This window comes from Chromohalobacter sp. HP20-39 (assembly GCF_033052815.1).
GTDB lineage: Bacteria > Pseudomonadota > Gammaproteobacteria > Pseudomonadales > Halomonadaceae > Chromohalobacter.
This window is the reverse complement of the sequence record NZ_JAWHTP010000006.1, coordinates 57,672-114,710: the sequence shown is the minus strand read 5'-3', so window position 1 is coordinate 114,710 and position 57,039 is coordinate 57,672. Positions and strand designations below refer to the sequence as shown.

Here is a 57,039-nt window from a genome sequence, read left to right as displayed (position 1 = left end):
CACTGAGACTGCGAGCGACGCGGCTTGCGACGACGCCGCTTGGGCTTGCGGTTCTGGGCCGGTGCTGAAGTTTTTTCCGACTCACTCATAGGCTTCTATGTCTGTCCAATATTCGTACGCAAATGCATGAATCCAGCGCGCTTGCCTGCCTTTCCGCAGCGCGCCACGGCCATCGCGACAGCCAAGCTGGATCACGACGCAAGCGACCATTGTATCAGTCATTGCCAAGCATCGCGCGGACATCGCGCTCAGTCACGGATGTCGCTCGACAACGCGACTGGTAGAATGGGCGTCAAGTCAATACGACACTAGGATCACGATATGACACGCAGTAAAAAAACGCGCTCGATCGCCAGCAAGGTGACGATTCGCACCGGACGTCGCAAGGACTTCCGTAAATGGCGCCACGACAACCCCGATCAGGTCAAATCGTCGCCTCGCTACGTGCAGAAAAAGCGCCAGCAACGCAAACTTCAAGCCGCGCGGCGTCTGGCACGACAGCAGCAGGCCCCGACCCTCGACGTGCATGGCGCGTCGACGCGCGACGACGATTCGCGAGGTGACCGCTGATGCGCCTGGTTTCCTTCAACATCAATGGCATCCGCGCCCGCCTGCACCAGCTGGAGGCACTCATCGAGGCGCATCGCCCCGATATCATCGGCCTCCAGGAAACCAAGGTGCAGGACAGCGAGTTCCCGCGCGAGGCCGTCGAGGCACTCGGCTATCATGTGGCCTTTCACGGGCAAAAAGGCCATTACGGCGTCGCACTACTCAGCCGGCAGGCTCCCGAGGCCGTTTATTACGGCCTGCCTGACGATGGCGAAGAAGCCCAGCGGCGCTTGATCGGCGCTCGCGTACGCTGTGACGATGGCGAGATCATGACCGTGTACAACGGTTATTTCCCGCAGGGTGAAAACATCGAACATCCCACCAAGTTTCCCAACAAACGCGATTTCTATGCCCGGCTCACGGCATTGCTGCAAGCGCAACACACGCCCGACGAGCGGCTCGCGGTCATGGGAGACTTCAATATTTCGCCCACCGATATCGATATCGGCATCGGCGAATCCAATCGCAAGCGCTGGCTGCGCGAGGGCAAGACCAGTTTCCAGCCCGTCGAGCGCGAATGGCTCAAGCGGCTCGCCGACTGGGGCCTGAGCGATTGTTACCGCCTACGCTACCCGGAGGTCGATGACCGCTTCAGTTGGTTCGACTATCGTTCGCGGGGCTTCGAACGTGAGCCCAAGCGCGGACTGCGAATCGACTACATCATGGTGACACCCACATTGCGTGAGCGGGTGGAAGATGCTGGCATCGATTACGAGCTACGCGGCATCCAGCGTCCTTCAGATCACGCCCCGGTATGGGCACAACTAGCGTTGTAACTCGCATCAACGCCCGTGAAAGCGGGCGTCACATGTGTCATTGCGTGCCGGAAGGCGCCTGAGGCGTCATCTCATCCGGTGATGAGTCGCCGTCGGGTGCTTTCTCGCCTAGCCGCTCGCCGAGCGATGCCAGCCAGGCCTCGGCCTGCGACGCGCCGGCATCGCGCGCCGCTTCGAATGCTTCACGCGCCGCCGTTTCATTAGACAACTCCAGTTGCGACACCCCTTCCAGCAGCCAGGTTCGCGCGGGATCGGCACCTTGTTCACGCGCCCGACGTAGCGCCTCTATCGCCGTCGACCACTCGCCCCAGCCATAGGCGAGTTCGCCGAGTTGTCGCCAGTCTTTGGCGGCCTGGGTGTCTTCGGCCAGGGTGCGCCATGCCGACAACGCTTTCTGGTGCGCGCGCGCCGCTGTCCAGGCCTCGGCGAGCAGACGCTGGTGCTCATTATCGCGCGGCAAGGTGTTGTTCTCGAACGCCTTCTTTAGATACTCGGCGGCGCGTGCCGGTGTCCCGCCGGCCAGATGCAGCCGAACAAGGCGCTCGAGAGCGTCCTCCCCTTGGAGCACGCCTCGCCGCCAACCGGCCTCCCACAATGCTGCCGCCAACCCGGGTTGCTGCATGCGCTGCGCCAGCGCCGCGGCACGTCGCCAGGACTGGGGGTCGTCGCTACCGCTTTCAAGTTGAGCGTCAAGCAACTCCAGCGCCGCGTCGTAACGCTCGGCATGCTGATAGACACTTGCCGCCAAGCGCCGCCTGTCTGCATCCATGCCCCCTGCGCGACGCGCCCGGTCCACCCACTCTGCGGCTTGCGACCAGTGGTGCATCGTCGCTTGAGCTTGCGCCATCAGCCATAAGCTGTCGCGGTCACCGCCATGACGCTCTATCCACTCACCCAGCAATTCGGCACCTTGCGCGGTCTGACCCGCACGCAGCCGCAAACGTGCCTCCTGGTCGAGCCAACGCTGGCGCGAATCGGCATCGACACCGTCAATACGCCGCGCTTGATAAAACAAATCCGCAGCGGCAGCGTCCTGTCCTCGCTGCGCTTCTCCGGTGGCGGCCAACTGCAGGAACAACGCCCGCGCCCAGCGGTTCGCGGCATTACCATTCCGCAACCGGCGAGCCGCTGCCTTCGCGCGGTCGATTTCGCTTTGACTGGCCCCATCTTGCATACGCTGCTGCAGCGACTCCAGCGCTTGCACCATATCCGGCGACAACGCAGGACCCGCCGCCAGCGCGTGACCGCCTGACCACCCCAGACATAAACTCAAAAAAACGCTATAGCTCCAATGAGACAACCGCATGTGCTACCTCTTGAGGCGAAATTCTAGACGCTGGCGCGCTTCCCGAGGCGCATTCCCACGGGGAAACTGCCAACCGGCGATCGCCCTGAGCGCCGCGCGCTCGAACACATGGCGCGGTTCTGCCTCAGTGACACGTATGGAATCGGCATTCACCTGGCCGTTGGGCATGATCGTGAACCTCACCTCCACGAACCCTTCGATGCCTCGCCGTTGCGCCCGCGACGGGTACTCCGGCGGCACGCGCTTGGTCGGCTGCGGCGACCCCACTGCGTCAGCGCTCTGCTGGCTTGTTTTACCGCTCGCCGCCGTATTGGCTTGCGTGGCAGCGTCGTCACTTTCACCTGACGATGCCGGCTCAGAGGATGAGGCCTCTGTTGCAGGCTCCGGTTCAGGACGCGGTTCCGGTTCCGGCTTGGGCTCCGGTGGTGGTTCCGGCGTGGGCTCGACCTCTTCGAGATCGGGAAGCGGTACCTCCGAGACCTCCGGCGAAGGGGGTGTTGGCGCTTCCGGTTCGGGTAACGTCAGCGAGCTGTCGGTGTGAGGCGCAGGCACCGGTGCAGGTGGCGGAGGCGGCGGCGTTTGCGCCGGTGGCGTCGGCGTCTGAGGCGCGGCCGCCTCCGGTGCAGATGCCTGCTGTACCGCAGGCGCCTGAACGCGTGATATCGACACTGGCTTCTGGATCGGCGTGCGGGCATCCTCAGGCGGCGCCACCAGCAGGGCCAGCAGATAAAAAAGCCCGAGTGCCATCAGAATGCCGCCTACGGCGCCTGCAATCACCCTCATCCGTCAGTGCCTCGATTCGCCGCCACAGCGACGTTGTCAACACCGGCCTCGCGAATGGCATCCATGACTTCGATGAGCTGCCCAGTGCTCGATTGGCGGTCGGCCTGAATCACGACCCCACCACCGTCGCTCACCAAACTGGCCACTTCATTGCCCACACGGTGCGAATCCACCGGCTGTCCATCGACCCACACGGCATTCTCGGCGGTAATCGCCACCATGACTTGTGCGTCGGGACGCGCAGTCGCGGCGGACGACTCGGGCCGCTCGATTTCCACGCCACTTTCCTTGATGAAGCTGGTGGTCACGATGAAGAAGATCAACATGATGAAGACCACGTCGAGCATCGGCGTGAGGTTGATTTCCTGGGCGTCGTCATTGACGTCCTGTAGTCGACGCCTACGCATTGGCATCCTCCACGGCACGCGCCATGCGGTCATGTAGCCGCTGATCCTCGCGCCGAATTACGTGTTCGAGTCGAGTGGTGAACAGTAGCCCCACCACGGCAACCGCCATGCCGGTCAAGGTCGGCAAGGTTGCCCGCGCCACACCATCAGCCATGGCCCGCGCCTGATTGGCATCGGTCAAGGACAGGCTGTCGAAAACCTGGATCATCCCGGTGACCGTGCCGAGCAGACCCAATAGCGGACACAGCCCCACCAGCAGCTTGAGCCATGGCAAGGGACGCCGCAGTTGGCTGATGAGTTCTGACGTCCAGACCTCGCGCAACGTCAACGCACTCCAACTGACATGGTCACGGCGCGCAACCCAGCGCGCTACCAGGGCCCGGCGGCGGCGGCGATGCACGAACTGCCAGTACAGGCCGCGTTCCAGCCCCATGGCGAAAAGCGCCATGGCGACCAGCGCAATCACCACCAGTACCGGGCCACCGGCCTCGACCAGCCAGACGATGGGCTCAGCGAGCGTGGGCATGGGCCTGTGTCCCTGTATCGCCGTGCGATGCCTCGAGATGCTCGGCCAGCACGGCGCTCGCCCGGCCCTCGAGCGTGCCGAGCAATTCGCGGCTGCGACTACTCAAGGCGGTATGCACGAAAAGAAGCGGCACAGCGACGATCAAGCCCAGCACGGTGGTGACCAATGCCTGGCTGATCCCGCCGGCCATGAGTTGCGGGTCGCCGGTACCGAACACGGTAATCGACTGGAAGGTGCTGATCATCCCGGTCACGGTCCCCAAAAGCCCCAGCAAGGGAGAGACGGCCGCCATGAGCTTGACCAAGGGTTGGCCGCGTTCGAGACGCGGCTTTTCGGCCAGCAGCGCTTCATCGAGGCGTGCCTCCAGCGCTTCCGGTGCATGATCGTGCCCCAAGGCCGCGAAGCGACCGAGCACCCGCCCAAGCGGATTATTGCTGCTCAAGGTCTCGGGAGTGCGGAGCTGACGACGCAGGCGCAAGGTGATGACCAACAGATACGCGTACTGCACCAGCGCGACCAGCAAGCCCGCGATACCCAGCACGACAATGACATAACCAACCGACCCGCCTTGCTGGAAACGCTCCCACAGCGAGGGCTGCTGCGCCAAGGCACTGAGCACATCGCCTTGTGTGGGGTCGAAGACCACATGTCTCCCGTTACCATGCTGAAAAGCTCGTAATGCCTCACGGGCGTCCTCGGGCGTATGCGAGACCATCCGCAGGCCGGCTTCGCCCGCTTGATTGCCCGTATCCCGCGTCAGGAGCCTGCCATCACTGAAGGCGAGGAAATCGCCCAGGCGTATCGCCTCACGCTGCTCGACGTTGCCAGACGCGTCGGCGATAGGCGCCTCGAAACGCACGCCACGCCCAGTCTCCGCCGTCAGCGCGGCATACGTTTGCCCCAAGTTCTGTAATGTCTGCGTGTCGATGACGGCGTTATCGTCGAGCCGTTCGGGTAGCGTTGTGGGTGTTCCCACGGTCAGCCAACCCTCTCCCAACGCATCGCGTAGCTCGCCAATATGACGTTGCGCCACATCGAAGACGCCACCGAGATCGCCCATTTCAGAACGACGACGCTGGTTGACGTCGGTGAGCGCTTTACGCTGGCGCTTTTGCGTTGCCTCCAACTCGTCGCGACGCTGACGGGCCTGCGCAAGTTTCGCTTCCGCCTGCTCCACGGCCTTGCGCAGCGCCTCACGATCATTCAAGAGCTTGCTCAATCGTTGCCTGTCACGTGCTTCGGCAGCTGCGCTGTCCGCACGTAGATTTTTCAACATTTGGCTCAGCGAGGAGGCCGAGTCGCCGTCCTGGGCCGACGCCATTGGCACGACACCCGGCAGCGCCATCATCAGTACCAGTGCCGGGACCAATACCCGGGACCGCAGAGACTTCCATATGCTCATGACGACTCCTCGTCCTTGGCTGAAGAATTCGCCTCGTTGGTCGATTGCGTCTCGACTGCTATAGAGACCGGCAGGTCGAGCAATGCCGGTGCACGCTGGTCGCGTGCAATACGCAGCCCCTTGCGTAGTTCATCGAGCGCGTCGCCCTCAAGGGGCTGCCACTCCTCGGCATCGGCACGCCAGACGCCGCCCTCACGGCCGTCGGGCGTCAAGTAATAAAACCCTATGCGACCCACCCGGAGATAGTCGACTTGACGCGCGTCATCGCCAACCAGCCTACCCTGCCAAGTATCCATCTCGCGCCCATAATCAAGCTCGGTGCGCCATGCAGAAAGGACACGATCAAGCTTGTCGGCCGCACTCATCTCACTGTCATCGAGCATCGCATTGAGGCTGTCGACACGCGCCAGACGCTCTTCACGTAGGAAGGGCAAGTCAGCCTCGATCAGGGTGCGCAACTGCGAGACCATGTCGCGCAATTGCCCCGGCAAGGCCTCGCGTGTCACCGACAGTTGCTCGATGGCAGCGCGACGCTTTTCGATCAAGGCCTGCTGCGCCTTGTTGCGGCGCGCCAGCTCGTCGTTGTAGCGCTCGAGCCGCGAGGCTTCGCGGCTGGCATCGCGCAAGCGCGTCAGCAATTCACGCGTTTCGTCGTCGGCGGCATCTATCTTTTTTTGCAACGCCGCCTGCGCTTGTTGCGCCTGCACACTGGCGTCGCGCAACGACGTCTGCTGCGCCCAGGCCATTGCGGAAACGCCCATCAATAACGCCATGCCGGCGCAAGCGGCGCGCCGGTATGTCCGTGTTCGGCTTCGCGTGTCGTTTGGCACCACGCTTTCTCCCGTTGCTTGATCGTGTCGGCGCTCAACCAGCGCCGACGAAAGGACGGCTAGCACGCTAATACAAACAAGAACAATTATCAATCATGAACCGCGATAAAGAAAAACCGGCCACCCAGGGCCGGTTCAGCAATGCAGTGCGCGCCAATAGTCTTTGGCAGGATGCACGCGTGCCTACGACTTACAATTTGGATTCGAGTTCGGGAAGGACTTCGAACAAATCGCCCACCAGGCCATAATCCGCGACCTGAAAGATCGGTGCTTCTTCGTCCTTGTTGATCGCCACGATGATCTTGGCGTCCTTCATGCCCGCCAGGTGCTGGATAGCACCACTGATGCCCACGGCGATATACAACTCCGGCGCGACGATCTTGCCGGTCTGGCCGACCTGCATATCGTTGGGCACGAAGCCGGCGTCCACGGCCGCGCGCGAAGCGCCAATCGCCGCGCCGAGCTTGTCCGCGATGCCGTCGAGCAGCTTGAAGTTCTCGCCGTTGCCCATGCCGCGTCCGCCGGAGACGACCACACGCGCACTGCCCAGTTCGGGGCGATCGCTGCTGGCCAGTTCCTCGCCGACGAACCGCGACAGGGTATTGTCGACTTCGGCCGTCACCGCTTCGATCGCGGCGCTGCCCGTCGTCTCGACGGCATCGAAGGCCGTGGTGCGCACGGTGAGCACCTTGAGGGCATCACTCGACTGCACGGTGGCAATCGCATTGCCCGCATAGATAGGACGCAGGAAGGTGTCGGGGCTTTCCACGCCGACCACTTCAGACAGTGCAGCCACATCCTTGAGCGCGGCAACACGCGGCATCACGTTCTTGCCGTGGGTGGAGGCAGCGGCCAGCACATGGCTGTAGTCGTCGGCAAGCCCGGCGATGAGTTCAGCCATCGGCTCGGCAAGCTGGTGGGCGTAAACACCGTCGTCAGCGACTCTTACCTTGCCCACACCGGCCAGCTTGGCGGCCGATTCGGCGACACCTGCGACGTTCTCGCCGGCCACCAGAATATCGATGTCTGCGCCGATGGCCTGAGCAGCGGCGACCACATGGGCGGTACTTTCCGCCAGTTGGCCGTTATGGTGTTCGGCGATTACCAGAATGCTCATGCGATCACCTTGGCTTCGTTCTTGAGTTTGTCGACGAGTTCATCCACGGAGGCCACCTTTGTGCCGCCCTGGCGTTCCGCCGGCGATTCTACCTTGAGCACGCTCAGGCTGGACGACACAGCGACACCCAAATCGCCGGGGCTCTTGACGTCGATGGGCTTCTTCTTGGCCTTCATGATATCGGGCAGCTTGGCGTAGCGTGGCTCGTTGAGGCGCAGGTCGGTGGTGATGACCGCCGGCAGCTTGAGCGCGACGGTCTGCAGGCCGCCGTCGATTTCACGGGTCACCTGGACGTCGTCGCCCTCGACCTGTACCTCGGAAGCGAACGTGCCCTGCCCCATGCCTGCCAGCGCGGCCAGCATCTGCCCGGTCTGGTTGTTGTCAGTGTCGATGGACTGCTTGCCGAGAATCGTCAGGCCCGGCTGTTCATCATCGACGACCCGCTTGAGGAGCTTCGCGGCGGTCAGCGACTCGACCTTGTCGTCGGTCTCGACGTGGATCGCGCGATCGGCACCCAACGCCAGGGCGGTACGCAGCTGCTCCTGCGCGGCCTTAGGGCCGATGGTAACGGCGACCACCTCGCTGGCCACGCCCTTTTCCTTGAGGCGTACCGCTTCTTCCACGGCGATCTCGCAGAATGGATTCATGGCCATCTTGACGTTGGTGAGGTCGACGTCGGAATGATCCGGCTTGACTCGGATCTTGACGTTATAATCGATGACGCGTTTGACCGCGACGAGTACTTTCATGGTGTCCTCGCTTGGTTAGAACCGGCAGGCATGCCCTTAGAATAAATTCATTCAAGCGTTTGATAGGGGGCGTGTCCCGAATAATGTCGCCCGTTAAACACTCGGCGACCCTATATAATATTGCGTGATCTCGTCCAACCTGGTCAAACCCTGAAGCGCCGTCATGGCAGTGCCGGACGACAAACTCCATGGAAAATGACATCATGCGGACCGGCCGCTCCGAGTGGAATCAAACGGCCGTTTAAAATACAATCCTTAGAATACAACCAAGAAAAACGCGACTTGTCCATGCACCATTGCTCGAAAGACTCTGTGCATGCTCGGGCGCGTCGACCGCCCAACGCGAAGATGGAGGAGATCAAGCCGTGGAACGCGAATACATGGATTTCGACGTCGTCATCGTCGGCGCCGGCCCATCCGGGCTCTCGGCGGCGTGCCGCCTGATGCAGCAGGCCCACGAGGCCCAGCGCGAACTCAGCGTGTGCGTGGTCGAAAAAGGCTCCGAAGTGGGCGCGCATATTCTATCCGGTGCCGTGCTCGAGACACGTGCCCTTCGCGAACTCTTTCCCGACTGGGAATCGCGCGGCGCGCCGTTGACCACCCCCGTGGTCAGCGACGATCTCTACCTGCTCAAGGACGCCGAGAGCGCCCAGAAACTACCCAATGCCCTGGTGCCCAAGAGCATGCACAACACCGGTGGCGCGCATGACAATTATGTCATCAGCGCCGGCAACCTGTGTCGCTGGCTGGCCGAGCAGGCCGAAGAACTGGGCGTGGAAATCTTTCCCGGCTTCGCCGCCCAGGAAAGCCTGCACGATGACGATGGCACGGTACGTGGCATCCTCGTCGGCGACATGGGCGTGGCTGCCGATGGCAGCGAAAAATCCGGCCATATGCCGGGCATGGAACTGCGCGCCAAATACACGTTGTTCGCCGAGGGCGCACGCGGGCATCTCGGCAAGCGCCTGATCGAGCGCTTCGACCTCGACGAGGGCCGCGATCCACAACACTATGCGCTGGGTTTCAAGGAGCTCTGGGACGTCCCCGCCGATCAGCACGTGCCCGGACGCGTCTTGCATGGCTCGGGCTGGCCGCTGCCCAATGACACGCATGGCGGCTGGTTTCTCTACCATGCCGAGAACCAGCAGGTCGTGGTGGGCCTGATCGTCGATCTTTCCTACGACAACCCTTACCTCTCACCTTTCGATGAATTTCAGCGCATGAAGCATCATCCGGTGCTCAAGCAACATCTCGAGGGTGGCTCCCGCGTTTCCTACGGGGCTCGCGCCATCACCAAGGGTGGCGCCAATAGCCTGCCCAAGATGACCTTCCCCGGTGGCTTGTTGATCGGCTGCGATGCCGGCACGCTCAACTTCGCCAAGATCAAGGGCATCCACATGGCGATGAAATCCGGCCTGGTGGCGGCCGAGAGCGTGTTCGAGGCCTTCGTGGGCGGCGACGAGGGCGGCCAGGAGCTGTCTTCCTTCACCACCAAGTGGCGCAACAGTTGGGCCTGGGCGGAGTTGACCGAAAGCCGCAGCTTCGGGCCGGCGATTCACAAGTACGGCACCGTCAAGGGTGGCGCCTACAACTTCCTGGACCAACTACTGGGCGGTAAGTTGCCCACCGTGCACGACACCACCGCCGACCATGCGCGCATGCGCCATGCCAACGAGGTGACGCCCATCGACTACCCCAAGCCGGATGGCAAGCTCTCGTTCGACAAGGCCTCGTCGGTCTTCCTCTCCAATACCAACCATGAAGAGGACCAACCCTGTCACCTGCGGCTCACCGATCCCGAGATTCCGGTACGCGTCAACTTGCCGGAATACGCCGAACCGGCCCAGCGCTACTGCCCCGCCGGTGTCTACGAGATCGTCGAGGACGATGACGGCACGCCCAAGTTCCAGATCAACTTCCAGAACTGCGTGCACTGCAAGACCTGCGACATCAAGGACCCGGCGCAGAACATCACCTGGGTGGCACCGGAAGGCGGTGGCGGGCCCAACTATCCCAACATGTAGTCATGCTGACACGGCGCCCTCGCTTGCGGGCGGGGGGCCATCTGACCTGACGTCAGCTCGGCACCGCCTGATCCGCCACATGCGCCAACGGGGCACGCGCGGCGATCAACCGCCGGCGTCCCGCCTGTGTGAAACGCACCTCGATGACCGGATTGGCGGGATCGCCCTCGAGCAGCACGACCTCGCCCTCGCCGAAGACGCCATGTCGCACCCACTGCCCCACCGCCCATGTCGCAGGGGCTGGGTCAGAGACCGTCTCTGACGCGCGAGTGACGGCTAGATTCAGGCCGCAACGTTCGAGATAACGCCCGACCACCTCCGGCGCACGCACCGCCAGTGACTCGGGCGGTGTCTCGCCGAGCGCGGCGGCGGCGCGATGGCAGTCGTCCCAGGCGGTTTCGTCGAGGAAGCGACTGGGACGATGATCGCCGCCATCGTGCAGGACCAGCAAACGCTCCCGCGCTCGCGTGATCGCTACGTAGTAAAGGCGACGCTCCTCCTCCAGACGCTCGGCGTCCAGAGGTGTCTCACGCGTGTAGTGCGGGAAGTCTTCCTCGTTGACGCCCCACAACGCGACCATCGGCCATTCGAGCCCCTTGGCGCCATGCACCGTGGTCACCAACACACCATCCTCCCGCGCCTCCACCGGCTGACTGAGCAGTTCGATGAAGCCTTCGGGATCGTTGGCCAGTTCACCGGCCTGCTCGATCAACACATCGAGCAGACGCACATCGTCCTCGGCCTTGGCCCGTCTCGAGGCGGCGCGCTTGAGGGCCTTGTCCGCCTCGGTGGCCTCGACGACATGTTCAAGCAGTTTGTTCGGCGGCCAATTCGCCATGCGTGGCAATTCACATAACAACTGCCAGCGACGCTTGAGGTTGCGACGTTGAAGGGGTTTCAACGCATTCAACAAAGGGTCGTGCCGCTCCGGCCATTGCTGAGTCTGGGCCAGCTGGTGCGCCAAGGCAGTCAGCGTCTCGCGAGGCACGAAGACCGTCGGCTGCGACAGCAGTAGATTGAGCTGTTCGGGGTCTTGCAGACGGCGCCCGTCACGCGCCAGGGCCAGATACCCCGCCAGCGCCTGCACCAGCGGCAGACGAAACACGAAGCGATCCTCACGCGCGAGCCGGAATGGAATGCCGGCACGTAACAGCTGCAACTGCACGGAGACGGACAACGCCCAACTGCGCACCAGCACGCAGGCCTCGCCCAGGGCTCGCCCGTCGCCACGCCACTGCTGAAGGGCATCGAGCAAGGCACTGCTGCCCACCGCGACGTCGGCGCGGGTCGCCGGCGTGCCAGGCGCGGCCAGGCATAGCTGGTCGGGACGCCGACGGTTGGCGCGGATGGCATGATTGGCCGCCAACGCCAGCACATGGCCGTGGCGAAAGGTATACGATAGCGGATAATCGTGGGCGGTCCCGAACAAGGTGGTAAAGCGTTCGAACATGGCATCGGGGCGCGCCCCGCGCCACTCGTAGATGCACTGATTGGCATCGCCCACCGCCATCACCTGGGCGGAAGCCCCCGCAAGAAGCGCCAATAAGCGCTGCTGCACCTCGTTGATGTCCTGATATTCGTCGACGATCACATGATCGAGAAAGCCCTGCACCCGGGAGCGTGCCTCGGGGGTCGTTTCCAGGCAGCGCAGCGGCCGATAGAGAAGATCGGCATAGGTCATCAAGGCGTGATCCTCGAGCAACCCCTCGAAGACCGCATACGCTTCGCAGAAGTGCTGGGTATTCTCACCGAAATCCAGGCGTTCGTGGAGCAGCTCCGGCGCGCACATCTCGGCCTTGACCAGCTCGCAGAACTGCGCCAGCGCCTCGAGACGATCCGACTCCAGCGCGGCGTGGCGCTGACTGTCGTCGGCGTGCTCCAGGCTCATTTGCACTGCCTGCCGCAGCAGCCGCTCGCGCTGCCAATCGGCGGCGATCAACTGGCGCGATGACAGATACCCCCAGCGCGTCAGGGTCTGGGTCAGGCGATGGCCGATGGAATGAAAAGTTCGCACGTCGGGAAGACGCTGCCCCGCCGCCACGTGCGCCAGCTTGTGGGTGAAGTCCTCGCGGGCGGCGCGATTGAACATCAACACCAACATGCGTTGCGGTGGCACGCGGTTGGCCAGTAGGTGCAAGACGCGCTGCACGAGCGTGGTGGTCTTGCCGGCGCCGGCGACTGCCGATACACGCGCATGCCCTTCGACATGCGCGATCACGGCACGCTGTTCGGGCGTCACCTCGCTCACGGCGCCTCCTCCGGCAACCGCCCGAGGACTTGCCAGACGCCGTCGCTATATATCCCCAGCTCGCTACCGTCGAGCGTCTCATGCATCTCAGCGATATCGATCAGGCGATAATAGACGTTACGGTTGAACCGTGCCGACAGCCCGAAGCGGATGGCGACCTCAGGAACCGCCTCGCCGCCCGGCATGGCGCTGACCACGAGGCGGCGTTGCGCGCCAAGAGTGACGCTATCACCGAGGTTGGTGATCAGCGTCCATACCCCGTCGCGACACTCGGCATCGACGATCAGGAACGCTCTGTCCTCGACCTGAATACGCAGCTTTTCCACCGGCGTCACCAGGTAATAATCGCCATCTTCTTCCCGACGTAAAAGGCGCGACAGCAAGCGTACCAAGCGTGCGCGCCCGATAGGCGTGCCCTCATGCCACCAGCGGCCATCGGCGGCTATGGTCAACGCCATGTCACCGCAGAAAGGCGGATTCCAGGTGTCGACCGGCGGCAATGCTGCCGCCGGTGATGTATCGACATGCGCCGTCAATGACACTAGTGGCATGCTCGCTCCTCGCTGCTGGGCGTTACTGACCGCTCATCTGTGCCAATGCCTCGCGCACATCGTCGGGCGCCTCGGGCAGTGCGGCGCGAAACAGCCGGTAGAAATTGGCACTCGTCTGCATCGCGACTTCGTCGACACTGATGCCCCGCTCGGCGGCAATGCATTCCGCCACTTCCACGACCCACTGAGGTTCATTGGGCTTGCCGCGATGCGGCACCGGGGCCAGATAAGGGCTATCGGTCTCGATCAACAACCGGTCGAGGGGCACAAGACGCGCCAGTTCGCGCACCGAGGTGGCGTTACGGAAAGTCGCGATGCCGGAAAGCGAAATGTAGAACCCCAGCCTTACCGCTTCCCGCGCCATATCGAGATCCTCGGTGAAGCAATGCAAGACGCCTCCCACTGCAGGATCGGTATGCTCACGAATCAACGCCAGGGTGTCTTCCTTGGCGTCACGGGTGTGCACGATCACCGGCAGTTCGAGTTGGCGCGCGGCACGCAGGTGATCGGCAAAACGCCGACGCTGCACCTCGTGGGCCACTGCATCGTAATGATAGTCCAGCCCCGTCTCGCCAATCGCCACCGCATCATGGCGCCGAGCGCAATCGACGATAGCCTCAACGTCAGGCTCGTTCTCGACCTGATGCAACGGGTGCACGCCGGCAGACAGCGAGACATCATCATGGGCACGGGCGATGTCGACCAGATTGGGCACGTCGTCCAGCGTGACGGCGATCGCCAGGAAGTGACGCACGCCTCGGTGGCGAGCGGCTTCCAGGGCGCCGTCGAGCTTGCCGTCATGGGCGGTAAGGTCGAGTCGATCGAGATGACAGTGGGAATCAACGAACATGCGGTACCTAAAGAATCGAAAAAGGTGTGGCCCATGGTATTAGACACTTCTGAAAAGTGCCTACGCTCAATCACACGAGGCCTAAAGGGTATAGCTGGGGCGCGAGGCGGTGACGCCTTCGAGTCGAGCTTCGATCAACTCTCTCACACGTTGGTCGGCGTCGCTGAAGTGCACACCGATCCCCGGGACGCGGCGTCCACCGACACCCGGCGGCGACAGCCAAGCAACGGTGCCTGACACCGGCAGACGGTCGCTCTCATCCGGCAGCGTAACCAGCAGATACACCGTATCGCCAAGCGCATAACGCTCCTGCGTGGGTACGAAGACGCCGCCCCGCACCAGCCAGGGCATGTAGGCCGCCTGCAAGGTCTGCGTATCGTGGAATGTCAAGGATAAGGCTTTTTGCGCCACGCCGGATACTCCTCGGTCAGTGTGCACGACGAGTGTCATGCACGATGTTCATGCCTCAGGCCGGCGCTGTCATGAGCGCAACAACGATGCCCAACGCACCAGCCAGGCTTCCAGCACCAACTGTGCATTGGGATTGCCCCCGGCGGCGATCAAACGGCGCTGTTCACGCGCGTAGTCGAGCAGGCGAAACCAGTCTCGAACCCGCGCATTCTTGGCTGCCTGGCGATACAACGGCAGAAGGTCCGGATTGCGCACGTGCTGTGCCTCACCGGAGACGCCCAGGCGAATCAGGTCTTCGAGCCAGACGATACCGTACCACAGCACGCGATCCAACGACTGGGGATCGAGACGCGCCGCCTCGGCGACCGGCTCCGCCCCCCGCACCAGCGCATCGAACAATTCACGCAACTCCTGGCGCAAGCCGCGCCCCTCGGCCAACTCGAGTGCAAACTGGGGTAAGCCGCCGGCCACACGCAACCAGAAACGCGCTTGCTCGGGATCCTCGAAATGCTCGTTCAGCCACTCCAGGGCGCTATCTGGCTCGGGCACGCCCAAGCTCCAATGCTGGCAACGCGAACGAACGGTCGGCAGCATGCGCGACGGGATGTCCGCCAGGAGCACGAATAGCGTCCTCGCACCGGGCTCTTCGAGACTCTTGAGCAAGGCATTGGAGGCCGCAACGTTCATGGCCTCTGCGGGATGCAGACGGATGACACGGTAGCCACCCTGTTGCGCGGTCTGCGATACGAAAGCATTGACCTGCCGAATCGGATCGATGCGTATCTGGCGGCGCTTTTCAGCCGGGGTGATATCGAGCAGATCGGGATGATATCCCGACGCCAGCATGTGACAGGCATGGCACTCGCCACAGGCGGTGTCGCCCGGTGCATGACACAGCGTACGGGCCACCAAGGCATCGGCAAGGTCGTGCTTGCCGACCCCATGCGGACCCGAGATCAATAACGCATGCGCCAGATGGCCCGCATCCTGTTGACGAATCAGGCGCTGCCACAAGTCACGCTGCCAGGGCATGGGCGTCACGACCATAATGCGCTTCTCGTTGCCAGGTGGTCAGCAATCGACGCCTGTACCGCATCCAGTTCGCGGTCGGCATCGATCACGGCAAATCGCGCCGGCGCCTGGGCAGCGCGAGAAAGGTAGCTCTCACGCACGGCGGTAAAAAAATCCTGCCGCTCGCGTTCGAAGCGGTCACGCGCGGCACCACGCCGTTCGACACGGCGCTGAGCGGCCGCGACCGGCATGTCCAGCAACAGCGTCAGGTCGGGTTGTAGATCGTCTTGCACCAAGGACTCGAGTGTCGCGATGCGTGTCTCGTCCAGCCCGCGCCCGCCGCCTTGGTAGGCGAAGGTCGCATCGGTGAAGCGGTCACAGACGACCCACACGCCCCGCGCCAGCGCTGGGCGAATCTTGGTCGCCAGGTGCTGGGCACGGGCAGCGAACATCAGCAGCAATTCGGCTGTCTCGTCGAGCGGTTCCTGCGGGGCGGGGTCGAGCAGCAACGCACGAATCGCCTCGGCTCTCGGGGTGCCGCCCGGCTCACGCGTGCGCAACACGTCGATACCGCGAGCACTTAGCCAGTCGCACACGAAATCCACGTTGGTGGACTTCCCCACCCCTTCGCCCCCCTCGAGGGTGATGAAACGTCCCGGCGTCATGGCGATGACCTACTCCGCTCAGCGATTGAGAATATAACGGCGTACCGCGGCATTGTGTTCCGCCAATGTACTCGAAAAGTAATGCGATCCATCGCCACGAGCCACGAAATACAAGGCATCTCCCGGCGCCGGATTCACTGCAGCACGCAATGCCCCCGCGCCCGGCATGGCAATCGGTGTCGGTGGTAGCCCGTCGATCACATAGGTGTTGTAGGGCGTTTTGCGGCGTAGATCGGCCCGCGTGATATTGCCATCGTACTCTTTTCCCATGCCATAAATCACCGTGGGGTCGGTCTGCAGCCGCATGCCGCGCTCAAGACGCCGCGTGAAGACACCAGCGATCTGGCGTCGCTCATCCGGCACGCCCGTCTCACTCTCGATCAACGAGGCCAGGATGAGCGCTTCGTAGGCGCTGTCGATGGGTAAGTCGTCCTGCCGCTGCGCCCAGACATTTTGCAAGGTTTCGGCCATGCGTTCATAGGCGCGACGCAGTACACCAAGATCCGTCATCCCCTTGTTGTAGCGATAGGTATCGGGAAAGAAACGTCCCTCGGGATGTTCGTCCCCATGCCCCAGGGCCGCCATGACCTCTTCGTCGCTCATGCCCTGCGTACGATGCTTAAGCTTAGGCGCATCATTCAATCGATGACGCATTTCTGCAAACGTCCACCCTTCGGGAATAGTCAACTGATAAGACACGACGTTGTTGCTCGACAGTCGCGCCAACATCTCGTTGCCACTCATTCCGGGATCGAGTTCGAACTCACCGGCATGCAGTCCGTTGGCTTTGTCAGGGGAGAGCTTCGCCAGCACACGATACGGCCAGACTGCGTCAATGATACCGCGCGCCTCGAGTTCATGAATGATACGCGTGAAACCCGCACCTTCCGGCACTTCATAGACCGTCGCCTGATCCAAAGCAATCGGAGCCGCCAGACGGGATTGCCAATATTGATAACCGCCCAGTACCGCCACACCAACCAGTATCGCAACCCCTATGAGAACCTTCACCACTCGCATATCGATACCTTGTCTCACGCCTCACCGAAGGCGTCATGGGGATAGCCCAACAATGGGTGGGCATGCTGTTGTAGATACCGCTGCTCGGCCTGCATTGTCCAACGCCTCAGGCAGGCACCCGCGGCATCGTCCAGTTGCCTCAAGGGCCATACGCCCTGCACCGAGTTGACGACCCAAGCCGCATCGGCCTCCATCAGCGTCTCGCTCCCCACTTTTCGCGTATGGATCGGCAATTGCCGGCGTAACGTCGCCAGCAGCGTCCCTTCTACGCCACATGCCGTCAGATCGGGGGTTTCGAGCGCGCCGTGACGCTGCCACACCAGGTTCATACTGGTCGCCTCGACGAGATGACCGTACTGATCGCACAACACCCCCTCGGCAACATCCGCATCGCACCACTCACGACGTGCCATGACATTCTCGAGACGGTTGAGATGCTTGATACCTGCCAGTAAAGGCTGATGGCCCAAGCGCAGCCGGCACAGGCGAACGCGCACGCCATCGCGCCAATACGCGGACTGCGGCGTGAATGGCATACACCGCCAACGCACGCGTGGTACGGGCGGTTCGGGAGATTTATAACCACGCCCACCGCTGCCACGGGTCACGAGCAGTTTGAGCACGAACAATCCAGTCCCTGCCTGCCCCGGCAAGCTCGCCAAGGTGTGCATATCCGGCAATGGAATTTCCAACCGCTCGGCGCCGCGTGCCAACCGCCGTAGATGCGCGTCCCACAATAAAGGGTGCCCATCACGCACGAGGACGGTCTCAAAGAGACCGTCCCCGTAAGCGAGACCGCGATCGTCGAACGGTACTGCCTCATCGGCCATGGCGCTTAAACGCGGCCGAAGATCAGCGACCCATTGGTACCGCCGAAACCGAAGGAATTCGACAGGCTGTAAGCCACCGGCATTTGGCGCGCCTCGTTGGGCACGTAATCCAGCGTGCACCCCTCATCGGGGGTCTCGAGATTGATGGTCGGCGGCACAACGCTATCGCGGATGGCGAGCACACTGAAGATCGCCTCGACAGCGCCGGCGGCGCCCAGCAGGTGACCGATCATCGACTTTGTGGAGCTGACCGCCACGGACTTGGCCGCCTCACCCATGACGCGCTCCACGGCCTGGCTCTCGGCGACATCGCCCGCCTGGGTGGAGGTGCCATGCGCGTTGATATAGTCCAGCTGATCGGCATCGATCGCCGCATCCTTGACGGCGTTGCGCATGGCCATTTCCGCCCCACTGCCGTTAGGTGACGTCATATGGTAGGCGTCATCGCTCATGCCAAAGCCTAGAACCTCGGCATAGATGGGCGCGCCACGCTGCTTGGCATGCTCGTACTCCTCGAGCACCAGTACCCCCGCACCATCTGAGAGCACGAAACCATCGCGCTCACGGTCCCAAGGACGGCTCGCTGCGGCAGGGTCATCGTTACGCGTCGACAACGCTCGCGCCGCCGAGAACCCTCCAAGACCCAGTGGCGTGGTCGCCATTTCAGCGCCTCCGCAGACCATGGCATCCGCATCGCCATAGGCGATGGTGCGCGCCGCATAGCCGATATTATGCGTCCCCGTGGTACAGGCCGTGGTGATGGCGATGTTGGGCCCACGAAAACCATGTTGAATCGCCAGATTGCCGGAGATCATGTTGATGATCGACCCTGGCACGAAGAATGGCGAGATCTTACGCGGTCCGCCACGCTGCAAGGCGTTGTGGTTATGCTCGATCATCGGCAGCCCACCAATGCCCGAGCCGATCGCTACCCCGATGCGATCCGCGTTGTCATCGTCGCTCTCCAGTCCGGCATCGGCGATGGCCTGCCCAGCCGCCGCGATCCCGTATTGGATGAACAGATCCATCTTGCGCGCGTCCTTGGGGTTCAGGTAAGGACTGATATCAAAGTCCTTCACCGAGCCACCAAAGCGCGTGTTGAATCCTGTGGTGTCGAAGTGGTCGATCAGCGAGATGCCACTCTTGCCCGCCAGGATATTGTCCCAGCTTTCCTTGACAGTGTTACCGACAGGGGTCACCAGGCCCAATCCGGTCACCACGACCCTTTTACGAGGCATCAGCTTTCCTCCAGACTTGCGAGTTGGCACGGCCGAGCCGTGTTTGGCGCGCATTATACCCGAAACACCGACGGGGTGGAGACCGCACGCATGCACAAACGACAAAGGCCGCCCTGATGACAGAGCGGCCTTCGCGAGTCGATGTCGAACCGGACGACCCGGTCCCGCTCTACTTACTGGTGAGCGACGACGTAATCGATCGCTTCCTGAACGGTCGTGATCTTTTCGGCTTCTTCATCGGGAATCTCGGTGTCGAATTCCTCTTCGAGCGCCATCACCAGCTCGACAGTGTCCAGCGAGTCGGCGCCGAGATCCTCGGTGAAGGAAGACGTGTTCTGGATGTCTTCTTCCTTGACGTTCAGGCGCTCAGCCACAACCTTCTTAACGCGCTCTTCGATGGTGCTCATTCTCTTGTTACTCCTAGTGGTACGAATCCGCTAGCTCTGGAAAGCTGCGGGTAGTTTATAGACCGCTCCCAGACGACGCAACCAGCGCTTTAGAGGGTATCTACAAAATGCTCATAGGCAGCCATGAGCCCTGAAATTGCCCTGAAAAAGCGCATTTATCCAACATGAATCACGCTTTTTCGTGCAATTACGTCTTGCCTTGCCTTATTCCGCCTCTCTTGTAGACATCCTCTCTGGGGGCGTCAACGCATATTCATGCCGCCATTAACTTGCAGCGTCTCACCGGTAATGTAGCCGGCATTGTCGCTGGTGAGAAAACCCACGGCAGCGGCAATTTCTTCAGGGGCACCCAAACGCGACAGTGGAATCTGCCCCAACAACGCGTCGTGCTGGGCTTCGGGCAATCCCTGCGTCATATCCGTGGCAATGAATCCCGGCGCGACACTATTGACGGTGATGCCACGCGAAGCGACTTCACGAGCCAGGGAGCGAGAAAACCCTTCCATGCCGGCCTTGGCCGCCGCATAGTTAGTCTGCCCCAGATTGCCCATGCTGGCGACTACCGAGCTGATACTCACGATACGCCCGAAACGCGCCTTGGTCATGCCACGCACACACGCCTTGGTGACGCGATAAAGCGATTTGAGATTGGTGTCGAGCACCGCATCCCACTCGTCTTCCTTCATTCGCATCAGCAGGTTGTCACGCGTAATACCGGCGTTGTTGACCAGTATGGTCGGGGCGCCAAACTCATCGCCGATCGCCTTGATAAGGCTCTCGACACTCTCCTGATCGGTGACATCGAGCACGCGCCCAGAACCCACGATCTCATGTGTCTTGAGGTCGGCATCGATGCTGTCGGCGCCAGCCTGGCTGGTCGCAGTGCCGATCACCACACGTCCTTGACGGCCCAGTTCACGGGCGATTGCCTGACCGATACCACGACTGGCACCGGTGACCAGGGCTACCCTGCGTTCGCTTGTCATCTGGTTTCCCGCATTAATCACTGAAGACTACTCCCCTTCGCCTTCGCTACGCGCCAATTCAAGCGCGCTTTCCAGCGACTCGGGGTCGTTGACGGCAAGCCCCTTGGCTTGACGTTGAATCCGCTTATTGAGTCCAGTCAGCACCTTGCCGGGCCCACACTCGACGAAGACCCGAGCGCCACGTTCATACATGGCGTTGACGCAATCCGTCCAGCGTACCGGGCGATAAAGCTGCTCGACGAGACGCTGACTGAGCGTCTGAACGTCATCATGCTCGAGCGCATCGACATTCTGAACAACGGCATAACGCGGCGTCCGCAGATCGAGCCGGTCCATCTCGGCTGACAGGCGTTCGGCGGCCGGCTGCATCAGACTGCAGTGCGAAGGCACCGAGACCGGCAACGGCAAGGCACGCTTGGCGCCCGCCTCCTGGCACAAGGCAATCGCTCGATCCACGGCCGTCTTGTTGCCTGCAATAACGACCTGTCCGGGCGCATTATAGTTGACCGCCGAGACCACTTCACCTTGCGCCGCCTCACGGCATGCCGACTCGACCGTTGCATCGTCGAGGCCGAGCACTGCGGCCATCGCGCCGTGACCTTCGGGTACCGCCGCCTGCATCGCCTCGCCGCGCAAGCGCACCAAGCGCACGCCTTCCGCGAAGCTGATGACCCCGGCACACACCATGGCACTGTATTCACCCAGACTATGGCCGGCCATGACCAAGGGGCGCGGGCCTTCAAGCTCTTGCCAGATGCGCCAGATCGCGACGCTGGAAGTCAGTAATGCCGGCTGAGTGCAGGCCGTGGCATTCAAGGTGCCTTCCGGACCTTCTTGCACGATTTTCCAGAGATCGTAGCCTAACGCACCGGACGCTTCGTCGAACGTGGTCCGCACGACGCTGTAGCGCTCGGCCAGCTCCCTCAGCATGCCGACCTGCTGGGAGCCCTGCCCCGGAAAGACGAGGGCGAGGGATTGTGTCATGACAGTCACCTTTGAGGATGGGAGTCGTCGGATTGAGCATCGCTCGCTAACCCGCTATCCGCTCGACCGCTATCGGGGTCGACCGAGTGGACAGAAGGCTCAGAATGTGATGCATCACTCAATTCCCGTGCCAGGTGCGAAGGCAAGTCCATATCGATCTCGCGCACCGCGCGTGAAATGGCATAAGCAAATCCCTTGGCGTCCGCACTTCCGTGACTCTTGACGACAATACCCGCCAGCCCCAGAAGACTAGCGCCATTATAGCGTACCGGATCCAGCCGACGCTTGAGACGCAGTAACGCAGGCCACGCCATGGCACGCACCACGCGCGTGGTCAGGTGTGCCTCGAATGTTGTCTGCAAGCGCGACATCAGCATCGTCGCCAACCCTTCGCTGGCCTTGAGCACCGCATTGCCGACGAAGCCATCACAGACCACGACATCCGCCTCGCCCGAGAAAACACCGTCGCCTTCTAGGTAACCGATATACTCGAAGGAATAGCCCACTCGATGACACGCCACACCTTCGCGCAGACGCTTATCCGCTTCGCGGACACTGGGCACGCCTTTGTTGGCCTCGACGCCGATATTCAACAGCGCCACCCGCGGCATCGACAGGTCGTCGATCACGCGCGCCATGACGGCGCCCATGCGCGCGAAATCCACCAGATGCCGTGCCTGAACATCGACATTGGCCCCTAGATCGAGCAGATAGCACTGTCCGTTACCTTGAGTGGGGACCGCCGTGCTGATGGCAGGACGTGCGATGCCCGTGACCGTGCCCAGCTCGCGCCTGGCGAGCGCCATCAGCGCCCCGGTATTACCCGCACTGACACAAGCATGTGCGTGCCCATCCCGAACACTCGTGATAGCACCCAACATGCTCGACCCATCAGCCTCACGCAAAGCATTGGCCACCTTCATGGCCTGCGAAATGACACGCGGCGCGTGTTGCAGAACAAGACGGGGGCGATAGCCGGAAAGGCGTTTGGGAAGGGACTCTAGCTCGGCCTCCAGTGCGTCGCGTGGGCCGTGCAACTGAATCTCGAGATTCGAGTGCATGGCAAGCGCCTGGAGAGAGCCGATGACGGTGGCGCGGGGACCCATGTCCCCGCCCATCGCATCGATAGCGATTCGCACAGTCACGTGCGCGTCGACGACGTCTTAAACGTCGACGACCTTGCGGCCACGGTAGAAGCCATCGGGGGCCACGTGGTGACGACGATGCGTAGTGCCGGTTTCCTTGTCCTGAGACAGGGTCGGTCCGCTCAGCGCATCGTGGCTACGACGCATGCCACGCTTGGAACGGGTCTTGCGGTTCTGTTGAACTGCCATGGGTTACACTCCAGAGTGTCGACGATGATTCAAAGTTTGCCTTTCAAGTTGCGCAGCACCTCGAAAGGGCTTGTAGAACGCTGCTCCGACACGTCGGCATCAGCGCCGCTTTCCAGCTGGTCGCGCGAAACGGCGCAATCCGCTTCGTCATGATAAATCACCTGAGGCAGACTAAGGATGAGTTCATCCTCGACTACCGGCAGAAGATTCAGCTGCTCGTTTTCCACCAATACCGGCTCATAGTCGCTCGGCAACTCGCCCGCCAGGCTGTCATCACTGACCAGTCCCAGCAGAATGCGACTCTCCAACGTTACCGGCATGAGCTCCAGACAGCGCCTGCAAGGCATCTGCACATGCGCCAGGAGATAGCCGTCCATGAGGCGCCGCCCTTGCGTATCGATATCGAAACTCAGGCGTACCTCGCAGTCACCCTGCTGCGCGCCGATCTCTTCGCCGAGACGCAGCATTCCATCGAGCGCTGCCAGCCCTTCGAGACGTTCACGATTGGCAGCGAGCTTATAAGGCTCGACCTGCTTGGGAAGTCGTGTGGTTAACATAGGCGCGCAATAATAGTGACTCACCCCGACGCTGTCAAAACAAGCACACTGTACAGAACTCACGCTACACGCCAGACTGCGAAGTGACGCGCGCCACACCGCCATCGTTTTTCAAGGAGACGCCATGACTCGCCTTGTCCTCGCTTCCGGCTCCCGTTGGCGCCGCCAGCTTCTCGACCGTCTCGAACTGCCTTATGCATGGGCCGCGCCGGACATCGACGAAACGCCGCACCCCCACGAATCACCCCATGCGTTAGTGCATCGCCTTGCTCTGGGCAAGGCCACTGCGCTGGCCGGCGACTACCCCGAGCACCTGATCATCGGCTCGGACCAAGTCTGCCTGTTCGACGGCGAAATACTCGGCAAACCCGGCGACATGGCCACCGCCCGCGCCAACCTGCGCCGCTTTTCGGGACGCCACGTTCACTTCCTGACCGGCATCGCACTCATCGATACCGCCCACGCGCGTCATTGGGTCGATCACGAACGCTACGATGTGGTGTTTCGCCAACTCAGCGACACCCAGATCGAACGTTACGTCGACAAGGAGCGCCCACTGGATAGCGCCGGCAGCTTTCGCATGGAAGGGCTGGGCATCACGCTCTTCGAACGTCTCGAGGGACGTGACCCCAACGCCTTGATCGGCCTGCCACTGATACGTCTTTGTGAAATGCTGCGCGAGGCCGGCCTCGACCCGTTGGGCTGATACCGGCCGGGTGTCGTCATGGCACCTGATAACGCACGGGCGACGCATTGCCGGAGACCCCGACCCACTCGGCCGCGACACGCCCCAGTTGGCGTGACAAGCGACTCAAGGGATCGAGCGCCGGGGTATAATCATGCAACCGCACCTCACCGAGGCGCTGGCGGGAGAGCGCATCGAGACTCTCGAGACCATCGATCAACCCCAGCTCCAGCGCCTGCTCTCCGGTCCAAATCAATCCGGAAAAGAGTTTAGGATCGTCCGCCAGGCGCTCGCCGCGTCCCGCCTTGACGTCTTCGATGAACTGCCGGTGCGTGGTATCCAGCACTTGCTGCCAGAACTCTCGCTGCTCATCGCGTATCGGGGAAAAGGGATCGAGAAACGCCTTGTTGTCACCGGCGGTAAAGACTCGGCGCTCGACGCCCAACTTATCGATGGCATCCTGCATGCCAAAGCCAGAGTAAATGACACCTATCGACCCCACCAGACTCGCCGGGGCGGCGTAGATATCGTCCGCCGCCGCCGCAATGTAATAGGCACCGCTCGCGCCGATGTCCTCGATCACCGCAATGATCGGCTTGTCGCCCTTCTCCGCCAAACGGCGCACTTCGTCATATACACGCTGTGACTGCACTGGACTGCCGCCAGGGCTATTGATATGCAGTACCACCGCCCGCGATGAGGGCGCTTGCCATGCAGCACGCAGGCCCTCGATGATGCGCTCGGCACTCGCCTCGCCATTGGCATCGATCACGCCCTCGACCTCGACGACGCCCAGGTGAGGAGCGCCCACGCCACCGGGCATGCCACGCTCGGCGAAGAATAGCGCATACGCCGTCATCGCCAGCGACGACGCAATCAGCAGCACGACCACCAGGCGAAAGAATAGTTTCCAGCGCCGTGACCTCCGCTGCTCGACGAGTACGCCATCGATCCAGCGATCGAGCATGCGCTGCTCGCGCAAGCGGCGTAGTTCACGCAAGCGCTCGGGGTCGCTTGCTGCCTCTTCGTCCAGCTCATCGGCCTGACCAGGTCCTCGCGATGTACGCTCGATCTCGGGCCCCTGCGTCCAGGCATCCTCGCGTTTATCGTCACTCATGAGATTTCGCTCCGTAGCCGCGTGGCGCCTGATACCGAATCATTGGCATCATTTTGGGGGACCGTATACAACCAATCCATCAACACCGAGAACGTGTCGGCCATCAGCACCGGCTCGCTACGCGCCAGACGTTCGCGTGCATGAACGCCATAGGTCACTGCCACCCGATCCATGCCCAATGCCCGCGCCATTTCCATGTCATACTCGGTATCGCCGACCATCAACGCCTCTTCCGGCGCCAGATGCGTCTCGACCAGCAACTCTTCCAGCATGCGAGGGTGCGGTTTGGACAGCGTTTCATCGGCCGTACGACTCGTGTGGAACCATTCGCCACTGCCTGTGCTCGTAAAAATGCGCTCCAAGCCACGGCGGCTCTTGCCGGTCGCTACCGCCAGTCGCAGGCTCGACTCGCCCCGCAGCCGCGTCATGCCGGATACCACTCCATCGAAGAAATGCATCGGCTCGCGCTCGGCGGCAACGAAATGTGCCGCATAACGCTCGCGCAAGCGCTCACGCTGCTCCATTGACATGTCCGGGCAAAGCTTGGCGATGGCCTCCGGCAGACCCAGCCCGATGATGTCGCGTACCGCCGCATCCGACAGCGGCGCCCAGCCAATATCGTGCGCGGCCGCCTGCATGCAGGCGACGATTCGCGCGGCGGAATCCATCAGAGTGCCGTCCCAGTCGAAGATCACTAAACGATAGCGCAAACCACTTTCCCCTCATCAATGGCGTCATTGGAAACCACACCCTCGGGGTGCATGGCACTGTCAACTAACGCGCCGCGCTCTCGCCAGCACCGCTTCGAGCGTTTCCCCCAGCGGCGCCTTGACGTGCACCGGTCGTCCGCTGGTGGGTTCGGGAAAGGTCAAGGCATGAGAATGCAGAAACAGACGATCGAGCTTTAGCTCACGCGCCAGACGCGCTCCCTCGCGAGTGCCATACTTGTCGTCACCCAACAGTGCATGCCCGGCATGCGCGGCATGCACGCGGATCTGGTGCGTGCGCCCGGTCACCGGCTCGGCCTCGATCAGCGTGACACGCGAGAACGCCTCGCGCACGGCAAAACGCGTCCGCGATACCTTGCCCTGGTTGTCGACACGCATGCGACGCTCGCCGTTGCCGGCATCGAAGCGATCGAGCCGGGCGCTGACGAACTCACGTCGCGTCGGCCAGCGCCCTTGCACCAGCGCTAGATACTGCTTGTCCATCTGATGGGCCTTGAGCGCCTGATTCAAGGTCACCAGCGCCGCCCGCGACTTGGCCAGCAGCAAACAACCGGAGGTATCGCGATCCAGACGGTGCACCAGCTCGAGGAAGTCGAGATCGTCACGAACCTGGCGCAGCGCCTCGATCAACCCGATTTTCACGCCACTACCCCCGTGTACGGCGAGGCCAGCCGGCTTGTTGAGCACCATCCAGTCGGGGCCCTCGACCAGCACACTGCCTGCCAGCAGATTACGCAGTCCGTCACTGACTTCGCGCACAGCCTCCTCAGGGGCCAGACGCAATGGCGGTATGCGCACCAAGTCACCCAGCGCCAGACGATAGTCCGCCTTGACCCGCTTCTTGTTGACGCGAATCTCGCCCTTGCGCACGATGCGATAGATCAACGACTTGGGCGCCCCCTTGAGCCGCGTACGCAAGAAATTGTCGATACGTTGTCCGACCTGCCCTTCGCTTACTTCCACCCACTGTACGTCGCGGCCTTCGGCCATGCGCACCCTCTCCTTATACGAATCGCCACCGGATTGTCGGCGCTTGACGCCACACGACATTCTACCGCAGCGAGATCGTCTTGACGCCAATTGCTGCGTTATCGCTTTACTGTTATATTCGAGGCTCGCTCAAATGGGCATCAAGCGCCCATGAGTTGCGCCTGCTCTGCAGACACGCAGGCCCGAGCGAAGAACATGACATTCCCCTCGCGCGACGCCGAATACCGCGCCGCGTCAACGGGAAAAGAACGATTGGAACGCCATGCCCGCCAGGGGCGCACGAGACACTCGGCGCCCACCATACGGGGTGACATAAACACCGTGCCGAGGCCGGCGTGCCGAATCGACCTATTGCTAGCTGTCTAGCGGATGACCGCAGGGCCGGACGGGCACACTCCCGCCGGAACACGTCCTGCCACCGCTGCGTACTCAACATGCTCTTACAGTGTTCAGGGATGTATACGACAGGATCTATACGGACGGAATAACGACGTTGAACACCCCTCGAAGCGCTGGCGGGCCCCCTCGTCCACCGCATTCGGCGGCCATCATCACATGCATCGCCCACTGGGCGGTGACGACCGTTGGTATGCCTGTCTTGTCGCCCTCGGCCCTCCGGGTCGCCAAGACATCGTCACGACATGCACTGAGCACAAGCATGCAAGCAAACGATTCGACGCGCCGTTACCACGCCTTGTCGTCAGACCGGCACGCCTAGTCAGTGAGACTTGCATGAAACGAATGCTCATCAACGCGACACAGCCCGAAGAGCTGCGCGTCGCGCTCGTCGATGGACAACGCCTGTACGATCTCGACATCGAATCCGGTGCCCGAGAACAGAAGAAAGCCAACATTTACCGTGGTCGCATCACGCGTATCGAGCCCAGCCTCGAAGCGGCGTTCGTCGACTTCGGCGCCGAGCGTCACGGCTTTCTCCCGCTCAAGGAAATCTCGCGGGAATACTTCACCAAGGAGCCTTCCGGACGCCCCAACATCAAGGAAGTGCTCAAGGAAGGCCAGGAAGTCATTGTCCAGGTCGACAAGGAAGAACGCGGCAACAAGGGCGCCGCCCTGACGACCTTTATCAGTCTGGCTGGGCGCTTTTTGGTACTGATGCCCAACAATCCACGTGCCGGTGGCATCTCGCGGCGCATCGAAGGTGACGATCGTGCGCAGCTCAAGGACGCCATGGGCCAACTGACCGTTCCCGACAAGATGGGCGTCATCGTGCGTACCGCCGGGATCGGGCGTTCCCCCGAGGAACTGCAGTGGGACATGGACTATCTGGTGCAGGTCTGGGAAGCGATCACCGAGGAAGCCGGCAAGCGCAGCGCCCCGTTTCTGATTTATCGCGAATCCAACGTCATCATTCGCGCCATGCGCGACTACCTGCGCCATGATATCGGCGAGGTCTTGATCGATAGCCCCGAAGTGTATGAAGAAGCCCTGCACTTCATCCGCCAGGTCATGCCCTCGTACCAGAACAAGATCAAGCTCTACGCCGATGACGTACCGTTGTTCTCGCGTTTTCAGATCGAATCGCAGATCGAGACCGCGTATCAGCGCGAAGTCAAGCTGCCCTCCGGCGGTGCCGTGGTCATCGACCACACCGAAGCCCTGGTCTCCATCGACATCAACTCGGCGCGCGCCACACGTGGCAGCGACATCGAGGAAACCGCGTTGCAGACCAACCTGGAAGCCGCCGACGAGATCGCGCGTCAACTGCGTCTGCGCGACATCGGCGGCCTGGTGGTCATCGACTTCATCGACATGACGCCGGCCAAGAATCAGCGTGAAGTCGAGAACCGTGTCCGCGATGCGCTCAAGCTCGACCGCGCACGTGTGCAGATCGGCCGCATCTCACGTTTCGGCCTGATGGAAATGTCACGCCAGCGCCTGCGCCCGTCGCTGGGCGAGACCAGCGGCGTGGTCTGCCCGCGCTGCAACGGCCAGGGCACCATCCGCGATGTGCGCTCCATATCGCTATCTATCATGCGCCTCATCGAAGAAGAGGCCATGAAAGAGCGCAGCTCGCAGATTCGCGCAGTGCTCCCGGTGCCGGTGGCGACCTACCTGCTCAACGAAAAGCGCAGCGTGCTCAACGACATCGAGCAGCGGCAAGGCGTTCAGGTGGTGCTCTTGCCCAATCCCGACATGGACACGCCGCACTACGACATGCAACGCCTGCGCGATGACCAGGTAAACGAAGAAGATGGTCAACGTTCAAGTTTCGAGCTGCCCACCGAAACCGACTATACGCAAGAGCCCGATGCGGCCTTCGACAAGCCGGTGCAACGCGCCGAGGCGGCGGTCAAGAGTGTGGCTCACAACGCCCCGGCACCGACCTCACTGCAGACCGATGCCGAGCCGCAGACCACTTCGAGCACGACGCCGCCCCCTTCGGAGTCACACGAAGGCGGCCTATTCTCACGCTTGGTGAAAGGCTTCGGCAAGTTGCTCAATGGCGAGGACAATGCCGCCTCTACACAGAGCGCTGCATCCGGCGCCGAGTCGCAAAAACGCGTGGCCGGCAAGTCGTCCTCGGCGGATTCCTCGCAACAGCGCAACCGTAGCGGCAATGGCCAGGCGGCGCGCTCACGCGATGATAACAACACCGGCAAGCAGCAGCGCCAGAGCTCTCGCGACAACGACGAGACGCCACGCGATGCAGCGTCCAGCAATGGCAACAGTGGGCGCAATGGCAACAACAACAACCGCCGTCGTCGCAATAGCGAGGAATCACAAGAGCGCCAGGCATCGCGCAACGAAGGCCGTCGCGAAGGAGGTAACAACGCGCAGTCTAACCGCAATTCGCGGCCTTCGCGTGGCTCCGGCAAGTCGAACAATGGCGAACGTAGTGAAAACGCCAATAACGGCGACAACTCGAAGCAGGACACTCGTAACGACGGTGGTAAAGAAGCGCGTAACACCGGTAAATCCAACAAGTCCCGCGAGGAAAACAAGGACACCAAGGACAATAAGCCCAAGTCGGAGACTGCGTCACAAGCGACGTCCAACGACAAGGCTGCAGAAAAGCCCTCTCCGGCGAAGGACGACACGCCGAAGGCAGACAGCAAGCCGAAGCGCACGCGCAACAATCCGCGCCAGCGTAGCCGCAAGCATGCCGTGAATCCGCAGTCGGTTGCCGAGCAAGAAAAACTGCAGGCACAGCAGCAAGAAGCGGCAAGCGAACCGGAACAAGACGTCCAGGGCGACACCTCCAGTGCCGCGCCCTCGCCCGGCAAGGCGGCAGACGACAAAGCGAGTGCCAAGTCGGGCGAGACAGCATCGTCCGCCGTGACCGAAGCGACGCCCGAGTCAGCGACACAGCCCGCCGAGTCTCAGCCTGCGGCCATGGCCGAGCACACCCAAACGGGCAATAGCACCCCCGCGGCTAAACCTCGTTCGGATGCTGCGACGCCATCGCGCCCGACCGAAGCGCCGGAGGAAGACAGCACCACCGAGGCGCCGAAAGCCGAAGCGACGCCTGAACGGGACAGCACCGAGCGCAGCGCCACCAAGGCGACGTCGAAAGACGCTCCCGCTGAGGACTCTACGCAAGCGCCCGCTGATGACTCTCCGGCACAGGCACCGACGCACGCTGCTCCTGAGGATGCCGGCGAAACCGCCAAAGCAACCCCGGAGGAGGAAAGCGCTGCAGCTTCTCAAGCCAAGCACGGCGCTCCGCAGTCCAGCGACGCGCCGGTTGCGAGTGAGAAACCCGCGCCGTCTACGCCCACCGAGCCCCTTGCGGCTCAGGCGAGCGATGACGAGCCGACCCACGATGACGTGACGCCGTCCTCCCAACCTGAGGACGATAGCGTCGCTGTCACCGATGAGACCGCCGCGACAACGTCCAAGGACAGCGCCGAATCACAGGTCAGCTCGGCTTCGACCTCGACGCCCACGCCGGCGCCCGAGGTCGACACACCGTCTTCGAGCGACACGTCGGCCAGCACCGAGGAAACGCCCGTGACGCCGGCCGAGTCTCCGGCACCGACAGCCACACCTCGCGCCGAGGAGGCTTCCGCGCCGGCAGCCACCACCACGGTAGCGTCGCAAGCGCCCCAGGAAATGAGCACGCCGCGTCAGCGTCGCCGTGCGCACAACGATCCACGCGAACAGCGCCATCGTCTCCAGGAAAACCTCTTCCGCGGCGACGACAACGCCTAGCCGGCTCGGCCGCCTACCGGGCACAAAAACGCCTGAAGGATTCCTCCTTCAGGCGTTTTTTATGGTCGCTTCACCTTGATGCTCAAAAACGTATTGTCGCAGGGCTTCGCTAGACGCACCGGCAAACGCTAGACACCTAGCGGACGCCGCTACCCCATCAAACGCGGCTCTCGCTCCAGCAACACCCCGAATGCCTGCTGTACGGTATCGCGAATATGCTCGGCTAGCGCCAACAATTCCTGCCTGTCGCCACCACCAAAGTGAACCAGCACCAAGGCCTGGCGTTCATGCACGCCAAAGGCGCCCCAGCGCGCCCCCTTGAAGCCGCAGCGCTCGATCAACCATCCTGCGGCCAACTTGACCCTTCCATTCGGTTGCGGGAAATGCGGCATCGTAGGATATTCCCGCAGAAGACGTCCGGCTTGAGTCGCCTCGAGTACGGGGTTGGTGAAGAAGCTGCCGGCGTTACCCAGCACGGCGGGATCAGGCAATTTCTCACGCCTTACGGCACACACGGCATCAAAGATCTCCCGCACCCCGGGATGAGCCGAGACACGCTGGGCGAGATCGCCGTAACCCAAGCAAGGCGAAGGACTGCGCGACAACCTCAGCACCACCTGCGTCACCACGACACGCCCCGCCAAGGCGCGCTTGAAAATGCTATCGCGATAGGCGAATTCACACGCATCGCGCGAGAAAACGGCGTCGCGGCCATCATCGCAGTGGATGACATGGACCGCCTCCAGCACGTCGGCAAGCTCGACACCGTAGGCGCCGATGTTCTGGATGGGTGCAGCCCCGACATGGCCGGGAATCAATGCCAGATTTTCGATTCCCCACCAGCCGCGTTCGACGCATGCCGTGACGAGGTCGTGCCAAGACAGGCCCGCCTGGGCGTAGACGCGAATCGTCTGGTCGTCGTTTTCTTCCCACCACCAGTCGTCACACGCCACCTGCAAGGTCACCCCCGAGAGGCGGGACGCCAAAATCAGGTTGCTGGCGCCACCCACGATATTGAGCGCCGACGCATCCCGCGCGGCTATGGCCAGTGCGGCGCGTATCTCATCGTGCGTCGTGGCTGCAATGAAACGATCCGCACGACAGGGCAATCCCAGCGTATTATCGAGGGCCGCAGCCTCAGCGAGCGCCATCGCCAGGCTCCGAACGCTGCGCTTCAAGGCGTTGACGACAGCTCTCGATCAAGCCGTCGGCCGCCTGCTCGATCAAGGCGAACACATTGGCGAAACCATCCCCCGCGCCGTAATACGGGTCCGGCACCGAGCGTCCGGGCGTCCCCGCGAAATCCAGCAGCAGACCGAGATGCGCCTGACAGCCGGCGGGCGCCATACGTTGCATATGAGCCAGGTTGTCCGCGTCCATGGCCAGCAGGTAATCAAACGTCTGGAAGTCGTCGATACGAAGCTGGCGCGCGCGTAGCGAGGCAATATCGATACCTCGCGCTCGCGCTTCCGCCTGGGCACGCGGATCGGGCGATTCGCCCACATGCCAGCGCCCGGTGCCACATGATTCGAGCGCCACCACATCCGCGAGCCCCGCTGTCTGCAAGCGCGCCCTGACGATGCCTTCGGCAGTCGGCGAGCGGCATATATTGCCTAGACACACGAAAAGAATACGGATCATGTCGCGCCCTCCTCCTCGGCGATCAGGCGGCGCACTCGTTCGAGATCCTCCTGGGTATCGACCCCCGCCGGATGGGCCTCGCCGGCCAACGCCACCTGTATGCGATGCCCATGGTGCATGGCGCGCAATTGCTCGAGTTGCTCGAGCTGCTCCAGTGGCGAAGGCAGCCAATCGACATACTCGGCGAGGAAACCGGCACGATACGCATAGAGCCCGATATGGCGCAGCCAGGCATCGGTCTCGAGATGATCGGGACGCTGGGCGAAGCCTTCTCGGTCCCAGGGCACCGGCGCCCGGGAGAAATACAGGGCGCGCCCATATAGATCGCGCACTACCTTGACCACGTTGGGATTGAACAAGGTCTCGATATCGCCGATGGGCTCCGCCAGGGTGGCGATCGAGGCACTCGCATCGTCGGCTAGACGCCATGCCACCTGGTCGATCAACGACGCCGGAATGAGCGGCTCATCGCCCTGCACGTTGACCACGATAGTATCGGCATCGAGGCCTAGACGTGCCGCCACCTCGGCGAGGCGATCAGTACCGGAGGGGTGGTCACGTTCGGTCAGCATGACCTCGGCCGCGTAAGGGCGCATGGCCGTCTCGATGCGCGCATCATCGGTGGCGATCACCACTCGCGTGGCGCCGCTTTGACAGGCACGTCGCCAGACACGCGCGATCATCGGGTCGCCATGAATTTCCAACAAGGGTTTTCCCGGCAACCGCGAAGACCCATAGCGCGCCGGAATCACCACGACTACATCATTCATGAAGCGCCATCCCATGTCTCTCCAGCACTACGACGCGGCTTATCCAGTTTCTCGTCGACATCCATGTGGCGCGCCTGCTCTTCCAGCATCACCGGAATCTCATCTTCCACGGGAAATGCCAGCCCATCGAAGCGACACTTGAGCTCGCCGCGCTCGCGGTCGTACTTGAGCTTGCCCTGGCAGCGAGGGCACACCAACATCGCCAACATTTGCTTATCCATGGTTCACCTCTCGGTCAACGCCGCCAAGCGGCCTTCTAGCCAGGTCACCAGTGCCGGATCGGGATGCGCTTCGACATCCAGCACCCAGCAACGTTCGTGTGCGAAGAGACGGCACTTGACCGCATCCTTGGCCGTCATGACCACTGGCCGATTATCGGAAAACTGCAGGTCGGCGGCATCGAAACGGTGGTGATCGGCCAACGGGCAAGGGTCGAATGCGACATCCAGTTCCTCCAACGTCTCGAAGAAACGCGATGGATGGCCGATTCCCGCCAGCGCATGCACGCGTCCGTTGAACGGCCGCCCCTCAATGGGATAGCAGACGTCATCGATCAGGTGTCGCCAACGCGATGGCACCAGACGCATGCTGTAGTGCGGCACTGGCAAGTCCTGTTGCAACGGGCCATTGCCGATGACCGCGTCCACGTCGTCCAACCGAGAAAGTGGTTCACGCAGCGGACCTGCCGGCAGGCAGCGACCATTGCCGAAACCACGCGCGCCGTCCACTACCACGAGTTCGATATCGCGCCCCATGGCCAGATGCTGCAAGCCATCATCAGACAGCAGGATATCGCACCCGGCCGCGACCAGCTTGCGCGCAGCGCGCGGGCGGTCGGGATCGACCGCGACCGGAAGCCCTGTCTGTGCCGCCAGCATGACCGGCTCGTCGCCGGCTTCCACAGGAGAGGTTTCCGGCGTCACGTACAGTGGATAACGACGCGCATGACCGCCATAACCACGCGAGACGATGCCTGGGTGCCAGCCGCGTTCGACGAGCCAGCGCGCCATCCACGCTACCAGGGGCGACTTGCCGGTGCCTCCCACGGACAGATTGCCGATCACGATCAACGGGACTGGAGGTGTCCAGACCGTCTTCGTTCCGCGCTGATAGGCTCTGCGTCGCGCATCCATTACCGAGGCATAAAGCCCCGCCAAGGGACGCAACGGCATGAGCCAAGCCGCGTCACGGTACCAGGCATCTTGCAAGCGACTCACTCGGCCTCCTGGAATTGCAATTGGTGAAGCGCGGCATAGGCACCCTCTTGCGCCAGCAATTCAGTATGTGTGCCGCTTTCGATGATCTCGCCCTGCTCCATGACCAGAATACGGTCGGCACGCTCGATGGTCGACAAGCGATGGGCAATGACGAAGGTCGTACGCCCGCGGCAGACCGTTTCCAATGCCTGCTGAATATAACGCTCGGACTCGGTATCCAGCGCAGAGGTGGCCTCGTCGAGCACCAGCACAGGAGCATCCTTGAAAATCGCTCGCGCGATGGCCAGGCGCTGCCGCTGGCCGCCGGACAGCATCACTCCATTATCACCCACGACGGTATCGTAACCGTTCGACAAGTGTTCGATGAACTCATGCGCGTGGGCGGCGCGTGCGGCGCGCTCGACGGCCTCCCGGTCGGAACCCGGTTGTCCGTACGCAATATTGGCACCGATAGTCGTGTTAAAAAGCGTCACCTGCTGGGAGACCAGCGCGATGCGCTGACGCAGGGGCGACAGCGAATACGTCTGGATATCCACGTCATCCAGCGTCACTTTCCCCTCGGTGGGAGGATAGAAACGTGGCAGCAAGCTCACCAGCGTCGACTTGCCGCTGCCGGAACGGCCCACTATGGCAACCATCTGCCCAGCGGGAATATCCAGATCGATGCCCTTGAGCACCTCGGTCTGATCTTCGCCATAGCGAAAGCGCACGCCTTCGAAGCGCACACGCCCGTCGATGCGCGTTGGCACATAGGTGCCCTCATCGACTTCGAGGGGCTGCTCAAGAAGACCGAACAACTCCTGCGAGGCCGACAGTCCTTTCTGGATCGTGCTGTTGACCTCGGTGAGCTGACGCACCGGCTTGGCCATCAACGACGCAGCAGTGATAAAGGCCACGAACTCGCCCGGCGTCATCGAGGCCATCAAGGCCGGCGACATCGCCAGCCATACCAGCCCGGCCAGCGACAGCGCCACCAAGAGTTGAATGACCGGTGTGCTGACGGCCTTGGTCAGCGCCACCTTCATGCTTTGTTCGCGATTGTACTCACTGGCCTCGGCGAAGCGCGCTTTCTCGTACGCTTCGGCACCGTGAGTGCGCACCACGCGGTAGCCCGACAACGCCTCGGAGGCAACATGCGTGACATCGCCCATCGAATTCTGAATGCGCCGCGACAAACGGCGAAAGCGCTTGCTAGTGTACCTGACTACCAAGCCGATCAGCGGAGTGACGGCCAAGAAGACCAACGTCAGCATCCAATTGGTCCAGAGCAGATAGCTGACCAGACCGATCACGAACAAGCCTTCGCGCAGGATGATGGTGATCGCGTTGGTCGCCGCGCCGGTCACCTGTTCGACATGATAGGTGACGCGCGAAAGCAGGTGACCGCTGGAATGCATGTCGAAAAAGCGACCCGGCAAGCGCAACATGTGGTTGAACACTTCACAGCGCAGCGCGTGCACCACGTTGCGCGCCACATCGCTCATGTAATAGGTGCCCAGGAATGTCCCCACACCCCGCGCGGCGAACATGCCGATCACGAACAGGGGCAGCATCAGGCGAAAGGCCGCATCGGGGTTCTGGATGCCGTCGATCAGGCGCTTCATCATTTCCGCCAGCGCGGTACTCGAGGCCGCATAGATGGCATACCCCACCACGGCGGCCATGAATGCCTTCCAATGCGGTTTAACGTACCCCAGCAAGCGACGGTAAAGGGACCAACTGGTAGCGTTTCTCACGGCGTCTCCGCTGGTTGAGAGGCTTGCTCGCCCCATTCAAGGGGGCAACTACTGAAAATAGGCGATACACGAGCCGATGGTGGCGCGCCACGATGCCCGATAACGATACACACGTATCAACCGCCGGATTCTACCCCAATGCACGCCCCTTCGACACCGCCGAGCGGGCGCGCTGCCTGCATACGCAACGCCGCTGCGCCCAGCGTGAAACGCAGTGCGCCGTCCGTGGCGGTATTCCACAGACAACTGCCGACGCGACGAAAACGACGTACCACTTCGGGATGCGGATGCCCATGAGCATTATCCCGGCCAGCGCTGAAGATGACGTGCTCCGGCCGAGTGCGAGCCACGAACGCCGGCGAAGAACTGGTGCGACTGCCATGGTGTCCCGCGACCAGCACCGTCAACGGGGGCTCGCCCCCCGCCAGCAAGCGCCGCTCGATGTCGCTCCCCGCATCCCCGGTGATCAATAGGCGTTGATCGCCAGCCGTTACCTGCAACACGCACGAACGATCGTTGTCGGAGCGCGTCACGTCACTCGCCACCGGCGAGAGAAACCGGTAGTCGACGCCGTCCCGTTGCCACTCCACGCCCCGGCGACACGCCCGCGTGGCAATGCCTACGCGCATCGCGGGCGGCCCCCACCAGCGCGTGACATGATGCATCTCGTCAATCACCTCTACCCCGCCAGCATGATCACGGTCGCTATGACTGACGATGACATCATCGAAGTGCCGCCCTGGTGGCCACAACGACTCGGCGGGCGTGAATCCCGAGCCATAACGCGGCCCGGTGTCGAACAGCAAATGTTGTGTGGCACTGCGCAACTCGACCAACTGCCCTTGCCCCACGTCATGTACGGTCACCACCACCCGCCCGGTCGCTATGCCGGGTGGGCGCAGCACGACCACCAAGACGATCAGACTCACCGAGGCCCATAGGCGTAAATAGCCCACCACTCCAGGAATTAGCCATGCCACCCCCAGCGTGGCCAATATCAGCGCCAGCGGCCATGTCTCCCATATCGGTGGCAACCATGCAGGCAGCCACGCACCAGCCACGGTCAGTCCTTTCCAGACGCCCTGAGCGAGTCCATCGAACACCCCCCACGGGATCATCGCCAGACTCGGCGACCAGGCCATCGCCCAGCCCAGCAGCCCCAGCGGCACCATGATGCTGCCGACCAGTGGCACCGCGAGCAGATTAACCAGTGGCCCCACCGGTGCCAGCCGCTCGAAACCGATCAGCACGGCGGCGGCCATGAACGGTGCCAGCAGGCATTGCGAGCGCCCCAATGCCCATAACCACCCCCTCACTCCACGCGGCGTGGGGCGTCCCTGCCAGGCCGCGATCAGCACGCCTACCGCCAGAAACGATAGCCAGAGCCCGGGGCGCCATACCGTCAGAGGATCACTCACCACGATCACCAGCAACGCCAGCCACCAGGCCTGCCAGGGCCCTGGCGCATGACGCCCACTGGCTACCCACAGCCCCAGCAAGGCCATCACCGAGGCGCGTAGCGCAGGCGGCTCGAACCCCGCCATGCCCGCATATGCCAGTGTCGCACCCCCCGCCAACCACCATGGCCAGGTCGCGAGGCGCCAATGCCCTGGCGTCACACCTCGCGCCAGCAGACGCAACAGCACCAACGTCACGCTTGCCACCAAGCCGACATGCAACCCGGATATGACCATCAGATGCGTGGTGCCGGTCGCGTTGAGCAAGTCCCAGTCATCTTGAGTCAGACGCTCGCTAGCCCCCAAAGTGAGCGCCGCCAGCCAGCGGGTAGCCAGTTCGGACAACGGCTGACTCTCCAGAAATGCCAAGCCGGCATCGCGCAGCGTCGGAGCGCCGATACTCGAACGCTGTGTCACGGACGAATCACGCACATACCCTGTCGCCTGGATACCTTCGCGCCATAGCCAGGCCGCATAATCGAAGCCATAACCATTGGCGAACCCTTGCGGCGGACGCATACGCACGCGCCATCGCCAACGGTCACCGGCATGCAAGAGCGGCGCGTCGTACCAGGACAGTCGCACCCGTGAAAGCGCATCGCATGATGGTAAACCGGTCTCTTGAGGCGCGCAGTGTGTGACCGCGACACGCATGCGTGTCAGTCCTTGGTCTCTACGTACCTGCGTCACCCGTCCGGCGAGCGTGATATCCTGACGCGACAAGCCTTCGGGCAACGTGCCTACGCGCTGCTCGGTCACCTGCCACGCACATAGTCCCGCCACGACGAGCATCGCAAGCCACCGCCATCGTCCGCGTGCCACGGCCAGCAGCGCGGCCGCACCCCATATGCAAATGCCGCCAGCCAGTCCCCACCCGCCCCAGATGCTACCGGCGAGCGCCGCCAGAGCTAGCGGCATCGCCCACCCCATATTCATTCGTCATCCTTTTTTTAGATAATGACGATATATAATCAACGGCTGCGCGACGGCGCGCAACGATAGCGAGAGTCCCGGGTTGTATGGATAATGAATTGACACTTCGATAGCTCGTGGATCATGCCTCGCCGACTTCTGCAGCGTTACATGCCCCGGCCGGAAACGCTGAAACGCCAAAAATCGCTGCGTTTCATGCATCACCTCCTGGGCGACCCGTCCCTATGGATGCTGTCGCGCCGTAGCGTGGGCAATGCCTTTATGGTGGGGCTTTTCGTCGCGCTACTACCGATCCCGTTGCAGATGGTCGTCGCCGCCTTCGGTGCCTGGCTGCTGCGCTGCAACCTGCCTTTGTCGGTCAGTCTCGTCTGGCTGACCAATCCACTTACCATGCCGGTGATTTTCTATTTCAATTACCGGGTAGGCGCCTGGCTGCTGGATACACCTGCACGACACATGCCGGATAGGCTGTCGACCGCGTGGATTGCCGAAAAAATGGCGGATATCTTGCCTGCCCTGCTAGTGGGCTCGGTTGTGGTGGCGATCATCGTCGGCTTGCTCAGCAACCTGACGATTCGCTTGATCTGGCGTTGGCAGGTGGCCCGGAGCTGGCAGCGCCGCGCACGGCGGCGGCGCCAGCGTAAGCCATGACCTCCTCGCTCAGTCCGCGCTCAAACGACCTTGGTCGAGTCGCATTACGCGATCCTGATGGGCGGCGAGGCCGGGGTCGTGGGTAACGATGATGAAAGCACAGGCGCTACGCGCGGCAAGGCTATCCATTAGTGCCAAGATGTTACCCGCCGTGGTCTGATCGAGGTTGCCGGTCGGCTCGTCCATCAGCACCAGACTAGGGTCCGTCACCAAGGCGCGGGCTATCGCCACGCGCTGCCGCTCCCCACCCGAGAGCTCGCCCGGCTTATGCTCACAACGCGCCTCCATGCCTACCCGGGACAGGATCTCACGCGCCTTGGCCTGCGCTTCCTGCCGCTTTTGGCCGCGAATGAGCAATGGCATGGCGACATTTTCCAGCGCCGAAAACTCCGCCAGCAGATGGTGGAACTGATATACGAAGCCGATATGCCGATTGCGAAAGCCGCCCAATGCGGCCTCCCCCATTTCGGCCAGCGACTGACCGGCAATGCGTACATGCCCCGCACTTGGACGGTCAAGCCCCCCCAAGAGGTTAAGCAATGTCGTCTTGCCCGACCCTGAACTTCCCACCACGGCCACGCGTTCACCGGCCCGTACTTCTAATTCCAGGCCATCGAGCACGGTGACATCCTGCGGGCCCTCACGATAAATACGCGTCAAGCCATCGCAGTGCAGCATGACGTCATTATCGGCGAACGCGGGGTTGCCATTCGATGCCATCTCGGTTTCCTCATTCATAACGCAATACCTCGGCCGGTTGAATACGCGCCGCACGCCAGGCGGGATACAGGGTCGACAGGAATGTCAGCACGAAGGCCGATCCCGCGATGATACCTACATCGCTCAACTGCAGTTGCGAGGGCAGATAGCTGATGAAATAGACATTGGGATCGAGGAATTGAATACCCGTCAACGCCTCGAACCAGGCAATCAAATCCGACACCGATAGCGCCAGTACCACGCCGAGTGCCACCCCCACGACGATGCCGATGATCCCGATCGCCATGCCCTGCACCATGAAGATACGCATGATGGTTCCCGGCTTGGCGCCGATGGTCCGCAGGATCGCAATGTCGGCGTGTTTATCCGTCACTACCATGACCAATGTGGAAACGATATTGAACGCCGCCACGGCGACGATCACCATCAGCAGTAACCCGATCATGCGTTTTTCCATCTGGATCGCCTGAAACAGGTTGCCATGGGTATAGGTCCAGTCTACCCCCCGGTAACCACTACCCAGATCGTTCACGATCTCGTTGGTGACCGCCCCCGCCTTGAACAGATCATCCAGTTCAAGGCGCAATCCTCCCACGGTGTCGCCCATGCGTCCCAGCGTCTGCATATCATGGATATTGGCATAGGCAAGCCGGGCATCCAGGTCAGCCCCCACTTTGAAGATGCCACTGACCGTGAAGCGCTTGAAGCGTGGAAACACCCCCCCTGGCGTGATAGAAGCCTCGGGGACCAGCAATGTCACGCGATCGCCTACGCCCACGCCAAGATTGCGTGCCAACAAGTCGCCCAGCACCACATTCCACTCACCGGGCGCAAGATCGTCTAGCGAGCCTTGCGTCATATGCTCGTCGATGATCGATACCTTGCTCTCGTAGCTCGGTTTTATGCCATTGATCATCGCCCCCTGGGTGCGACCATTGGAGGAAAACATGCCTTGCTGCTGAACGAACGGTGCCGCTCCGATGACATGGTCACGCTTTTCCAGGCGTTCGGCGAGCGCCTTCCAGTCCGTCATGCCCCCCTGGGCTTCGATCCGGGTATGCGGCACCATACCCAAGATTCGTGTTCGCAATTCATGGTCGAAACCATTCATGACCGATAACACGAGGATCAACACTGCTACGCCCAGCATCAGGCCCAGCATCGAGGTCAGGGAAATGAATGAAATGAAATGGTTACGACGTTTGGCGCGCACATAGCGCAATCCGATAAGAAACGGCAAGCGATCCAGCATCGACATCGATTCCTTGGTATGAGCCGGGCTCATGGTACGTGTTTTTGCGTGCTCCTGCATGAGCCAATGGCGGCGAAAACCCCCTTCGAGGGCATCGTCATGCACAGCACCTGATGACACTTGCATCCGTGTCGGCGAAGACTAAAATGCCGCAGCTACCGTCATCACCGGCATGACACCGAGATCCGGCCACCGCGCTGTGCCTCACCCCCCATAGGAGACCGCAATGCTCCCACGCCTGTTCCCTGAATGGCATCCCCAGGACGCCATTCAACTCACTTGGCCGCGTGCCGGAAGCGATTGGGAGCCTCTTTTCGAGCGTATCGAAGCCTCCCTGGAAGCCTTGGTCGTGGCCATCACACGGTATCAGCCCATGCTGATCGTCGTCGCCGATGCCCAGACACGCGAGCGCCTCGATTCGCGTTTCACGCGTCTGGGCATTCATCCCAAGCAATGGCATCTCATCGAGGCCCCGTCGGACGATACCTGGACTCGAGACCATGGACCCATCACCATCGAGCGCGATGGCCAAGTAGTCCTGCTCGATTATCGCTTCACCGGGTGGGGCGGAAAGTTCGCCGCCGAGCGCGATAATGCCCTGACCGCCACTCTCTCGGATATCGGCATTTACGCTGCGCCGCGAGAAGCGCGTGAACTGGTACTGGAAGGTGGTGCCATCGACGGCGATGGCGAAGGTACGCTATTGGTCACCGAAGCCTGCCTGCTCAACCCCAACCGCAACCCGCACCTGGCGCGTGAAGACATTGAAGCCGCGTTGCGCGATGACATGGGCATCGAGCGTTGCCTGTGGCTAACTCAAGGTCATCTCGAAGGCGACGATACCGATAGCCATATCGATACCCTGGCCCGCTTCTGCGATGCAGAAACCATTGCGTATGTGCGCTGCCAAGACCCGGACGACCCGCACTTTCCCGCACTGGCGCAGATGGAAACCGAGCTCAAGAGCTTCAAGCGCGCCGATGGGGAGCCTTATCGCCTTATTCCATTGCCCCTGCCTCGCGCATGCTACGACGCCGACGACGGCCATCGCCTCCCCGCCACCTATGCCAACTTTCTGATCATCAACGGTGCGGTCCTCGTTCCTACCTATGCCGATGCCGCCGATGGCGTGGCCCTGACGGCACTGGCCAGCGCATTTCCCGGGCGCGATATCATTCCTATCGACTGTCGCACCGTGATCCGCCAACATGGCAGTCTTCATTGCCTAACCATGCAGTTGCCACGCGGCGCGTTCTTCACCGCATCCACCGCCGAGGCCAATGACATCGGTGCCAATGCCAGCAGTACCCATGACAAGGAGTGACGCCATGTCCTCGACGCTCAAGGTAGGACTCGTTCAGCAACAAGCTTGGCCCGACAAGGCCCGTAGTCTGCAGGAAAGCGACGCTGGCATTCGTGAACTGGCGGGGCAAGGCGCCGAGTTGATCCTGCTTCAGGAGCTGCATGCCACGCATTACTTCTGCCAGACCGAAGATGATCGCCTGTTCGATCTGGCCGAATCGCTCGACGGCCCTAGCGCCCAGCATCTGGCCGCCCTCGCCGCCGAACTCGATATCGTACTCGTCGGCTCGCTTTTCGAGCGCCGCGCCGCCGGGCTATATCACAACACTGCCGTGGTGTTCGACCGACAGCGAGGGCGCGTCGGTCACTATCGCAAGATGCATATCCCCGATGATCCGGGGTTCTACGAAAAATTCTATTTCACGCCCGGCGATGCCGAAGCGCATGCCGGGTTCGAACCCATCGAGACGTCCGTCGGCCGGCTCGGTGTCTTGGTCTGCTGGGACCAATGGTATCCGGAGGCTGCACGCCTAATGGCCCTGGCCGGCGCCGACCTGCTGCTCTATCCCACTGCCATCGGCTGGCACCCGCCCGACGACGATCCCGAGAAGCAACGGCAAAAGGACGCCTGGACATTGATTCAGCGCTCGCACGGGGTAGCCAATGGCCTACCGGTCATGGTCGCCAATCGCGTGGGCCACGAAGCAGATCCCTCGAATGCGACGGCGGGCATCGACTTCTGGGGTGGCAGCTTCATCTGCGGCCCTCAGGGCGAGTTGTTGGCACAGGCCGGCGATGATGCGACGCCGCTATTGGTGGAACTCGACATGACACGTAGTGAACGAGTGCGGCGAGCCTGGCCCTACCTGCGTGACCGTCGTGTCGATGCCTATGCCGACCTTACCAAGCGTTACCGAGATCGTTGAGTGGCGGGCGCCAAGCCCGCCATCCAAAGGCGGGCGCTGCCCATCTCCCAAGGCCGACGTCGAATGCCAGGCATGCTTGCCAAGACGTTCCAAGCTTGCCACTATGTGTTCATCAGCATTTAGATAACGGTATAAAAAATGGAGCGACAATACCATCTCCTTGCACGGCTAGAACACGACTTCGATCATGTGATCGAAACCTGCGAGGCACTCATCGGCCATGTCGAACACGCGCCGCCAAAGGGCTGGGTACTAGGCGATATCCACTTCGATATCGCATGGCTACGCCATGCACTACTCGATTTCTGGTATCAAGATGGCCAGGACGGTCGCGCGACACGCAACTACATTGGCCTGATCGCCGCCGATGCCGCACTACTGGCGCACGTCGCCAACATCAATCGTGCCAAGCAGACCTTCGCGGCAACACTGGCCGAGATTCGCCAAGATACCCCGAGCCTGCTTCCCGAGATCAAGGCCGTGCTGCCCTTTCGCCACCCCACGCTGCACGACCATCTACGCGGTCAGGGCTTGGCGCGTCTGCACCTCAAGCAATGCTGGCGCCACCTCCCCGTGGCGGATGCACCGCTGTCGCGCGTGCGTCTCGCCTGGTATACCAGCGGGCGTTCTATCAAGCGCTTAAGCGTGCGCGATGCAGAACGGCGGCTTATGGAAATGGATACCGACAGCCCGCATATCCGCATTCAGCTGCGCCATTTGGCGGGCATCCCCGATAGCGAGCCCCTCGCGCAGGTGCAGACCCAGGCACCCGTCATGCGCGCCAACCTGTTCTTTCATGAAGCCCTGTCTGATGGTCGCCTGCGCCGTGCCATGAATCTGCCATTGCCTCTCTTCATTCCCAGCGAGGATGGCCGACTGCCGTCGCACAACACCCCGAAGGCGACACCGCCCGACAAGCGAACTCGCGCGAAACGCGCCGACACCAAGCTCGAAGAAACGCCCTTCCTGCCCAGCTTGCGGGTCTATCGCTACCGATAGTCGCCTCAGAATTCCTGACTGCTGGAAGGCAACTGCTTGAGCGTGATCTGACGGTGCAAGCGAATCATGGGGCGGATCAGCAGTTGCACACTGCCCAACACGAACAGCCAGACGCCCGCTTCCTTGACGCTGCCCTGGAAGAAAAAACAGACGCTGCCGATCGTGAACCATAGCCCAAGCAAGAGATCGTTTACCGTGCTGGCCAGTTCATGGCGACGGTGAATGATCAGCTCTTCGCGCCCCAGCGTGAACGTCGTTTCATCACTATGCTGCTTATCTTCCCGATACATAAAACCTCCTCGTGCTCATGTGACGATAGATGCCCCAACGCAACGAGCCGGCAAAAGTGCCGGCTCGTCGAATGCCGATCCACGCCGGCAAATGCTCAAAGCCCTCGACCGCAGGGCCCAATTGGCCTGTATCAGAATATACGATTCAGGCCATTTTGCGCCGCGACACGATACGCCTCGGCCATGGTCGGATAGTTGAAGGTGGTATTGATGAAATATTTCAGGGTATTGGCCTCGCCCTTTTGCTGCATGATGGCCTGGCCGATATGCACGATCTCGGAGGCTTGGTCGCCGAAACAGTGAATCCCCAGTATCTCGAGCGTCTCGCGATGAAAAAGGATCTTGAGCATCCCCACGGTATCCCCGGTGATCTGGGCACGTGCGGTGTCCTTGAAGAACGCCTGTGCAATCTCGTAGGGCACCTTGGCTTCGGTCAACTCGCGCTCGCCCTTGCCCACCGAACTGATCTCGGGGATCGTGTAGATACCGGTGGGAATATCCTCGACGAAGCGAAAGTCTTCCTCCAGTAAGTCATCGCTGGCACTACGCCCCTGGTCATAGGCGGCACTGGCCAGACTCGGCCAACCGATGACATCCCCCACGGCATAGATATGCGGCACCATGGTGCGGTAATGCTCATCGACCTGTAGCTGACCGCGCCCATTGGGTTCCAGGCCGATGTTTTCCAGCCCCAATTGATCGGTATTGCCGGTACGCCCATTGGCCCAAAGAAACGCATCCGCGCGCAGACGCTTGCCGGACTTGAGCTTGACGACTACGCCCGCTTCATCGCCTTCGATACTTTCGTAGTCTTCGTTATGGCGCACCAATACGCCGTTCTGGCGCAGATGGTAAGAAAGCGCGTCGCTGATCTCGTCATCGAGGAATGACAGCAGACGCTCGCGCATGTCGATCAAGTCGACCTTGACACCGAGCCCTGAAAAGATCGAGGCATACTCGGAGCCGATGACACCGGCCCCGAAGATGATCAAGGTACGAGGCGTGTGGGAAAGCCCCAGGACGGTGTCCGAGCAATAAATGCGTGGGTGCCGGAAGTTGATATCGGCGGGACGATAAGGCCGAGAGCCCGTAGCGATCACGAACTGCTGGGCACATAGCTCTTCGACGCCTTCCTGATTGTCACGCACGATCAGGGTATGCTCGTCACGAAAGTTCGCCACCCCGAAGAAAAGATCGATGCGATTGCGTGAATAGAACTGAGTGCGCATCTCGACCTGCTGGTCGATGGTCACCTTGGAACGTTCAAGCACTCGAGGAAAGGAAAACCAGCGCGGTTCGCCGATGTCGCGGAACATGCGGTTGGTATTGAACTGCATGATCTGCTTGACCTGGTGGCGTAGCGCCTTGGAGGGGATCGTGCCCCAGTGGGTGCAGTTGCCGCCCACCGCTTGCTGCTTCTCGACGATGGCCACACGCTTGCCGTGCTTGGCCGCATTGATCGCAGCGCTTTCTCCTGCGGGGCCCGAGCCAATCACCACCACATCATAATTGTGAACTGCCATTAGGTTCGCCTGCTCCTCTCGATGCATGAGGAACCGCTGCGATAAGTCTCAACGCAAGACTGGCCACGGCAAACGGGCATGGGCAGGTGTACTGAATTCACGGCACACACCCGAATCCCCCGCGCGAGCATGTCGGGACTCGCCCTAAGGCGCCTGGGACTCAACCAACGATTCCACGTCAGTAGTGTTTGATGAGTGCGGTCAGCGTCGAACGGCGTCGTAGCCGAGGTCAGCGCCCCGGTTCTCGTCGCTGGCACGACGCGCACTCTTGCGGCGCTTTTGATTCTCTTCTTCGCAGACCTTGTCATTCCCACCGCAGATGTCGCATCCCTCCTTGAGACCCAACTGATTGAGCCCTCCGCATGAACCTGCGATGGGTTTACGGCCGAGAATGACGCCAATGGCCATACCGGCCAATAGCAATAGCATCAATGCGAATACCAAAAGCCATACTGTCATTGCTTTTCCCCTTCGGACGGCTCATCCGCAAGATAGGTATGAAACGCCTCGCTAAGCTCTGTCTTGAAACCTTCATCGGTTTTGACTATGAAGTACGCCGCAATATCCTCGCGGTTAGCCAATGCCATGCCCTTCTTCGGCCCCAGTACCTCTAGTGCCGTCGCCAAGGCATCCGCCGTCGAACAACGCTGCGCAACGACCGTCACCGAGGCGAGATGATGGGTGATCGGACGACCGGTGCGTGGGTCGATAGTATGCGAATAACGCCGGCCACCTTCCTCGTAATAGTTACGGTAATCCCCCGATGTCGCCACCGCCACGTCTTCGAGTTCAAGCACGCGTTGCACGCTACGCTCTCGGGAAACCGGCTTTTCCACGGCGATACGCCAAGGCTCACCATTGGGCTTGGTACCCCGCGTGCGAATCTCGCCTCCAACCTCCACGAGATAGGACGTTACGCCTAATGCATCCAGGCGAGCCGCCACCTGATCGACCCCGAATCCCTTGGCGATACCCGAAAGATCGACATACACCGGCTTGGTCTTGAGCAGGCGGTTGCCTTTCAACTTCAATGCCTGGTAATCGACCTTGGCCAGCGCCTGAGCGACTTCATCGTCACTGGGCACTTCCTCAGGATGCATCTTGGGGCCAAAGCCCCACAGATTGACCGCACTGCCAATGGTGACATCGAAGGCACCATTCGATAGATCGCCAATCTTGATCGCCTTTGCAATCACCTGTGCCGTAGCCGGAGATAGCTCGAACGGCTCCCCCACTGGAGCGGCATTGAAACGTGATAGCTCCGAATCGGGCTTATAGGTCGACATTAAGCGATCGACTTTATGTAACGCCGTCTCGATGCCTTCTTCGATGGACTTCAACTGGCGTTCGTTGAAATCGCCGTAGACAGTGACATGATAGCCCGTCCCGAAGATGGGTCCCTCGAAGCGATGCGCCTGCGGCGGCTGCTCGCAACCTGCCAGCACCAATAACGCAAACAGGACCAGCCCTATCCAGGCCGGTCCTGCACGATACATTGCCGGCCTCATCCGCCGAAGTCGTCCAGCATGATGTTTTCAGGCTCTACACCCATGTCGGTCAGCATCTTGATGACCGATGCGTTCATGATCGGTGGGCCGCACATGTAGTACTCGCAGTCTTCCGGCGCCGGATGATCCTTGAGGTACTTCTCGTAAAGCACGTTATGGATGAAGCCGGTATCGCCTTCCCAGTTGTCTTCCGGTAAGGGATCGGAAAGCGCCAGATGCCATTCGAAGTTTTCGAACTCTTCAGCCAATTGATCGTATTCTTCGTTATAGAAGGTTTCACGCCAGGAACGCGCGCCATACCAGAACGAAATCTTGCGGGTCGATTCGAGACGCTTGAGCTGATCGAAGATATGACTGCGCATCGGCGCCATTCCCGCACCACCACCGATGAAGATCATTTCTGCATCGGAGTCCTTGGCGAAAAACTCACCGAAAGGCCCCATCACCGTGACTTTGTCGCCCGGCTTGAGCGCGAAGGCATACGTCGACATCAGCCCCGGCGGGTGGTCGGTATTGGGGGGCGGCGTGGCGATACGGATATTGAACTTGAGGATGCCCTTCTCATCCGGGTAGTTAGCCATCGAATACGCACGGATGACCTCCTCGTCGTTCTTGTGGGAGACATCGAAGAGATTGAACTTCTCCCAATCGCCGCGATATTCATCCTCGATATCGAAGTCCGAGAACTTGATGTCGTAGGGCGGGGCTACCAGCTGCACGTAACCACCGGCACGAAACGCCACATCCTCGCCTTCGGGAAGCTTGAGATTGAGCTCCTTGATGAAAGTGGCAACGTTGGGATTTTCGATGACCTCGCATTCCCACTTCTTGACGCCGAAGACCTCTTCGGGCACCTCGACCTTCATGTCCTGCTTGACTGGCACCTGACAAGACAACCGCCAGCCTTCTTTCTTCTCGCGCAGGGTGAAGTGGGACTCCTCAGTGGGCAGAATCGACCCACCGCCATCGACCACACGGCATCTGCACTGTGCGCAGGAACCGCCCCCGCCGCAGGCGGAGGAAAGAAAGATGCCGTTGGCAGCCAGTGTTTGCAACAACTTGCCGCCGGCCTGGGTCGTCAGGGTGTTCTCGGGGTCGCCGTTGATCTCTATGGAGACGTCGCCGCTGCTGACCAGACGACTGCGCGCCGTCAGGATCACGGCCACCAGACCGAGCACGATCACGGTGAACATGACGACGCCGAGCACGATGATGGATGTATCAACCATGTCGGTTTCCTATTTCCATTGCTTAGAGCTGGATGCCGGAGAAGGACATGAAGCCCAAAGACATCAGTCCGACGGTAATGAACGTAATCCCCAACCCTTGGAGGCTGGCTGGCACGTCACTGTACTTGAGCTTTTCACGAATCCCTGCCAATGCAGCGATCGCCAGCGCCCAGCCGAAGCCAGCCCCGGCACCATAGATCACCGACTCGCCGAAGTTGTAGCTTCGCTCCACCATGAACAGCGAGGCGCCGAGAATCGCGCAATTCACCGTGATCAACGGCAGAAAAACGCCCAGCGCGTTATAGAGCGCGGGGACGAACTTATCCAGAAACATCTCGAGGATCTGCACCAGCGCAGCGATGACGCCGATATAGCTCAAAAGCCCCAGGAACGACAGATCGATGTTTTCGGCGCCTTCCAGGCCCGTCCAGGTCAGCGCCCCCTCCTTCAACAGATATGTCAGGATCAGGTTATTGACCGGCACGGTGATCGTCAGCACCACCACGACCGCGATCCCCAGACCGATAGCCGAGGAAATCTTCTTGGAAACGGCAAGAAACGTACACATGCCAAGGAAGAAAGCCAGTGCCATGTTCTCCACGAACACTGCCTTGACGAAAAGGCTCAGGTAATGTTCAAACATCACACGGACTCCTTAATCTTAGCCTTGCTGTTGGCCACGATCCGATACTCGGCCTTTTCGACCTGCTCGGTGCGCACGCTGCGCAGGCCCCAGATGAGCAAGCCGATGACGAAGAACGCCGACGGTGGCAACAGCATCAAGCCATTGGGGACGTACCAACCACCATTCTGGACCGGCGTAAGGACCGTGAAGCCGAACACACTGCCCGAACCGAAAAGCTCACGGACAAAGCCTACAAACAGCAGGATCACCGCATACCCCAAGCCATTGCCGACCCCATCGAGAAAGCTCATGACGGGGCCGTTCTGCATGGCATAAGCCTCGGCACGGCCCATGACGATGCAGTTAGTGATGATTAGTCCGACGAAGACCGACAACTGCTTGGACATCTCATAGGCATATGCCTTGAGCACCTGATCGACCACGATGACCAGCGAGGCAATGATGGTCATCTGCACGATGATGCGGATCGACGACGGAATGTGCTGACGAATCAACGAAACGAACAGGTTGGAAAACGCCGTGACCGCGATAACGGCCAGGCCCATGACCAACGACACACTCATGGAATTGGTCACCGCCAGTGCCGAACAGATCCCCAGCACTTGTAGTGCGATGGGATTGTTCTTGAAGACCGGCGAAAGAACGGTGTTTTTAACGGAATCAGCAGCCATGTTCACGCTCCTTCGGAATTGCCGTGGAAGCGGGCGAGATAGGGGCCGAAGCCACTCTCGCTCAGCCAGAAATGCAGCATGTTGGTGACACCTCGGCTGGTCAGCGTCGCACCGGACAAGGCATCGACCTCATACTTGGTTTCGGCGCCCCCTTTGACCAGGGAGATCTCCGGCTCCATGCCCTTGTCGGCATAGATTTCCTTGCCATCCCACTTGGCCTTCCAACGAGGATTATCGACCTCGCCACCGAGCCCCGGCGTTTCGGAGTGAGAATAGTAGGACAAACCGGTAATAGTATTGCCATCACCCTTTAGTGCCAAGAAGCCACGCATCAAACCCCAAAGCCCCTGTCCACGAATGGGCAGGACGATCTGTCTGGGATCCTTGGGGTCGCCGACAAGATACACGGTCGAGTACATTTCCTCCCGACCGATCCCCGCTTTATCTTCTTCACCCGACAGCGTGCGCGACGTCGCAGGATCCTTGGCCGCCTCGAACTGGTTATAACTCTGCGGGTCGAACCGTTCGGTATATTCGCCTGTCTTCAGGTTGATCACACGCGAAGTGATCAACTTATCGAACGCCGCTTCGACATCCATCCCCGGCTTGTAAATCTCTGCGACCTGGAGAATGTTGCTCTTGCGATCAAGCTCCTGATTGCGCTCTTGCATGGGCTGCAGCACGACGGCAGCGGTCGAGACCACTACCGAACACACGATGCATAACGCGAGCGCGACCATCAGCGTCTTTTTGATGGAGTTGTTACCGGCCATCAGGTGGTCTCCTCGTTCGTCGCGGTGGAATACGCGGCGTCACGCTTCTGGCGGCGCTTGATATTGGCCTGCACGAAGAAGTGATCGATCATCGGTGCGAACAGGTTGGCGAACAGGATCGCCAGCATGATGCCTTCCGGAAACGCGGGATTGACCACGCGGATCAAGACTGTCATCACCCCGATCAAGAGGCCGAACAACAATTTCCCCCGATCGGTCATCGACGCCGACACCGGGTCGGTGGCCATGAATACCATGCCAAAGGCGAAGCCACCCAGCACGAAATGCCAGTACCACGGCATGCCGAACATGGGATTGCTTTCCGAACCGACCGAAGTGAACAGCATCGCGGTCAGCGCCATGCCCACGAACACGCCCAGCATGATGCGCCACGAGGCGATACGCGTGATCAACAATACCGCCGCGCCGATGAGGATCGCCAATGTCGAGGTTTCCCCCACCGAGCCGGGAATGAAGCCCAGGAAGGCGTCCCACCAGCTATGCGCCTGCTGCACGGCCCCCATGCCATTCTGAGCCGCCGTGGAAAGCGGCGTTGCACCGGTATAACCGTCGGCCGCAACCCACACGCTATCGCCGGAAATTTGTGCCGGATAGGCGAAATACAAGAAGGCGCGCCCGGTCAGCGCCGGATTCAGGAAGTTCTTGCCCGTGCCGCCGAAAATTTCCTTGCCGATCACGACCCCGAAGGTGATACCCAAGGCCACCTGCCACAACGGAATAGTCGCGGGCAGGATCAACGCATAAAGCACGGAAGTGACAAAGAAGCCTTCGTTGACCTCATGGCCACGCTTGACGGCGAACAGCACTTCCCAGAACCCGCCGACGAGGAAGGTCACCAGATAGATAGGTAGAAAATAAGTGGCGCCGAGCACGAAATTGGCCCAGATGCTGCCGGGGTCGTGACTCCCCGCCAGCGCCATGGTGATGGCTTCACGCCATCCGCTCAGCGCACCGAAGCCATCACCGATTGCCATGTTGGCCTGCAGGCCGGCGTTGTACATGCCGAAGAACATCGCCGGAAAGGTGCACAGCCATACCGTGATCATGATGCGCTTCAGATCGATGCCATCACGCACGTGCGCCGTGCTCTTGGTCACGTCCGGGGGCGAATAGAAGATGGTATCGACCGCTTCGTACAGCGCGTAGAACTTCTCGTATTTACCGCCCTGGTGAAAATGCGGCTCGAGCTTGTCGAGCGTATTACGAATTCCCATCGTCAGACCTCTTTCTCGATCATGGTGAGGTTATCACGCAGGATGGGGCCGTACTCGTACTTGCCGGGGCAAACGTAGGTACAAAGCGCGAGATCTTCTTCATCCAGCTCCAGACAGCCGAGTTCCATCGAGGTCTCGATGTCGCCCACGATCAATGAGCGCAGCAGCTGCGTCGGCATGATATCCAGCGGCATCACGCGTTCGTAGGCCCCCACCGGCACCATCGCGCGCTCGGAACCGTTAGTGGACGTATTCGGTGAATACCGATTGAGCCCCAGAAACTGGGAGACATAGATCCCCATCACCGAATGACGCCGCACCCCCAGCGACAGCCAGCCCAGGAAGGCACGCTTGTTGCCCTCTTCGAGTAGCGTGAACTGGCGATGAAAACGGCCCAGGAAGCGCCGCGAGCCTTCGGCGATCTCGCCACCGAAGACCGAGCCTGAAATCACGCGAGTGTCATCGGGCGCTTCGACTTCCCCCTCCAGCAACTCACTGCTGCTCGCCCCAAGACGTGTCCGCAACAAGCGCGGCTGCTTGGCGCGCGGACCGCCGACGGCCACGACGCGCTGTGTCTCCAGGCGCCCTTCGGCAAACAACTTGCCGAAGGCGATGACATCCTGATAACCGAGGTGCCAAACCTGACGTGCAAGACTCACCGGCGAGAGGTAATGGATGTGCGTCCCCACCAGCCCGGCGGGATGCCGGCCGGCGAAAGCCTCGAAACGCACGCCTTCGAGCTCGCCACCCGGTAGCTCGGCGCCTTGCCCATGGCAGACGAACACCTGACCCGGCGTCAGGTGCTTGAGTACCTTGAGGCCCTGCTCGAAGGCAACGGCGTCCTCGCCGATCACCACATTGGGGTCGGCGGAGAGAGGATGCGTATCGATGGCGGTAACGAAAATATCGGCGGGGACGGCATCGGGTGCAGGCGTGCGAGAATAAGGGCGAGTCCTGAGTGCAGTCCAGAGCCCCGAATCGACTAATTGATCCACGACCGTCTGACGCTCCAGCCGTTCCAACGCGTCAGCGCCATGCGCCGTGAAGGATACGGCCTCTTCGTGATCATCGAGCTTGATGACAACCGACAGCAGGCGCCGCTTCTCGCCACGGTTGATCGCCACCACCTCGCCTGCGCCAGGTGCCGTGAACCGTACCCCCGGGATCTTCTTGTCGGTGAAAAGTAGCTGGCCCAGTTTTACCTTGTCCCCCTCTCGAACCTCCATCGTTGGCTTCATGCCCACGTAGTCGGTGCCGAGGATCGCCACGTGTCGCACCGGCGGCGCATCGTGTATGCGCTGCTCAGGCGACCCGGCGATGGGGAGATCCAGGCCTCGTTTGACTTCGATCATAGTCTCGCCCAGTTGTCGGATCTGATGTTGCGAAAGGAAAGGGGTCCATGAACGCCCACGCACTCGCCACGCGTTTTATAGAGGCGGTAGAGCTCGGGCAGTCTTCACGGAAGTCGTGATTCTTTTCTTATCAGACGATTGCTTCTTTCGGCCCATGGCCAAGGGCCGTCCCCAAAATCGGGCACCATTATAGAGAGACAAGGCCCGAATGACTACATAACCTTAGGAAGTATGGGGCTTACGATGATGCATGCGGGAAAAGGCTGCGCCCCGAGGTCGGGACGCAGGAGGGCATGAAGCGAGAAATACTCAACGCGTCTCGCGCGGCAAGTACACGAAACGCACGTTAGACATGTGCTGGAGGATACGCACGACCTGACAGCTATAGCCGAATTCGTTGTCATACCACACATAGAGCACGACCTGACGATCATCGGCGATCGTCGCCTGAGCATCGATGATGCCGGCATGGCGATTGCCCACGAAATCCGACGACACCACCTCCGGCGAGTCGACGTAGTCGATCTGCTTTTGCATGCGGGAATGCAAGGCCATATTCCGCAGGTACTCGTTCAGTGCCTCGCGGTTGGTGGGCTTGTCCAGCGTAAGATTGAGGATGGCCATGGACACATCGGGCGTGGGCACGCGAATGGCATTACCGGAGAGCTTGCCCGACAGTTCAGGCAGTGCCTTGGACACGGCCTTGGCGGCGCCGGTTTCGGTCAGCACCATGTTCAGCGCGGCACTGCGTCCCCGACGATCGCCCTTGTGATAATTGTCGATCAAGTTCTGGTCGTTGGTGTAGGCATGCACCGTCTCGACGTGCCCATGCACGATGCCGAACTCGTCGTTGACCGACTTGAGAATGGGCACGATCGCATTGGTGGTGCACGACGCCGCCGAAATCACGCGGTCGTCGTCGGCAATCTCGTCGTGATTGATGCCATGCACGATATTCTTGACGTCACCCTTGCCGGGGGCGGTCAACAGCACCTTCGCCGCCCCCTTGGCCGCTAGATGCTGGGACAAGCCTTCCGCGTCGCGCCATTTGCCAGTGTTATCGACGATCAGGGCACTCTGGATGCCATACGCGGTGTAGTCGATTTCACTGGGCGAATCGGCATGAATGATCTGGATATAGTTGCCGTTGGCGATGATCGCCTGATTCTCGTGATCGACCCGAATCGTACCGGCGAACGGCCCGTGCACACTATCGCGACGCAACAGGCTGGCACGCTTCTCGAGGTCATCGCCGCCACCCCGCACCACGATGGCTCGCAAGCGCAGCAGGTTTCCGCCACCCGCTTTTTCGATCAGGATACGTGCCAGCAAGCGACCGATGCGGCCGAAGCCGTAGAGCACGACATCCTTGGGCTCACCGCCCATGCCGGTATCCGCATGACGCCCCACGATATCGGCCAGTTCCGTTTCGAGAAAAGCTCTGACATCGTCTTGCCCGGAGCGCTTGAAGGCCACCCCCAACTTGCCGATGTCGATGTGCGCCGGCCCCAGCTCGAGTTCAGTCATGGCCTTGACCATTGGCAACGTATCGCGCACCGAGAGCTCAATGCCTTCAACTTTCTTGACGTAGCGATGGTTCTTGAGAATGCGTATGACCGAGCGATTGATCAACGAACGCCCGTAGAGAGATGGCACGACATTGTACTTGCGGTAGAGGCGCCCTAGCAGCGGAATCATCTCCTCGGCCAAGGCTTCGTTTTCTTGCCAATCCTGAAAATAGGTCTCGAGCTTTTCCTGACTCACGGCGGGCCTCGTCATGGCGGCGGGGAACGAAAAACGAACCTATTATCCTGAGCTTTTCACACCCTTAGCAATGCTTGCTTGGTCGCATGCGGTGTAATTCCACTACACCAACAGGGCCTTGACTACAGGGCCAAAAACAGGCATTGAACACTGCTTAGCATCGCTATTTTCGACTACAAGATCGGGGCCAGGCCTGGCTTTAAATCCTCACGCATCGCCCCGATTCCTGTTTGCCTGCTATCATCGTCTCGACTTAGAAACTGAAGCGCATCATGTCGTATTTCTCACCGCTCGATCCGCCGCATCCCCAGGGCGTGCGTGACACCGTCTACTGGCAGCGTCCGCATGCCGCCGCTAGCGCTCTGGCATTGGCACGCCTCGCCGACGACGCACCGCTGATGATCGTGGCACCCGACACCGCCAATGCCCAACGCCTTGAAAGCGCGCTGCAATTCTTCGCCGACCATCCCATCTTGTCGTTCCCCGACTGGGAAACGTTGCCCTACGACAGCTTTTCGCCACATCAGGACATCGTCTCGACACGCCTCAAGACGCTGCGTCAGCTACAAGAAGGGACGCGCGGCATCGTCGTGGTGCCCATCAACACCTTGATGCAGCGCCTTCCGCCCACCGATTACATCGCCGGTCGGGTACTCACCCTACACACCGGCATGCAACTCGATCGGGAAGGCTTCCGGGAGCGTCTTTCACGGGCCGGCTACCGTGCAGTAGAAACCGTTTACGAGCCAGGCGAGTACGCGTTTCGTGGCGCCTTGATCGACCTTTACCCCATGGGGAGCGACCACCCACTGCGTATAGACCTGTTCGATGACGAAGTCGATACGCTGCGCTATTTCAATCCCGATTCTCAGCGCTCTCTAGACAAGGTCGAGCGCGTAGAGTTGCTGCCGGCGCACGAATATTCGCTATCGCGCTCGGCAATCGCCTGCTTCCGCGAGGGCTTCGAGACATTGTTCGACGTCGACCCTCGCCAATGCCCACTGTACAACGACGCGCTCAAGGGCATCCCGTCTCCCGGACTGGAACAGTACCTGCCGCTGTTCTTCGAGGAGACCGCAAGCCTGTTCGAGCATCTGAATGCGCATACACGCATCGCCCTGATGCCCGGC

57 protein-coding genes (2 of these 57 running past the window's edge) are annotated in these 57,039 nt (G+C 61.2%); 10 read left to right on the top strand and 47 right to left on the bottom strand.

Going from position 1 to position 57,039, the window contains the following annotated elements:
• Positions 1–89: the beginning of a DEAD/DEAH box helicase gene (locus RVY79_RS13215; protein ID WP_317464733.1), read on the bottom strand. 1,186 nt of this gene lie to the left of the window's left edge; the window shows 89 of its 1,275 coding nt (coding positions 1–89); it begins with the start codon at positions 87–89; the stop codon falls past the left edge of the window.
• A gap of 232 nt (positions 90–321) precedes the next feature.
• On the opposite strand from RVY79_RS13215, the gene RVY79_RS13210 reads away from it, so the two are divergent.
• Both RVY79_RS13210 and xthA read left to right on the top strand, forming a co-directional pair.
• On the top strand, positions 322–570 hold the full coding sequence (locus tag RVY79_RS13210; protein ID WP_317464731.1) for a hypothetical protein: 249 nt from the start codon (positions 322–324) through the stop codon (positions 568–570).
• On the top strand, positions 570–1,385 hold the full coding sequence (gene xthA / locus RVY79_RS13205) for an exodeoxyribonuclease III (RefSeq protein WP_317464729.1): 816 nt from the start codon (positions 570–572) through the stop codon (positions 1,383–1,385). The genes RVY79_RS13210 and xthA overlap by 1 nt, the downstream gene beginning before the upstream one ends.
• 37 nt (positions 1,386–1,422) lie before the next feature.
• On the opposite strand, the gene RVY79_RS13200 is transcribed toward xthA, so the two are convergent.
• From RVY79_RS13200 to RVY79_RS13165, 8 genes are all read right to left on the bottom strand, one after another.
• Positions 1,423–2,691, bottom strand: a complete 1,269-nt coding sequence (locus tag RVY79_RS13200; protein WP_317464728.1) for a hypothetical protein — start codon at positions 2,689–2,691, stop codon at positions 1,423–1,425.
• 3 nt (positions 2,692–2,694) lie between these two features.
• Positions 2,695–3,438 carry a TonB family protein gene (locus tag RVY79_RS13195; protein WP_317464727.1) on the bottom strand — a complete coding sequence of 248 codons (744 nt, stop codon included), beginning with the start codon at positions 3,436–3,438 and terminating at the stop codon, positions 2,695–2,697.
• A 32-nt stretch (positions 3,439–3,470) separates the two neighbouring features.
• A complete protein-coding gene (locus RVY79_RS13190; RefSeq protein ID WP_317464725.1) occupies positions 3,471–3,881 on the bottom strand; it encodes a biopolymer transporter ExbD in 411 nt (136 codons plus the stop codon).
• Positions 3,874–4,407, bottom strand: coding sequence for a MotA/TolQ/ExbB proton channel family protein (locus RVY79_RS13185; RefSeq protein WP_317464723.1), 534 nt, complete (start codon positions 4,405–4,407; stop codon positions 3,874–3,876). The genes RVY79_RS13190 and RVY79_RS13185 overlap by 8 nt, the downstream gene beginning before the upstream one ends.
• On the bottom strand, positions 4,391–5,809 hold the full coding sequence (locus RVY79_RS13180; RefSeq protein ID WP_317464721.1) for a MotA/TolQ/ExbB proton channel family protein: 1,419 nt from the start codon (positions 5,807–5,809) through the stop codon (positions 4,391–4,393). The genes RVY79_RS13185 and RVY79_RS13180 overlap by 17 nt, the downstream gene beginning before the upstream one ends.
• Positions 5,806–6,582, bottom strand: coding sequence for a DUF3450 domain-containing protein (locus RVY79_RS13175; RefSeq protein ID WP_317464720.1), 777 nt, complete (start codon positions 6,580–6,582; stop codon positions 5,806–5,808). The genes RVY79_RS13180 and RVY79_RS13175 overlap by 4 nt, the downstream gene beginning before the upstream one ends.
• Before the next feature lie 247 nt (positions 6,583–6,829).
• Positions 6,830–7,756: an electron transfer flavoprotein subunit alpha/FixB family protein gene (locus RVY79_RS13170; protein ID WP_317464719.1), complete on the bottom strand. Its 927-nt coding sequence runs from the start codon at positions 7,754–7,756 to the stop codon at positions 6,830–6,832.
• Entirely contained in the window at positions 7,753–8,505 is a 753-nt protein-coding gene (locus tag RVY79_RS13165; RefSeq protein ID WP_317464717.1) for an electron transfer flavoprotein subunit beta/FixA family protein, read from the bottom strand. The genes RVY79_RS13170 and RVY79_RS13165 overlap by 4 nt, the downstream gene beginning before the upstream one ends.
• 380 nt (positions 8,506–8,885) lie before the next feature.
• Between RVY79_RS13165 and RVY79_RS13160 the strand changes: the two genes are divergently transcribed.
• Entirely contained in the window at positions 8,886–10,529 is a 1,644-nt protein-coding gene (locus tag RVY79_RS13160; protein ID WP_317464787.1) for an electron transfer flavoprotein-ubiquinone oxidoreductase, read from the top strand.
• A gap of 52 nt (positions 10,530–10,581) precedes the next feature.
• Here the strand turns inward: RVY79_RS13160 and RVY79_RS13155 are convergent, their stop codons facing one another.
• The 15 genes from RVY79_RS13155 to RVY79_RS13085 form a co-directional block, all read right to left on the bottom strand.
• Positions 10,582–12,777, bottom strand: coding sequence for an ATP-dependent helicase (locus RVY79_RS13155; RefSeq protein ID WP_317464715.1), 2,196 nt, complete (start codon positions 12,775–12,777; stop codon positions 10,582–10,584).
• The gene (locus RVY79_RS13150) at positions 12,774–13,328 is read right to left on the bottom strand and encodes a DUF1285 domain-containing protein (protein ID WP_317464713.1); all 555 of its coding nucleotides are present in this window, start codon (positions 13,326–13,328) and stop codon (positions 12,774–12,776) included. Before RVY79_RS13150 ends, RVY79_RS13155 begins: the two co-directional genes overlap by 4 nt.
• 22 nt (positions 13,329–13,350) lie before the next feature.
• Positions 13,351–14,178, bottom strand: a complete 828-nt coding sequence (locus RVY79_RS13145) for a TatD family hydrolase (protein WP_317464711.1) — start codon at positions 14,176–14,178, stop codon at positions 13,351–13,353.
• A gap of 81 nt (positions 14,179–14,259) precedes the next feature.
• A complete protein-coding gene (locus RVY79_RS13140) occupies positions 14,260–14,589 on the bottom strand; it encodes a PilZ domain-containing protein (RefSeq protein WP_411161730.1) in 330 nt (109 codons plus the stop codon).
• Positions 14,590–14,658: 69 nt separating this feature from the next.
• Complete coding sequence (locus RVY79_RS13135; protein ID WP_317464708.1) at positions 14,659–15,636, bottom strand: DNA polymerase III subunit delta'; 978 nt, start codon at positions 15,634–15,636, stop codon at positions 14,659–14,661.
• Complete coding sequence (gene tmk / locus RVY79_RS13130) at positions 15,627–16,265, bottom strand: dTMP kinase (protein ID WP_317464707.1); 639 nt, start codon at positions 16,263–16,265, stop codon at positions 15,627–15,629. Before tmk ends, RVY79_RS13135 begins: the two co-directional genes overlap by 10 nt.
• An 18-nt stretch (positions 16,266–16,283) precedes the next feature.
• Complete coding sequence (mltG, locus tag RVY79_RS13125) at positions 16,284–17,285, bottom strand: endolytic transglycosylase MltG (protein WP_317464705.1); 1,002 nt, start codon at positions 17,283–17,285, stop codon at positions 16,284–16,286.
• A 14-nt stretch (positions 17,286–17,299) separates the two neighbouring features.
• A complete protein-coding gene (pabC, locus tag RVY79_RS13120) occupies positions 17,300–18,115 on the bottom strand; it encodes an aminodeoxychorismate lyase (RefSeq protein ID WP_317464703.1) in 816 nt (271 codons plus the stop codon).
• 5 nt (positions 18,116–18,120) lie between these two features.
• Entirely contained in the window at positions 18,121–19,353 is a 1,233-nt protein-coding gene (gene fabF, locus RVY79_RS13115) for a beta-ketoacyl-ACP synthase II (RefSeq protein ID WP_317464701.1), read from the bottom strand.
• A gap of 173 nt (positions 19,354–19,526) precedes the next feature.
• Positions 19,527–19,760 carry an acyl carrier protein gene (gene acpP, locus RVY79_RS13110; RefSeq protein ID WP_011506901.1) on the bottom strand — a complete coding sequence of 78 codons (234 nt, stop codon included), beginning with the start codon at positions 19,758–19,760 and terminating at the stop codon, positions 19,527–19,529.
• 242 nt (positions 19,761–20,002) lie between these two features.
• Entirely contained in the window at positions 20,003–20,746 is a 744-nt protein-coding gene (gene fabG / locus RVY79_RS13105; RefSeq protein ID WP_317464700.1) for a 3-oxoacyl-ACP reductase FabG, read from the bottom strand.
• A gap of 27 nt (positions 20,747–20,773) precedes the next feature.
• The gene (fabD, locus tag RVY79_RS13100) at positions 20,774–21,730 is read right to left on the bottom strand and encodes an ACP S-malonyltransferase (protein WP_317464699.1); all 957 of its coding nucleotides are present in this window, start codon (positions 21,728–21,730) and stop codon (positions 20,774–20,776) included.
• Between the two features lie 5 nt (positions 21,731–21,735).
• Positions 21,736–22,869 carry a phosphate acyltransferase PlsX gene (gene plsX / locus RVY79_RS13095; protein WP_317464786.1) on the bottom strand — a complete coding sequence of 378 codons (1,134 nt, stop codon included), beginning with the start codon at positions 22,867–22,869 and terminating at the stop codon, positions 21,736–21,738.
• 24 nt (positions 22,870–22,893) lie between these two features.
• Positions 22,894–23,064 (bottom strand): 50S ribosomal protein L32, encoded by a 171-nt coding sequence (gene rpmF, locus RVY79_RS13090; RefSeq protein WP_133693975.1) that lies wholly within the window; start codon positions 23,062–23,064, stop codon positions 22,894–22,896.
• Between the two features lie 29 nt (positions 23,065–23,093).
• On the bottom strand, positions 23,094–23,621 hold the full coding sequence (locus RVY79_RS13085; protein ID WP_317464697.1) for a YceD family protein: 528 nt from the start codon (positions 23,619–23,621) through the stop codon (positions 23,094–23,096).
• Positions 23,622–23,745: 124 nt separating this feature from the next.
• Here RVY79_RS13085 and RVY79_RS13080 point away from each other — a divergent pair, with 124 nt between their 5' ends.
• Positions 23,746–24,327, top strand: coding sequence for a nucleoside triphosphate pyrophosphatase (locus RVY79_RS13080; RefSeq protein WP_317464696.1), 582 nt, complete (start codon positions 23,746–23,748; stop codon positions 24,325–24,327).
• A 16-nt stretch (positions 24,328–24,343) separates the two neighbouring features.
• Here the strand turns inward: RVY79_RS13080 and sppA are convergent, their stop codons facing one another.
• From sppA to RVY79_RS13065, 3 genes are read right to left on the bottom strand one after another with little or no spacing between them, the layout of a single operon-like run.
• Complete coding sequence (sppA, locus tag RVY79_RS13075) at positions 24,344–25,423, bottom strand: signal peptide peptidase SppA (RefSeq protein ID WP_317464695.1); 1,080 nt, start codon at positions 25,421–25,423, stop codon at positions 24,344–24,346.
• Entirely contained in the window at positions 25,420–26,133 is a 714-nt protein-coding gene (locus tag RVY79_RS13070; RefSeq protein WP_317464694.1) for an HAD-IA family hydrolase, read from the bottom strand. The genes sppA and RVY79_RS13070 overlap by 4 nt, the downstream gene beginning before the upstream one ends.
• 60 nt (positions 26,134–26,193) lie before the next feature.
• On the bottom strand, positions 26,194–27,141 hold the full coding sequence (locus RVY79_RS13065; protein WP_317464692.1) for an RluA family pseudouridine synthase: 948 nt from the start codon (positions 27,139–27,141) through the stop codon (positions 26,194–26,196).
• A gap of 732 nt (positions 27,142–27,873) precedes the next feature.
• Here RVY79_RS13065 and rne point away from each other — a divergent pair.
• Complete coding sequence (gene rne / locus RVY79_RS13060) at positions 27,874–31,314, top strand: ribonuclease E (RefSeq protein WP_317464691.1); 3,441 nt, start codon at positions 27,874–27,876, stop codon at positions 31,312–31,314.
• 149 nt (positions 31,315–31,463) lie between these two features.
• On the opposite strand, the gene murB is transcribed toward rne, so the two are convergent.
• The 7 genes from murB to RVY79_RS13025 form a co-directional block, all read right to left on the bottom strand.
• Entirely contained in the window at positions 31,464–32,465 is a 1,002-nt protein-coding gene (gene murB / locus RVY79_RS13055) for a UDP-N-acetylmuramate dehydrogenase (RefSeq protein ID WP_317464690.1), read from the bottom strand.
• Positions 32,452–32,955 carry a low molecular weight protein-tyrosine-phosphatase gene (locus tag RVY79_RS13050; protein ID WP_317464689.1) on the bottom strand — a complete coding sequence of 168 codons (504 nt, stop codon included), beginning with the start codon at positions 32,953–32,955 and terminating at the stop codon, positions 32,452–32,454. The genes murB and RVY79_RS13050 overlap by 14 nt, the downstream gene beginning before the upstream one ends.
• Complete coding sequence (gene kdsB / locus RVY79_RS13045) at positions 32,952–33,725, bottom strand: 3-deoxy-manno-octulosonate cytidylyltransferase (protein WP_317464688.1); 774 nt, start codon at positions 33,723–33,725, stop codon at positions 32,952–32,954. The genes RVY79_RS13050 and kdsB overlap by 4 nt, the downstream gene beginning before the upstream one ends.
• Positions 33,722–33,946, bottom strand: coding sequence for a Trm112 family protein (locus RVY79_RS13040; protein WP_317464686.1), 225 nt, complete (start codon positions 33,944–33,946; stop codon positions 33,722–33,724). The genes kdsB and RVY79_RS13040 overlap by 4 nt, the downstream gene beginning before the upstream one ends.
• Before the next feature lie 3 nt (positions 33,947–33,949).
• Positions 33,950–34,942, bottom strand: coding sequence for a tetraacyldisaccharide 4'-kinase (gene lpxK, locus RVY79_RS13035; protein WP_317464685.1), 993 nt, complete (start codon positions 34,940–34,942; stop codon positions 33,950–33,952).
• Positions 34,939–36,714: a lipid A export permease/ATP-binding protein MsbA gene (msbA, locus tag RVY79_RS13030; protein ID WP_317464684.1), complete on the bottom strand. Its 1,776-nt coding sequence runs from the start codon at positions 36,712–36,714 to the stop codon at positions 34,939–34,941. The genes lpxK and msbA overlap by 4 nt, the downstream gene beginning before the upstream one ends.
• Before the next feature lie 80 nt (positions 36,715–36,794).
• On the bottom strand, positions 36,795–39,071 hold the full coding sequence (locus RVY79_RS13025) for a DNA internalization-related competence protein ComEC/Rec2 (RefSeq protein ID WP_317464683.1): 2,277 nt from the start codon (positions 39,069–39,071) through the stop codon (positions 36,795–36,797).
• A 120-nt stretch (positions 39,072–39,191) separates the two neighbouring features.
• Here RVY79_RS13025 and RVY79_RS13020 point away from each other — a divergent pair, with 120 nt between their 5' ends.
• Entirely contained in the window at positions 39,192–39,719 is a 528-nt protein-coding gene (locus RVY79_RS13020) for a DUF2062 domain-containing protein (RefSeq protein WP_317464681.1), read from the top strand.
• 9 nt (positions 39,720–39,728) lie between these two features.
• On the opposite strand, the gene RVY79_RS13015 is transcribed toward RVY79_RS13020, so the two are convergent.
• Together RVY79_RS13015 and RVY79_RS13010 are read right to left on the bottom strand one after the other, a co-directional pair.
• On the bottom strand, positions 39,729–40,439 hold the full coding sequence (locus RVY79_RS13015; protein WP_317464679.1) for an ABC transporter ATP-binding protein: 711 nt from the start codon (positions 40,437–40,439) through the stop codon (positions 39,729–39,731).
• 10 nt (positions 40,440–40,449) lie between these two features.
• On the bottom strand, positions 40,450–41,691 hold the full coding sequence (locus RVY79_RS13010; RefSeq protein ID WP_317464785.1) for a lipoprotein-releasing ABC transporter permease subunit: 1,242 nt from the start codon (positions 41,689–41,691) through the stop codon (positions 40,450–40,452).
• A gap of 226 nt (positions 41,692–41,917) precedes the next feature.
• Between RVY79_RS13010 and RVY79_RS13005 the strand changes: the two genes are divergently transcribed.
• The 3 genes from RVY79_RS13005 (at position 41,918) to RVY79_RS12995 (ending at position 44,918) form a co-directional block, all read left to right on the top strand.
• On the top strand, positions 41,918–43,015 hold the full coding sequence (locus RVY79_RS13005) for an agmatine deiminase family protein (protein WP_317464678.1): 1,098 nt from the start codon (positions 41,918–41,920) through the stop codon (positions 43,013–43,015).
• A 4-nt stretch (positions 43,016–43,019) separates the two neighbouring features.
• A complete protein-coding gene (locus tag RVY79_RS13000; protein ID WP_317464676.1) occupies positions 43,020–43,919 on the top strand; it encodes a carbon-nitrogen hydrolase in 900 nt (299 codons plus the stop codon).
• 138 nt (positions 43,920–44,057) lie between these two features.
• Positions 44,058–44,918, top strand: a complete 861-nt coding sequence (locus tag RVY79_RS12995) for a DNA replication terminus site-binding protein (RefSeq protein ID WP_317464674.1) — start codon at positions 44,058–44,060, stop codon at positions 44,916–44,918.
• A 5-nt stretch (positions 44,919–44,923) separates the two neighbouring features.
• Here RVY79_RS12995 and RVY79_RS12990 read toward each other — a convergent pair whose 3' ends face one another.
• The 11 genes from RVY79_RS12990 to RVY79_RS12940 form a co-directional block, all read right to left on the bottom strand.
• Entirely contained in the window at positions 44,924–45,208 is a 285-nt protein-coding gene (locus tag RVY79_RS12990) for a YrhK family protein (protein WP_317464673.1), read from the bottom strand.
• Positions 45,209–45,339: 131 nt separating this feature from the next.
• A complete protein-coding gene (gene sthA / locus RVY79_RS12985) occupies positions 45,340–46,758 on the bottom strand; it encodes a Si-specific NAD(P)(+) transhydrogenase (protein ID WP_317464672.1) in 1,419 nt (472 codons plus the stop codon).
• Positions 46,759–46,932: 174 nt separating this feature from the next.
• Complete coding sequence (nqrM, locus tag RVY79_RS12980) at positions 46,933–47,190, bottom strand: (Na+)-NQR maturation NqrM (protein WP_133693928.1); 258 nt, start codon at positions 47,188–47,190, stop codon at positions 46,933–46,935.
• On the bottom strand, positions 47,187–48,227 hold the full coding sequence (locus tag RVY79_RS12975; RefSeq protein ID WP_317464671.1) for an FAD:protein FMN transferase: 1,041 nt from the start codon (positions 48,225–48,227) through the stop codon (positions 47,187–47,189). Before RVY79_RS12975 ends, nqrM begins: the two co-directional genes overlap by 4 nt.
• An 8-nt stretch (positions 48,228–48,235) precedes the next feature.
• Entirely contained in the window at positions 48,236–49,468 is a 1,233-nt protein-coding gene (nqrF, locus tag RVY79_RS12970; RefSeq protein WP_317464670.1) for an NADH:ubiquinone reductase (Na(+)-transporting) subunit F, read from the bottom strand.
• Between the two features lie 22 nt (positions 49,469–49,490).
• The gene (gene nqrE / locus RVY79_RS12965; RefSeq protein WP_317464668.1) at positions 49,491–50,111 is read right to left on the bottom strand and encodes an NADH:ubiquinone reductase (Na(+)-transporting) subunit E; all 621 of its coding nucleotides are present in this window, start codon (positions 50,109–50,111) and stop codon (positions 49,491–49,493) included.
• Positions 50,111–50,785: an NADH:ubiquinone reductase (Na(+)-transporting) subunit D gene (locus tag RVY79_RS12960; RefSeq protein WP_317464667.1), complete on the bottom strand. Its 675-nt coding sequence runs from the start codon at positions 50,783–50,785 to the stop codon at positions 50,111–50,113. The genes nqrE and RVY79_RS12960 overlap by 1 nt, the downstream gene beginning before the upstream one ends.
• Positions 50,786–50,787: 2 nt before the next feature.
• Positions 50,788–51,561 carry a Na(+)-translocating NADH-quinone reductase subunit C gene (locus tag RVY79_RS12955; RefSeq protein WP_317464784.1) on the bottom strand — a complete coding sequence of 258 codons (774 nt, stop codon included), beginning with the start codon at positions 51,559–51,561 and terminating at the stop codon, positions 50,788–50,790.
• Positions 51,558–52,793 carry an NADH:ubiquinone reductase (Na(+)-transporting) subunit B gene (locus tag RVY79_RS12950; protein WP_317464666.1) on the bottom strand — a complete coding sequence of 412 codons (1,236 nt, stop codon included), beginning with the start codon at positions 52,791–52,793 and terminating at the stop codon, positions 51,558–51,560. Before RVY79_RS12950 ends, RVY79_RS12955 begins: the two co-directional genes overlap by 4 nt.
• 2 nt (positions 52,794–52,795) lie before the next feature.
• Positions 52,796–54,145, bottom strand: a complete 1,350-nt coding sequence (locus tag RVY79_RS12945; RefSeq protein ID WP_317464665.1) for a Na(+)-translocating NADH-quinone reductase subunit A — start codon at positions 54,143–54,145, stop codon at positions 52,796–52,798.
• A gap of 309 nt (positions 54,146–54,454) precedes the next feature.
• Positions 54,455–55,909, bottom strand: a complete 1,455-nt coding sequence (locus RVY79_RS12940; RefSeq protein WP_317464664.1) for a glyceraldehyde-3-phosphate dehydrogenase — start codon at positions 55,907–55,909, stop codon at positions 54,455–54,457.
• A gap of 272 nt (positions 55,910–56,181) precedes the next feature.
• Between RVY79_RS12940 and mfd the strand changes: the two genes are divergently transcribed.
• On the top strand, positions 56,182–57,039 hold the 5' end (the start) of the coding sequence (gene mfd, locus RVY79_RS12935) for a transcription-repair coupling factor (protein ID WP_317464663.1). It continues 2,595 nt past the right edge of the window; the window shows 858 of its 3,453 coding nt (coding positions 1–858); its start codon is at positions 56,182–56,184; its stop codon lies beyond the right edge, outside the window.

What these genes read in the sequence shown, in the direction of transcription:
- RVY79_RS13210 (WP_317464731.1), top strand. Translation starts at nt 322, where the DNA reads ATGACACGCAGTAAAAAAACGCGCTCGATCGCCAGCAAGGTGACGATT.
- xthA (WP_317464729.1), top strand. Translation starts at nt 570, where the DNA reads ATGCGCCTGGTTTCCTTCAACATCAATGGCATCCGCGCCCGCCTGCAC.
- RVY79_RS13200 (WP_317464728.1), bottom strand. Translation starts at nt 2,691, where the DNA reads ATGCGGTTGTCTCATTGGAGCTATAGCGTTTTTTTGAGTTTATGTCTG.
- RVY79_RS13195 (WP_317464727.1), bottom strand. Translation starts at nt 3,438, where the DNA reads ATGGCACTCGGGCTTTTTTATCTGCTGGCCCTGCTGGTGGCGCCGCCT.
- RVY79_RS13190 (WP_317464725.1), bottom strand. Translation starts at nt 3,881, where the DNA reads ATGCGTAGGCGTCGACTACAGGACGTCAATGACGACGCCCAGGAAATC.
- RVY79_RS13185 (WP_317464723.1), bottom strand. Translation starts at nt 4,407, where the DNA reads ATGCCCACGCTCGCTGAGCCCATCGTCTGGCTGGTCGAGGCCGGTGGC.
- RVY79_RS13180 (WP_317464721.1), bottom strand. Translation starts at nt 5,809, where the DNA reads ATGAGCATATGGAAGTCTCTGCGGTCCCGGGTATTGGTCCCGGCACTG.
- RVY79_RS13175 (WP_317464720.1), bottom strand. Translation starts at nt 6,582, where the DNA reads ATGGCGTTATTGATGGGCGTTTCCGCAATGGCCTGGGCGCAGCAGACG.
- RVY79_RS13170 (WP_317464719.1), bottom strand. Translation starts at nt 7,756, where the DNA reads ATGAGCATTCTGGTAATCGCCGAACACCATAACGGCCAACTGGCGGAA.
- RVY79_RS13165 (WP_317464717.1), bottom strand. Translation starts at nt 8,505, where the DNA reads ATGAAAGTACTCGTCGCGGTCAAACGCGTCATCGATTATAACGTCAAG.
- RVY79_RS13160 (WP_317464787.1), top strand. Translation starts at nt 8,886, where the DNA reads ATGGATTTCGACGTCGTCATCGTCGGCGCCGGCCCATCCGGGCTCTCG.
- RVY79_RS13150 (WP_317464713.1), bottom strand. Translation starts at nt 13,328, where the DNA reads ATGCCACTAGTGTCATTGACGGCGCATGTCGATACATCACCGGCGGCA.
- RVY79_RS13145 (WP_317464711.1), bottom strand. Translation starts at nt 14,178, where the DNA reads ATGTTCGTTGATTCCCACTGTCATCTCGATCGACTCGACCTTACCGCC.
- RVY79_RS13135 (WP_317464708.1), bottom strand. Translation starts at nt 15,636, where the DNA reads ATGGTCGTGACGCCCATGCCCTGGCAGCGTGACTTGTGGCAGCGCCTG.
- tmk (WP_317464707.1), bottom strand. Translation starts at nt 16,265, where the DNA reads ATGACGCCGGGACGTTTCATCACCCTCGAGGGGGGCGAAGGGGTGGGG.
- mltG (WP_317464705.1), bottom strand. Translation starts at nt 17,285, where the DNA reads ATGCGAGTGGTGAAGGTTCTCATAGGGGTTGCGATACTGGTTGGTGTG.
- pabC (WP_317464703.1), bottom strand. Translation starts at nt 18,115, where the DNA reads ATGGCCGATGAGGCAGTACCGTTCGACGATCGCGGTCTCGCTTACGGG.
- fabF (WP_317464701.1), bottom strand. Translation starts at nt 19,353, where the DNA reads ATGCCTCGTAAAAGGGTCGTGGTGACCGGATTGGGCCTGGTGACCCCT.
- acpP (WP_011506901.1), bottom strand. Translation starts at nt 19,760, where the DNA reads ATGAGCACCATCGAAGAGCGCGTTAAGAAGGTTGTGGCTGAGCGCCTG.
- fabG (WP_317464700.1), bottom strand. Translation starts at nt 20,746, where the DNA reads ATGACAAGCGAACGCAGGGTAGCCCTGGTCACCGGTGCCAGTCGTGGT.
- fabD (WP_317464699.1), bottom strand. Translation starts at nt 21,730, where the DNA reads ATGACACAATCCCTCGCCCTCGTCTTTCCGGGGCAGGGCTCCCAGCAG.
- rpmF (WP_133693975.1), bottom strand. Translation starts at nt 23,064, where the DNA reads ATGGCAGTTCAACAGAACCGCAAGACCCGTTCCAAGCGTGGCATGCGT.
- RVY79_RS13085 (WP_317464697.1), bottom strand. Translation starts at nt 23,621, where the DNA reads ATGTTAACCACACGACTTCCCAAGCAGGTCGAGCCTTATAAGCTCGCT.
- RVY79_RS13080 (WP_317464696.1), top strand. Translation starts at nt 23,746, where the DNA reads ATGACTCGCCTTGTCCTCGCTTCCGGCTCCCGTTGGCGCCGCCAGCTT.
- sppA (WP_317464695.1), bottom strand. Translation starts at nt 25,423, where the DNA reads ATGAGTGACGATAAACGCGAGGATGCCTGGACGCAGGGGCCCGAGATC.
- RVY79_RS13065 (WP_317464692.1), bottom strand. Translation starts at nt 27,141, where the DNA reads ATGGCCGAAGGCCGCGACGTACAGTGGGTGGAAGTAAGCGAAGGGCAG.
- rne (WP_317464691.1), top strand. Translation starts at nt 27,874, where the DNA reads ATGAAACGAATGCTCATCAACGCGACACAGCCCGAAGAGCTGCGCGTC.
- murB (WP_317464690.1), bottom strand. Translation starts at nt 32,465, where the DNA reads ATGGCGCTCGCTGAGGCTGCGGCCCTCGATAATACGCTGGGATTGCCC.
- RVY79_RS13050 (WP_317464689.1), bottom strand. Translation starts at nt 32,955, where the DNA reads ATGATCCGTATTCTTTTCGTGTGTCTAGGCAATATATGCCGCTCGCCG.
- kdsB (WP_317464688.1), bottom strand. Translation starts at nt 33,725, where the DNA reads ATGAATGATGTAGTCGTGGTGATTCCGGCGCGCTATGGGTCTTCGCGG.
- RVY79_RS13040 (WP_317464686.1), bottom strand. Translation starts at nt 33,946, where the DNA reads ATGGATAAGCAAATGTTGGCGATGTTGGTGTGCCCTCGCTGCCAGGGC.
- msbA (WP_317464684.1), bottom strand. Translation starts at nt 36,714, where the DNA reads ATGGGGCGAGCAAGCCTCTCAACCAGCGGAGACGCCGTGAGAAACGCT.
- RVY79_RS13025 (WP_317464683.1), bottom strand. Translation starts at nt 39,071, where the DNA reads ATGAATATGGGGTGGGCGATGCCGCTAGCTCTGGCGGCGCTCGCCGGT.
- RVY79_RS13020 (WP_317464681.1), top strand. Translation starts at nt 39,192, where the DNA reads ATGCCTCGCCGACTTCTGCAGCGTTACATGCCCCGGCCGGAAACGCTG.
- RVY79_RS13015 (WP_317464679.1), bottom strand. Translation starts at nt 40,439, where the DNA reads ATGGCATCGAATGGCAACCCCGCGTTCGCCGATAATGACGTCATGCTG.
- RVY79_RS13010 (WP_317464785.1), bottom strand. Translation starts at nt 41,691, where the DNA reads ATGCTGGATCGCTTGCCGTTTCTTATCGGATTGCGCTATGTGCGCGCC.
- RVY79_RS13005 (WP_317464678.1), top strand. Translation starts at nt 41,918, where the DNA reads ATGCTCCCACGCCTGTTCCCTGAATGGCATCCCCAGGACGCCATTCAA.
- RVY79_RS13000 (WP_317464676.1), top strand. Translation starts at nt 43,020, where the DNA reads ATGTCCTCGACGCTCAAGGTAGGACTCGTTCAGCAACAAGCTTGGCCC.
- RVY79_RS12995 (WP_317464674.1), top strand. Translation starts at nt 44,058, where the DNA reads ATGGAGCGACAATACCATCTCCTTGCACGGCTAGAACACGACTTCGAT.
- RVY79_RS12990 (WP_317464673.1), bottom strand. Translation starts at nt 45,208, where the DNA reads ATGTATCGGGAAGATAAGCAGCATAGTGATGAAACGACGTTCACGCTG.
- sthA (WP_317464672.1), bottom strand. Translation starts at nt 46,758, where the DNA reads ATGCATCGAGAGGAGCAGGCGAACCTAATGGCAGTTCACAATTATGAT.
- nqrM (WP_133693928.1), bottom strand. Translation starts at nt 47,190, where the DNA reads ATGACAGTATGGCTTTTGGTATTCGCATTGATGCTATTGCTATTGGCC.
- RVY79_RS12975 (WP_317464671.1), bottom strand. Translation starts at nt 48,227, where the DNA reads ATGTATCGTGCAGGACCGGCCTGGATAGGGCTGGTCCTGTTTGCGTTA.
- nqrF (WP_317464670.1), bottom strand. Translation starts at nt 49,468, where the DNA reads ATGGTTGATACATCCATCATCGTGCTCGGCGTCGTCATGTTCACCGTG.
- nqrE (WP_317464668.1), bottom strand. Translation starts at nt 50,111, where the DNA reads ATGTTTGAACATTACCTGAGCCTTTTCGTCAAGGCAGTGTTCGTGGAG.
- RVY79_RS12960 (WP_317464667.1), bottom strand. Translation starts at nt 50,785, where the DNA reads ATGGCTGCTGATTCCGTTAAAAACACCGTTCTTTCGCCGGTCTTCAAG.
- RVY79_RS12950 (WP_317464666.1), bottom strand. Translation starts at nt 52,793, where the DNA reads ATGGGAATTCGTAATACGCTCGACAAGCTCGAGCCGCATTTTCACCAG.
- RVY79_RS12945 (WP_317464665.1), bottom strand. Translation starts at nt 54,145, where the DNA reads ATGATCGAAGTCAAACGAGGCCTGGATCTCCCCATCGCCGGGTCGCCT.